Source organism: Photobacterium japonica (assembly GCF_050337005.1).
Classification (GTDB): domain Bacteria; phylum Pseudomonadota; class Gammaproteobacteria; order Enterobacterales; family Vibrionaceae; genus Photobacterium; species Photobacterium japonica.
This window is the reverse complement of the sequence record NZ_JAKJSN010000022.1, coordinates 1-57,671: the sequence shown is the minus strand read 5'-3', so window position 1 is coordinate 57,671 and position 57,671 is coordinate 1. Positions and strand designations below refer to the sequence as shown.

The window sequence follows — 57,671 nt, the reverse complement described above, 5'->3', positions numbered from 1 at the left end:
ACGGTGTTGTCGGTATTGAACTGAGAGTGACTTTGCGTATAGCCCGCTAATAAGGACAGATCCAGTCCAAAGCCCGCCTGCCAAGGACGAGGTTGATTCGCTTGTGCCGTGGTCGCACACATAGCGGCTAAAACGGCAAGGGCACATGTCGTGATCTTTTCCATGATCGTACTTTCCTTCTACGTGGTGAAAGGCCTGCGGGATGACGTTATTGGCACTGAATATCAGCGATAGTATTCATTTGTTGGTTATACGCATTGAGAGGCTGTTCAATCTGGGCTGGATGTGTCAGTAATTCAGCAAATGCACTTCTGAGCGCGTAGTTTTTTGCGTGTGGTTTGCTTTGACGATCATCGAATGCCAGTTTCGCTGCTTGACCGAGGGCACTCTCCTGCGTGGAGAGTTCTTTAATGTCGCTTTGGGTCAGGTTCAGCCAGGATTCCACCGGTAACGACAGTTGCAATTTGTCTTTGTCGTTAGCCAAGTACCAATCAACCGCATCACGGTTAAATAGGAAGTGGTGCTTTCTACCCATCAGGAACCAGTCACCGACGGTTTTCAGGCTCGGATCTTTTGCAACAGATAAATCGACTAATTGCTGATACCAATTTAACGACGCATCAATGTATTGGTGATATTTGTCGCTTTCACACTGCGTGCTGGTGTCCATGCTTGACGCTGCTACCGCAGTCGCAGGAACCAAGCTCGTGGCAAGTAAGAGTGCAGCTAACTTCATGACGTATCCTTACGATGGAGAATGGTGGACCCAAAAGGCGATCGGCCGACAAGGCTTGAGTCACGTTTGATGAGGATTGTAACGGGATGATTGCGATAAGGAAAATGAAAGTTTGCTGGAATGATTGATCGTTAACAATAATGCTGTGTGATTAAAAAAACAAAAGGCGCCGAAGCGCCTTCTTGGTGTGCCTTAAAGCATGCTTAAGGCTGTGTTGATAGCGTGGGCACTATGGCTATGGCTATGGCTTTTTACTCATGGCGATGGAGATACAGTACGCTGCGCCACCCCACGTGATCCCAAAGCCAAACAACATCATCATGATTGCGCCTAATGTCATAGTTTTGCCTCCTGTTGATTGGCTGATTTTGACGTGATATTGATGATGATAGCGACAATCAGCATGGCGCCGACTAAGCCCCAACCCAATAACATCACGTCAAATTGTGCGTAGCCCCCGTAGCCTTCCTTGAAGGTATGGAGCAGGTTTGTGCAAAGAATGATCGCCAGCATGATAGGGCTTAGGAAGCGCAGGCAGATCTCAAACCACTTACCGATACTGAACTCCGAACAGGCATTCACATAGTGGCGAATATCAGAGATTTTGAGTAGCCAAGCGATAATGGCAATTTCAATCAAGCAGCTGGTGAGAAGGGCAATGTTATTAATAAAGTAATCGACCAAATCCAGTAGCAACAACCCCCCGTTGGTGGCAAACGCCATGGAAACAACGTAACCCGTCCCACAAACGACCATTGCTGTTTTCTTACGTGTCCAATTGAGTTTGTCAATAATGGCTGATGTCACGGCTTCAATAATGGAAATGTGCGAGCTGAGACCAGCAACGACCAAGGCGAAGAAGAACAGGGGACCCAGAATGTAAGGAGCCGGTAATAAGTTAATTGCCGCCGGAATCGTGACAAATGCGAGGCCGACCCCCGCAGAGACCACTTCCGTAATGGGTTTGGCTTGTTCCTGTGCCATGTAGCCCAATACTGCAAAGATCAATACACCCGCCATGATAGAGAAGCCGCAGTTGATCAATACCGTCATGAACGCGTTATTGTTGATGTCAGATTGCTTTGGCAGATAGCTGGAATACGCAATCATGATCGCGAAGCCGACACTCAGTGTGAAGAATATTTGCCCGTAAGCGGCAGACCACACTTTCGCATCTAAAATTTTGCTGAAATCAGGCTGGAACAGATAGTTCAAGCCATCGAGTGCGCCAGGCAAGAAAACGACCCGTATGATCAACCCCAATACCATTAAAAAGAGTAGAGGCATCATGATCTTACTTGCACGTTCAATACCACCTTTCACTCCAGTAAAGATGGCGGCAAACGTGATGGCCCAAGCGATGGTCATTGGAATGGCGATATGCAGTTGCAGATTGCCTAGTTGCGTTGGGCTGTTCTCCCCGAGCTGTAAATATTGGTTAAAGAAGAAGGCGTTGGTATCACTGCCCCAACTTTGGGTAAACGCAAAGCCGAGGTAGGAGATCGCCCAACCGATAATCGCCACATAATACACTGCGATAATGGCCGCGATGGACACTTGGAACCAGCCTAGCCATTCAAACTTAGTACCGAGTTTTGAAAAGGCGCGAGGTGCTGCGCCGCGTAATTTATGACCCAGACTGAACTCCATGATCATAAAAGGAATACCGGCGGTGATCATGGCAAAAAGGTAAGGAATAAAAAAGGCGCCCCCCCCGTTTTCATAAGCCATATAAGGGAAGCGCCAGATATTACCTAATCCGATCGCTGACCCGACAGCGGCAAGAATAAATCCCGCTCGGGAGCCCCATTGTTCTCGATTCATAAACATCTCCTTATGTAAATCAAGTCCCTGTGAAAGGCGAATTTGTCAGATGGAAATGCCATGAATTGTGCGTAAATGGCATTTTGAGTGAAAGGTTAAACTGAGTGACATGACGAGATTAACTATAGCGCAAATGTAAATCAATAGAGTGTTTGTTCGTGCGTATGTGTGATAAAGGTGTTTCGTATGTGTTTTGTATTGTGGTTTGGTATGGAGAAAGAAAGAATGGGAATGGGGGAGTGAAATATACTGATATTTGAGGGTATCTTGCCGTTTAATTATTTTTATATTGAGCGAAGAAACCGCTGTCGATAAAGAGAAATGCGGAATGGGTATCGTAAGGAAAGAATAAAGGCCAGCATATCTGGCCTTTTATTTCAAATGCGGGGTGGCATGTGCTAGAAGGAAAAGGTGATGCCCACATTGGTTTGGAATTGGCTAAGCCATTTAGAATCGATCTTAATATTGCACGATTCTGTGCCTGTTGGTAGCGTACAGTTGGCAATGCTATCACTGTCAATTAAGTTAGCGAGCCAGCGAGCTTCAAACACGAGAAATAGGTTATCAGTCAGGTGGTATTCCGCGCCGCCTTGGAGGCCCGCAGAAAAGAACAAATCGCTGTCTGTCCAATCAGCGTCGACGATGGTTGCCCCCATGCTGGCACCAAAGTAAGTGTCTAGGCGTTCAAAGGTTTCAAAGCGTAATGAACTTTGGAAATGCGTATAGGTGAAGGAACCGTCACCAAAATTTTCAACAGAATGAGGCTGGTGGCTGACAAATAAGCCAGCCCGACCATTGTACAAATCGGTTTCGAGCCCTAATGCGTAATGGGCATCATTGTCGGTATTGATCTTAATGCCACTTTCATCTGTGACGCTATTAGAGAGGCTGTAGCCGAGATAAGGTGTGATATAAACGGTGCTTTCAGCCCATGCTGCACCGGCGGTGATCAGGCAAGTCGCCATCACCATTAATTGTCCTAATTTCATAGATATTCCCCAAAGGCTTTAAACGAACTCGCTGCTTATTTAGTGTGACAGCTTTCTGATATTAGTGCTTTTGTAATGGTCAGAATCTTGAACTCCCCCTAAAATAGAGTTAACAAGTTGTTAATGCCACAGTGTGGTGAGGGGGGAAATATGGAATTTGATCTAAAATTAGCGCTCGTAGTAACGGTAGCTGCAATGGCGGTGATCCTAAGCTTCGGCCTCATCTCTATTACTATGTAAACTTTTAATAAATAAAATAAATCTACGCGTATTCCAGTTTTGTTCAGCTAGGGACGGTATTCTGTCAGCAGTAAACTCAGTAGTGGGTGAGACAGGTCTATGACTAACCATTTACCGTTTAGTTTGAAAGATGTAGATCTTTCACTGGTCAATCATTTTTCACGGCAGTTACTGTCGGCTCGAAAATTGAAGATCGCACTCGTTGTCCAGGGCGGTGGGCAACGAGGGATTTTTACCGCTGGCGTTTTTGATGCTTTTCTGGAATCAGGCTTTGATCCGTTCGAGTTGTACATTGGGACATCGGCCGGCGCATTGAACTTGTCCTCTTATATCAGTCGTCAGCCACGCTTTGGGTATCAATTTATTGTTGATTACACCACGCGGCATGAATTTTTTAACGTCTATAACTACTTGAGTAAACAACAGCCCATGAATCTCGATTGGGCGCTTGAAGCCGTGCGCCCGCATGGTTCACTCCCGTTAGATGTGTACACGGCTAGGCAAGTATTACAACACCGCCAAGCCTTCGCCTGTGCCACGCGTAAAGATACGCTGCAAGATATGTATATGCCGATGTACCAAGCCAATTGGTGTGAAGTGCTGCGTGCCAGTTGTGCCATTCCGGTGATTTATACTGAGCCAGTGATTGTTGATAACTTAGACTGGGTCGATGGCGGTGTCAGTGCGGCGGTACCCGTCAAAGAGGCATGGTTGCGTCAGGCTGACTTAGTGGTGGTGATACGGACAGAACCGATTGAGCCTGATGAGAGCAGTCCGTTTAACGATTGGCGGCAAAAAATTGAAATGGTCTTGCCAGATTATATTGACCGACTGAGCCTGAATAGCTCGCTTGATCGGGTAAAAGGGCTCCATTCGGAATTAACCACAAAACTTGAAGGATGGAAGCAGGCATGGGGTGATCAACACCACCGTGCTGATAAAGGGGGAGATCAGTCGTTCAGTGACGACAAATCACGAGGGTGGGGATTGCTCTCTGCCGACAATGTGGAGCGTATTCTGACGTTGACGGGGCACAGCAAAAGCCGTGAAATTATGGATATGCTCAATCAACATTATCAAACCTACGAAGCCGCCCATGCGTTTATGCTGTCTCCACCTGCGGGGCTCAAAGTGATTCAAATTGCACCAGAGAAAAGCCTGTGTAGTCGGGCGTTGCTCAGTGACAAAGATGATCTCGAAAAAGACTATCGCGAAGGGAAAGTGGTGGGGCGTGAATTTGTGACTCACTTTGCAGACATTTTAAATGAAACGTCGAGTTTGAAAGGTCAGCGGTAGACTGCCGTATTAAAAACCAAAGAAAGCCAAACAAAAAAGGAACGCGCAATGCGTTCCTTTTCAATTTACTGACGAAACCAACGGATTGATTAAGCCAGTACAGTTTGAAGCCAAGGCCAGCCTTGCTTCTTGCGGCTTAGCGTGTCTTGCATCATCAGCATGCCGTTTTCAGCGAACTGATCCAGCGTTGCATTCCACTCGCCCTTGTAAAGTAGGCGCGTTGTGCTTGTGGTGATGTCAGTCAGCATCAATGCTGCCATTGCTAGGCCTTCTTCGTCACAACGACGCTGAAGATCAGCTTCTAGCTCTTCGATCATGCTGTCAACTTGCTCAAGAGTAGCAAGTTCGATCTGGCCAACAACAACGTCACGGTTGTTGAATGGGTAGGCTTTAAGATCTTTCTCAACAAGTTGCGCAGCGGTTAGGCCTGCGATATCTGTTTTCGCGATCAATAGCTCTTTGATGAAGGTATCAAGATCTTGTACGTCAGCAATCACAGCCAATTCAGCTACTGCATCTTTGTCTTTTTGTGTGCAAGTTGGAGACGCAAAGCCTACCGTGTCGCTTAGGATCGCAGACATCATTAGGATCGCTAGTGGGCGAGTGATTTCTGTGTTTTCCATCTTGAATAGGTTGAACATGATGGTACATGTACAACCGACAGGCCAGATCCATGCTTCAAGTGGGTTAACCGTGGTTACATCACCTAGACGGTGGTGATCTACAATACCCATGATTTCCGCATCAGCGATATCATCAGGACCTTGTGCAAGATCAGAGTAGTCAACTAGCCAGATTTTCTCGCCAGCCACACCGGTGCACATTTCAGGCTGCTCAACACCCGCTTGCGCAAGGATGTGTTGCGTTTCACGGTTTAGTTCACCTTGGCGAACGGCTTTCGCTTCTAGGCCGCGTGCTTTTAGAAGTTCTGCGCCAACAAGTGCAGAGCAGATGCTATCGCTATCTGGGTTTTTGTGACCAACAACTTGAATCATGTCGTTTCCTTTACTGCGTCGCAGGCAGCAAGTGGCTGCCTGACCAATTAATTAATCCTGCCTGGAAAACCAGTGAGAGTCAGGAATTGTAACCGCGCAATTTTAGAGCTTCTATCAAAAATAACAATTACCGGTGTGTAAAAAAACGCTGGTTGCTTATTTCATCAGCGACAGCTTGCTGAAAATGCAACACAAATGACCAATCGCCCCCAAAGGGACACGTCAGCAGCAAGGGGCGACCAAAGGGCAAGGCTAGGAATTTGTCATACAAAGGTGTATATATAATGCAATAAAGAGTGTCCGTTTGATGTGAGAGTGAGAAAGATGTTGGCTATTCGGTTGTTGCCTGTTGTGCTCAGTTGTTGGGTATTTGCCGCGCACTTTTTGCGTGTGAGCGCCATGGTGCCGTTTGCGTTATTGGTACTGTGCCCATTGGTGTTACTGATCCGCCATCGGGCGATTCCATGGGTGATGACTGGGTTGCTGGCGGTGGTTGCATTGGGTTGGTTGTTGATCACTTACGATATGGTGACAATGCGTATGATGATGGGGGCTGACTGGATGCGCATGGCGGCCATTATGACTGGGGTTGTGTGTTTTACTTTGGCGTCAACATGTTGCTTTCAAACCCAATCTTCCCGCCGTTTTTATGCTGAGCGCGTAACGTCTAAATAAAGCCATTCACCTTGTGGTTTTTTATTGTTATATTATAACAATAATGACGCAGTAAATTGGTCAAGTATGGCGCGATCGTCATTCCATGCCTTCGGGCTGTTTTCGTGTCATAATTTTAGATATCATTGCGCGTCAAATGACCATAGCAACGAGTCTATTCTGTGCATGGCTTCTAAAGTATCAGCACAGGATAGTGTGTATTGAGTTTTAGCCTTATGGTTTGTGCATGTCGGCGGGCCAACGATTGCTGGCTGTTGAGACGAGAGCATTGACTGCTTGGCTGTAGAAGTACTTAGGAACAACATGGTAAATGTAAGGGCACGAGTGCCTTTTAAAGTCGGCCAGAGAAGTGACATTGCGGCCGATCTGCTTTCATTCAATGGGTTGAAATCAGGTAAAGAGCATGTCGCATTGATTTTCCAAGGTGCTGACCAACGTACAGAAGCACCACTGGTACGCATGCATTCAGAATGTTTGACGGGCGACGTCTTCCATTCGTCACGTTGCGACTGTGGTGAGCAGCTGGATGAAACCATCGAAAAGATGGGGCAAGAAGGCGGTGTACTGCTGTATCTTCGCCAAGAGGGCCGTGGTATTGGTCTGTATAACAAAATCGATGCTTATGAGCTTCAGAGTCAGGGTATGAATACCTATGAAGCCAATAACCATCTGGGTTTTGGCGATGACTTGCGTGAATTTAGTGAAGCGGCATTAATGCTTCAGGCATTGGGAATTACGTCTATCCGCTTGGTGACGAATAACCCGAAAAAAATTCGTGAGTTAGAAGGGTTTGGTATCGTAATCACTGAAGTGGTCGGCACTAAAGCCCACGTGAAAGACGGTAACGAACAGTACCTGAAAACGAAAGCCAGCCACGGTAAACACCGCTTCCATTTCGATTAAGCATGTTTCACGGTGACTGATGAAGCCTCGCCTTGTGCGGGGCTTTTTCTTATCCACTCACGTTACACGGTACTTTCTGCGTCTTTGATATCATCCACATAGCCTACCTGCTTTGGACCTCTCTCTGCCTTCTCTTTGGACTTTCTATTAGTTTTTCTAATGCAATTGATAACAAACAATCGTGCTGTGAATCACGCTAAATAGTTGCTCACACAGAGGTTGCGCATTACTATCTGCGCGAATAAAGCAGCTGTTGATGCTAATCTTTTGTTAAATTCCAATCATATAATTTGACCTGCAATTTAAATCCAGAGTTTTATTCTTTCACTGTGCGTTTATTTCAATAAATCACACCCAAAACAAAATATTATTCTGCGATAAGGAACCGGATTGTGGATCAGCAATCATCTTCTACGAACATGGGCAAGCTGTTATTTCTGATTATCGTGCTGGTGGCGGTAGGGCAAATGACACAAACCATGTATGTGCCTTCTATTCCTGCGATGTCTGAGTTCTTCTCAGTGAAGTCGTCTTATTTGCAAGCGGTGATGGCGGCTTACTTGATCCCTTACGGATTGTCACAGTTTATTTATGGTCCGCTGTCTGACCGTATCGGCCGTCGCCCTGTGATTATTGTGGGCATGAGTATCTACTTAATCGGTGCGGTGGTGGCGTTGTTTGCGCCGAGCTTTGAATGGTTCCTGATGGCCAGCTTTGTGCAAGGCATGGGCACGGGCTGTAGTGGCGCAATGAGCCGTACTGTCACTCGCGATTGCTACGACGGTGCCGATCTGCACCGTGCCAACAGTTTGGTCAGCATGGGCGTGATCTTCTCGCCGCTGCTTGCGCCAGTGCTGGGGGGCTACCTGTCGACGGTATTTGCATGGCAAGCCAGTTATGTTTTCTTGTTGGTGTTCGGGGCTATCGTCACGGTTGCGATGATGTGCCTGTTTGCTGAAACGTTACCTGCGGAAAAACGCCGTCATGAGCGTGTGATGGTGAGTTACCGCTACGTGTTGGGTAATCGTCGTTTCCAAGGCTATGTATTGTGTTTGATTGCGACTTTTGCCGGTATTGCCGTTTTTGAAGCGGCGGCGGGTGTGTTGCTCGGCAGCGTGTTGAAGTTGGATCCTAACACTGTGAGCTTGCTTTTCGTGTTGCCGTTGCCGGGCTATATGGCGGGGGCATGGCTATCATCGGCGCTTGCGAAGCGTTGGGGGAATACACGTGCCATGTATGCCGGTATGGTGGCGATCATTGCGGGTGCTGTGACCATCCTAATTCCAGGTATCGCGGGCTTAGTGACGGTGAATTCGCTGATTGGCGGGGCATTTATCTACTTTATCGGTGCAGGCGTGCTTTTCCCTGCGGCGACAACGGCGGCGATTCAGCCGTTCCCCCACCATGCGGGCACCGCCGGTGCAGTATTGGGTGGCTTACAAAACTTGGGTGCGGGTATTGCGACATTGGCGGCATCCATGATGCGCGCAGAAGATCAATACAGCTTGGGTGCAGTGATGAGTGTGATGGCTATTTTAGTGGTGATCAGTATGTTCTGGGTACGCCGCAGTGAGCACGAAGAGACCCACGCGGTCATGCAATAATACGATTGGCAAAACAGTTAAAAACAAAAAAGCGGCGTATGAAATACGCCGCTTTTTTATATCTGTTGATTACGACACGATCAGTCGCGCTTCCACAGAATATGACAGAATTTGTTGTCAGGGTCACGGCTTACAAGTAGGCGCGCAAACACATCATCAAGCTCGTCGTTTTCTTCGTTTACAAGGCCGATACGCACTTCTGCGTATACGTCTTTATCGACGTCAAAGCCAACGTGCTCTTCCCAGTCATCTTTGGTTTCAACGAGTTCCGCTGCGCCACGGTCATCAAACTGCAACGTGAAGAGCAGCACGTCTGCTGGCTCTAAATTCTCAGAAGCCATCTCTAGAAAAATGTCGTAAGCCGCGTCAATAACGTCGTCGTATGAAATAAGGTTTGGTGTGTCCATGAACGCTGTCTATCTCTGGTTGAGTAAGTGCACAGTATAACGAGAGAGAAAAGGAATACCAAGTGTGATGCAAAGGCATCGTGTCAGCAGAGTGTATATATAGTATCCGTAGATCAGGACAGACAGAGTATCTTGAAACGGGAAAGGAAATAGATCTAGGGGTAAAAACAGAGGAGGGAGAAAGCTCACCTAGTCGAGCGTGTCCCGACTAGGTGAATCGCAAAAGCGATTATGCACGGCTGGTGTACTTACGCTCAGCAGTGTTGATCACGATGCGATCTTCAGGTGAAATGTATTCAGGAACCTGAACAACCAAACCTGTCGTTAGACGTGCAGGTTTAGTACGTGCAGAGGCTGAAGCACCTTTGATTGATGGATCAGTTTCAACGATAGTCAGTTCTACAGATGAAGGTAGTTCTAGGCCAACGGCTTTATCGTCAACAAGGATAATGTGAATACCTTGTGTATCTTCAGTGATGAATAGCATTTCATCTTCAATCGCTGAAGCATCGAATGTGTGCTGGTCGTAGTTTTCAGTATCCATGAAGATGATTGTCTCACCGTCAACGTAAGAAAACGTCACTGCACGCTTAGTCATATCAACAGTATCAACGACGTCGTCTGCTTTTAGGCGCTCATCAACACGTGCACCCGTTGCTAGGTCAGTACAACGCATTTTGTAGATCTTTGTACCGCCACGGCCGCCAGGGGTCGTTACTTCAATGTCTTTTACTAGCAATGTCTTGCCGTTAGTAACAATGGCAAAACCTTTTTTAATCTCACTTGCTCTTGGCATGTTTATTACCTATTGCGTTAATAAAGCTTCTTACTTTTAAGAGGGCGGATTATACAACCGAAAAAGCCGTTAATCATCACTTTGTTTAGTAGTTTATGTCAGGTTTCGCCACTTACGCTGAATAGATTTTGAATTTTGCAATAAAGCGTTTGTAAGGCATTGGTTTGGCGTAATAAAAACCTTGGCAGTAATCGATATCGAGGTCTAGAACCTGCTGTGCTTGTGCGCGGGTTTCAACCCCTTCAGCCACTAAATGGCAGTCGAGTCGGTGTCCCATTTCCGCCATGTTACCCAAAATAGATTGTGTCACTGAATCGGTGACAGACGCGGCAACGAAGGATCGGTCAATTTTTAGGATATCAAAGCTCAGTGCTTGAAGGGTAGAAAGCCCCGCATAGCCGGTACCAAAGTCATCTAGCGCCCAGCGGATACCCAAGTCACGCAAACGCTGCATACCCGATAACAATGACGGAATATCCGTATTGGAGAAATTATCACGCTCAGAAAACTCCATCACAATACCGTGGGATAGCACCGGGAATTGTTTAATGATACTCGTTACCGCGTTAACAAACGCAAAATTTGCAATCATGGAGGCTGTGACATTGATAGAGAGATAAAACGGTTTATCAAACGTCATGATATCCATTTTCTCAAAAGCGGCCCGCTCAATGAGTTGTAATGTTATATCGTTAATTTGTCCGGATTGCTCAGCGGCAGGAATAAATTCCAATGGCGCAATGATTTTACGCACCGGATGCTGCCAGCGAACAAGTAACTCTGCCCCAATCCATACCCCTGTAGAGGCATCAACAATGGGTTGATAATAAGCACAGAATTCGTTTTGTTCGATACCACGTTTAATTTCAGCCGAAAGAGAGTCTCGCCATGTTAAATATTGGTTTAAGGCTAGTGTAAATAATAATGAACAAATGGTAACAATTAATAAACTATAAGGTAAAACACTTAACGCCAGTTCGCCTAACATGCTACCTGTGTATCCCGATGTAACCGTATAAGGAAAGCGGGAAGAGGCGATCGTCGTTTTGTAGTAAATGTGTTCATTCGCTAACGGGTGGCTGCGACTAAGCAGTGCACCTTCGCGGTTGTTAACAGAAGAAAAAATGGTACGGTGATTGCCTATACCCTTGAACCAAAAGTCTAAGTAGCGAGACTCGAGAAGCACGCGGAACCAGGTTTCGCCATAGTGGGCCATGAAGAAGATCCCTTCAATGTTGCGCCGTTGGCTGATACCTCGGTAGATCGAATACGGTTCATCGGATTGGTATTGTGCAATATGCTCTGGGCCGACAAGTAAATTCATTGATGCCAAAGGACGATCACTGCATGCAAAGTGGTGATTTTTAATCACGCTGATTTCTTCCGTTAACGTGGAATTAAAGGTGACCTCTTCAAGCGCTTTAATGCTTTCTTCGCTGCAGGTTGGATATAAACGGTCAATGGTCGATAAACGGCTTTCCAGTTTAATAAAGTGGGGGTCAATCATGTTGAATAATTCAGACGCAGTGGCGGCGGATTCTTTTTTTGCCACACTTTCAAAATAAAACAACAATGTTACACATCCAAAAATGAATGTTATAATAAAGATAAAATATGTATTATTTTTCGTCATTACTTTTTATGCGCCGGTCAGAATGGCGGGACTATATAGTAAATTTATCGCTTTGGATATGGGTTGGTATAAATAAAAACATTGCATGAATGTTCAAAATAAAAACACTATTTTGTATGTATTAAAGGAGCATAAAAATGCGTTTTATGGATGATTATGTTTCCCGTTAGAGTAAAAGATCAATACTTATTCAGCAATGAGACAGAGAAGGGCTTTTTCATGCATACCGTATGTAGCGTATAATCGGCGCGTTTCTTCATTTAACAAGGCAAAATTGTGGCATCGGCTTTACCTGTACTTGTCAATCAATCCTCTTTGCAGCCTCAAACGGCAGCGATAGTCAGGGGGATCATCCATCAGTTTACCGTCGGCTTAGGGCCGGTATTACACAGCCTGTACTTGGCCGGCAGTGTGGTGCGAGGCTGCGCGGTGGCGGGTTGTTCGGATGTGAACATCACACTGGTTGTGATGCGGGATCTGACACCCAATGAGCAATCAACGATTCAGGCGATTGCGCGCCGTGCTGAACAGCAACAACGTTTCTTTCCGCATGTGTCCGTGCAATGGGTCAGCAAACAAACCGCCACATCATTACACGCGATTTTTGAATGGGGATTTTGGCTGAAACATTGCTGTTGTTGTGTTTATGGTGATGATTTATCAACCCGTTTTGGTTGCTTTGAAGCCAGTTGGGATATTGCGCGTGCTCAGAATGGTGATATCGCACAGCAACTGGATGATTATCGCCATAAAATAATGAAAACACAGGTGTTATCGCATTATTTGGCTTATTGCCGCGACATCGCGAAAAAAATGATTTGGAGTGCTTATGCACTGACCTTCCATCGGTCGGGGCAATGGGTTTGGTCGATTGAGGAGGCGGCTGAACTATTCTTAACTTATTATCCGGATAAATCCCTCAATATAGAGCGCCTCTTTATATTATTGTCGGGGCAGCAAGTGCCGAAAAAAGCGGTGTTATTTATGATCAACGACTTCGGCCGTTGGGTTGTGACTGAATTTGATAAAATAGACCGCAAGATTGGCTAATGCTAACGGTCACGGAGAGGTCAAGTTGCTGACTCAAGCACACGTTCAAACGCAATCTCAAACCCCCAATACAGGTTTCGTGTTAACGAGGCAGTCTCGTGATGTTCGCGGGCGTACAGAAATTGTGCTCTGGGTGAGTACCCTTAACGGTCCGGCTCGGCTTGTGGTGCATGATGAAAAGCCGGTTTGCTTTATTCGTCAGCAAGAACAAGACGCGGCACACGCGGCATTGCACAATGCGGGATTAAGGGTGACGTGGAAATCCCTGCCGATGACCAATTTCCAGCATGACGCTATGTCGGCCTGTTACTGCGCCACCATTCGGGACAGTTTGCAAGTCAGCACGGTGTTAGCGCCATTGGGCATTGACGTCTTTGAAGCCGATATCCGTTTAGCGGATCGCTATTTGATGGAGCGTTTCATCAAAGGTGGCATCGCGTTTACCGGCCAGCACCAATCACGTACGGATTACGACGATTATACGGGTGTAAAAGCCAAAGCGGCCGACTACAAACCCACGTTGTCGACAGTGTCATTGGATATCGAATGTTCTGAAAAAGGCATTTTGTATTCTGTTGGCTTATACAGTGAGCGCGATAGCCGTGTGATCATGGTAGGTGAGCCGACGGCTGAGCAAAAAACGATACCGTGGATGCAATGGGTTGAATCAGAAAAAGCCCTGCTACTGGCGCTGGAAAGCTGGTTCTTACAGTTTGACCCCGACATTGTGATTGGCTGGAATGTGATTGATTTTGACTTCCGTCTGCTGCTTAAACGCGCGGAGTGGAATGCCATCACGCTACGCATAGGGCGAGGGAAACAGCCCCCGCATTGGCGTCAGTCGTCACAAAATCCAAATCAGGGTTTTATTAGCGTGCCTGGGCGGGTCGTCATGGACGGGATCGATACCCTGAAAACGGCAACGTATAACTTTCGTTCATGGTCATTGGAGTCGGTGGCGCAGGAATTATTGGGCGAAGGTAAGGCCATCCACAATGTCCATGATCGCATGGCAGAAATTAACCAGATGTTCCGTGAAGACAAAGTGGCGTTAGCGACCTATAACTTGCAGGACTGTAAGCTGGTTACGCGGATCTTCGAGCAAACACATATGCTCGACTTTGCCATTGAACGTTGCTGTTTGACTGGCGTTGAGTTGGATCGTATTGGCGGCTCGGTCGCGGCGTTTACTAACCTGTATTTACCCCAATTGCACCGCGCCGGTTATGTGGCCCCGAGCCTTGAGAGTGACAATTGGATTGCCAGCCCTGGTGGTTACGTGATGGATTCCAAGCCGGGGTTGTATCAGTCGGTATTGGTGTTGGACTTTAAATCCTTGTATCCCTCTATTATCCGCACTTTCCGTATTGATCCGCTGGGGTTGGTTGAAGGTTTGCTATTGGAAGAAGGTAAAGGGGATGATCAGGCGATAGCCGGTTTTCGGGGCGGGCAGTTTCATCGTCAGAAGCACTTTTTGCCACAGATGATTGAAGATCTATGGGCGGCACGTGATCAAGCCAAGCGCGATGGTGAGAAAGCCTTTTCACAGGCGATCAAGATCATCATGAACTCGTTTTACGGCGTATTGGGATCTTCCGGTTGTCGTTTCTTTGATCACCGTTTAGCGTCATCCATTACCATGCGGGGTCATGAGATCATGAAAACCACCCGTGATCTGATTGAACAGCAGGGCTATGAGGTGATTTACGGCGATACGGACTCCACGTTTGTGTCACTGAACAGCGCGTATCGCTCGGAAGACGCCGATGCCATTGGCCAGCAATTGGTCACCCACATTAATCAGTGGTGGGCAGCACATCTGCGTGAGACCTATTGTGTGGAATCGGCGCTGGAGCTGGAATATGAGACGCATTACTGCAAATTTTTGATGCCGACGATTCGCGGACAAGAAACCGGTAGCAAAAAACGGTATGCAGGCTTGATCCGGCAGGGCGATGAGGAAAAAATCATCTACAAAGGGCTAGAAACGGTGCGTACGGATTGGACGCCATTGGCGCAAACCTTCCAACAGGCATTATATCATCGTGTGTTCCATGACGTAGACGTGGACGACTATGTGCAGGCTTATGTCCAAGCGACACGGGCGGGTGAGTATGATGCCGAGTTAGTGTATCGCAAGCGGTTACGCCGTCACTTATCGGAATACCAGAAAAATGTGCCTCCGCATGTGCGTGCGGCGCGACTGGCTGATGAACACAATGTGCGCATGGGTCGCCCGATGCAATATCAGAACGGGGGATGGATTGAGTACGTGATCACCGTAAATGGCCCGGAACCGATTGAAGCACAACAAAGTCCGATTGATTATGATCACTACGTGGATAAGCAACTTCGCCCCGTTGCCGATGGCATATTGCCGTTTATTGGTCGCTCTTTTGACGCCATGACGGCGCCGCAACTGGGGCTGTTTTAGGCCTGCTTCTGCTTTAGCTCTGCTTTAACTGTGATTTAGTGCATGGCGACGCCGTCATAGCTGTCATAAAAAATAACGATAACGTAAAAGAAGGCAAGGAATACATGATGTTGAACACCCAGTATGCAGATGCGCTCCAACAACGGATCGATCAAAAAACCAAACCCGTCGGAGCGCTTGGTCAGCTTGAGTCTGTCGCTTTTCAGTTGGCGATGATCCAAAGCCAGGGTAAGGCGGCAGCGGTGGATACCATTACGTTGACGCAGCCAACGTTGCTGATTTTTGCTGGCGATCACGGCATTGCCGATGCGGGCGTGAGCATTGCACCGAGTGCGGTTACGCAGCAGATGGTGCTGAACTTTTTGGCAGGTGGCGCCGCGGTAAACAGTTTCTGCCGTGTCAGTAATGTGGCGTTGAATGTGGTCGACTGCGGCATTTTGTATCCGGTAGAGACAGACTCCCCACAATTGTTGTCACAACGATTGGGTGATCGCACCGCGAACTTTGCCGAACAAGCAGCGATGAGCCAAGCGCAAGTAGTGCAAGGTATCGATTACGGCAAAAGCTTGGTGCAGCGTGTGATTGACGGTGGCTGCAACCTGGTAATGTTTGGGGAAATGGGCATTGGCAATACCAGCAGTGCAGCGGCATTGTTGGCCGCGGTGTCGGGTCAACCGGTAGAAGAATGTGTTGGATTAGGGACAGGGATTTCGCCAGCACAATTGGCGCTGAAGCAAGCGTTGGTTGAACAAGGGGTAGCGCGTTGTGACAGCAATGATCCTTATACAGCGTTAGCCGAAGTGGGGGGATTTGAGATTGTGCAGATGGTCGGTGCTTTCTTGGGCGCGGCGGAAAAACAAACGCCTGTGCTGGTGGACGGCTTTATCGTGACGGTAGCGGCGTTGCTTGCTACACGTATTCAGCCAGAGGCACGGGATTATATGATTTTCGCCCATCAATCACACGAATCAGGCCACCGTTTGGCGTTGTCGTTACTGGATGCCACGCCGTTGTTGGATTTGTCATTGCGTTTGGGTGAGGGCACGGGGGCCGTATTAGCGGTGCCATTGGTGCATGCGTCTGCCGAGTTTTATAACAACATGGCCAGCTTCGCAGAGGCTGGTGTGACAGTGTGATCTCGCTCAGATCATACGATCATCGCACAAAGAAAAACCCGCATTATGCGGGTTTTTTTGATCGTGACGATCAACGTGGATCTCAACGAGTGCAGTTTAATGAATGCAGATCAATTGAAGAATTGAACATCCGTGACCGTTGCTTTGGCCGCATGCACAGGCTCAAACTTGATGGCACCACGGTTAGGGGTACAAATCTGGTATTCATCCCCACAATCAAAAATGGCAAGAACCGTCTCTTCAACGCGGAAAACGTCAGGCAGGGGTTGACCAATCTCACACGTGCACGTTTGTCCCTCATGTTCCCATGATAGTTTATAAACACGCTGTGCTTGTTCAGGAGCAGCAATGTGTGTCGCGATAGAGCTAAAAATGGCTTCTGCTTGCTGTGGGCTTGTTGCCGATGGTACAAAAAAATCCATGGTTCCCTCCAAGTGAGATAGCAGACAATAGTGACTGCATTCAAAAAATAGCGTTATTTATCCTGATAACTCTCTCAGACTAGCAAAAAAATTGTTTAATTGGCAAGTTCGTTAATGTCATCTTTATTAACATTGATGAATTACATTAACAATTCTGCTGCGATATCACGTCATTGAAAGCGTGGATGAAAATGCCGCTATACTTGTTTTATCAGGTATTTAAGGCTTTATCAGACCGTTAAACGCAGAATGAGGAAGGGGAATGACACGGTGGAACAATTAGATTTTTTTCCTATCCCCAGCCCGTGTATTGGCGTGTGCCAAGCCAATGATCGCGGATATTGCAAAGGGTGTTATCGCAGCCGTGAAGAACGTTTTCACTGGCAACATCTGACGAATGAACAAAAACGCAATGTGGTGCGCCTGTGCCGTCAACGCTATTTACGGGTGCAGCGCGCAAGACGGGCAGCACAACAAGGAGAAGAAGGAGGCAGAGATGAAAACATGGATCCACAACAGCCGTTGTTTTAGCGTGTGTGTTACTACGGGCGAGATGAAAGTAAATGGTTTTCGACAGGCATAAAAAAAGCGCCATAAAGGCGCTTTTTTGAAGAGTATGAACCCGCAATTAGATGCGTTTGAAGTCCATGTGCTCAACTTTTGGCTTGAAAGCGTGACGCTGGATATCTTGAGGCTTAACCTGGATTTCCTGACCATCAACAACTAGAGTGATTGCTTCGTAGAACGCAGCTTTATCCATCTGGTTGATAACTTCGTCGTGGTTTAGTTCGATAGCGATCGGAGCAGCTTCGCCGCCGTAGATGATTGCTGGGAACTTGTTTGCGTGACGTAGGCGGCGGCTCGCACCTTTACCTAGGTCAGTACGTAGTACTGCTTCAAATTTCATCTTAAATACTCTTTAAGTTAGTAATAAGATCCATGATCCACCAAGTAATGCGACCTTACTCAATGTCATAAATCGAGCGCGGATATTACCAATGTTGTCCGTCAGCAGCAAGCATAAAACCCATCAAATGCATTCAATGACGTAAATTATCACCGTATTGTTAGAAATACTCACACTGCACGCTATTTTCTGGTTGTTATCCAACCACTTTTATTGCGCTGATAGTGCGTAGAGAGCGGTAGAGGGCGCAAAAGAGAGCATGAAGAGATAAGCGAGTGGTGGAGAATCCAACAGGGAAGTGCGGTGAACCTCCCACTTTTTAATGAAGGAAACATGAAAATAGTGTACGCGATCATAAAATCAACGTAATTTCATCATGTTGATAACTAATTTTGATGAGTGAATCATGGATACGAAGACGAAGAATGCGTCTTTTGTGACGCTGAAAGAGAAAGTGAGGGGCAGCATTGCTGTTTCGTCAAGCTCGTTTGACAGCCTAGAAGCCAGTGCAACAGATATCACCCTCAATACGATTCGCGATCTTGCCAGTGAATATGACAAGAAAAGCATTGTGCGTGAACTGACTCGCTACCATGCAGAATTAGACAGCTTGCTCAATTACGAGGCGGGTAATATGGCTGCCGCTGAAATGATGATGGCGGATAAAGCCCGTCGCCAGCACTGCCAAGCGGCCTTGAAGTACCTTGAGAACAAAACGTTTGGGACGAGAGGCTAAGCTTCACCGAATAAGCTTTACCGAACAGGCAGGCATGCGCTGACCGATTTTGCATGCCAGCCCACCTCAAAACCAGCTCCCCACCTCAAAAAGAGAGGGGGGGCTGGCAGAGTATTGTGCAGCTTTTGGTGTGGCTAATGCTTATCGTACTTGAGCGTTAAGCATCTTGCTTTTGGTATTGGTCGAGATCAAACAGTTTGTCACGGATGGCCCAGAATCGGCCACTCTTGCGCGCGATTATGATTTCCGGTGGACGCAGACGGTGTTCGTTGTTGGCCACTTTGCTTGGTGCGGTGTCCGTAAACGGGCGATGGCGATCCACCAAGTGGGGATTAATAAACTTCTTCAAAAACTCGTTTTTTTGCGTTTTGGTCGAGAGTGGCCACACTTCGCTGATCTCGGCGTCTTCATCACTAATATAAATGACCTTCAATTGCGGCTTACCAAACTTGTTCTTGCCCGGCTCTAAGCGGAAGTCGGTGCATGTCATGATCATCGCGTCTTTCAGCTTTAATGCATCACGCAGTTTTTTATCCGGATCCACCATCACCGCATCACACTGATGGCAGCGACGGGCCGCAATGTCATTGTCTGCGCCGCATTCTTCACAGTATTTCGCGCGGAAACGGTAGCCGCACTCTTCGCGCTCACCGGTGTCGTCATCTTCAAAGTAGCCCTGACAGCGGCGGCCATAATGCTCAATTAAAAAGCCTGCGGGATCCAGTTTGCCCCAGAAGCTGTTATTAAAGCCACAGGCCGGGCAGGGCACCATGATCACTTCACTGTCGCTGTTCGGTTTTGGGTCGCCCACTTCCGGTTGGTACAGGTCGTAACAGTTACCCGCATACTCCAACACCAAGCAATCTTTCTTGCCTTCAAACAAACGCAAGCCACGCCCGACAATCTGCTGGTACAGGCTGATGGATTCGGTGGGGCGCAAAATCGCAATTAAATCCACATGCGGGGCATCAAACCCTGTCGTCAGTACCGACACATTCACCAAATATTTGATCTCTTGGCGCTTGAAGGCATTGATGATGCGATCTCGCTCATCCAACGGGGTATCACCGACGACCAGCTCGGCGTTTTCATGGGCGAGGTAGCCCATGATTTCTTTGGCGTGGTTCACGGTGGACGCAAAAATCATTACGCCGCGGCGGTCTTTGGCGTAGTCGACCACTTGATCGATGATCATCGGTGTGGCGCGTTGCGACTGTTCAATCACACTGTCGAGATCGGCTTCTTTATAGCGGCCGTTCACTGACGGTTTCAGGCTGGAGAAATCATAGCCGAGTACTGCCATGTCCATGACTTTCGGTTCCGTCAGGAAGTTCTCATCCAACAGGTAGCGGATTGGCAGTTCAAAAATACAATCGCGGAAGAAACGATCTTGATCGGTACGAACCTGACCGCGCGTGTGGTATTTGTAAATCCAACCCATGCCTAAACGGTACGGCGTGGCGGTTAAGCCTAGAATTTTGATACCGGGGTTAATGGCTTGCACATGGCTGATCACACGGCGGTAGGCGCTGTTTTCGTCATCAGGCACGCGGTGGCACTCGTCGATCACCAGCAGGGAAAATTCGTTAGCGAAGAGCTCCAAACTGTTGGCCATCGACTGCACCGAAGCAAACACCACTTGCTTGTCGGTTTCCTTACGGCCTAATCCGGCAGAGAAAATCGACGCTTTTAAGCCATAGCTTTCGTATTTGCTGTGGTTTTGTTCCACCAATTCTTTCACATGCGTCAGTACCAAGACTCGCCCGCGGGCAATGCGCGCTAATTCGGCCACGACCAAACTTTTTCCGGCACCGGTTGGCAGGGCAAGAACGGCAGGTGTGCTGTTTTTTCTGAAATAGTGGATGGTGGCATTCACGCTATCTTGTTGATAGGGGCGGAGAGTATACATAGCTTGGTCAGACGCTGTTCAATGGAAGATCTGCGGCTAGTGTACTGGTTGGCACACGGATATGCGAGGAGATGAAAAAGAATCGCACCACATTCAACTAACGGATATATAGAGCTTGTATACCGACGTTGTATGCAGTGCGAGGACTGTTCTGAGAATCTAGGGCCGCGCGTCGTGAATCAGTTGCGTGTTATATGTGTGTAATTACGAGGCAATGGTCAGTGGTACTTCTTCAGGATGAAGCACTTTTGTCATCATGCAGAATTGACGGCGTGGGACAAAGTCATGCTTTTCATAGAAATTTCTCGCACCACGGTTACCAATATTCACTTCAAGCGACAGGGCGTTCACGCCAGCCGCTGTTAGGTGTTGCTCAATTTGTGGCAGCAGATCGGTACCGATACCTTGCTGTCGCCAGTCGGACTTCAGATAGAATTGATCGATAAGGCCAATACGGCCACCGTGTTCAAGGCTAAAGCTGTAGCTGATAATGATATGCCCGGCGATGACTTTCTCGCCACCGTCTTCGATTTCAATCAGCCAGGCTTGGCCAAGCTCTGGGTTGCTGAGTAATTGATGGATCGCCTGTTGTGTCTGCTCTTTTTTTTGCGGAAGCACTTCATACTCAAACAGTTCTTCAACCAGTTTGAGCAACATATCCATGGAGGAGAGACTTGGCGCAACAAGTGAGATATTCATAATGAGACCTTTGCAGTTAGGCATCCTTACTGACAGGTAAGGAGATTGTCTTTTTATACGAAATCAACCTGTGTTCCGTCCATTGTTTGAGGTGGTAATCTTCAAAAAATGTTCGAGAGTTTGAGGTTAGTTAAATTCTGAAAAAATGCACGGAACTTTCGGGTCAATCGTATGGCGGGCACATTGCATCAATGCACATACCTCGCCGGACTTATTTACGTGCTTCAATTTTAGTTCAAAACCGACAATGGTAATGTGAAGTAGCCAGATAAGTTGTATCATAGGCGTTTTAGTACCCTCTGGAGCCAGTAATGAGGCTTGATAAATTCCTGTGTACCACACTCGGCATCACCCGCAGAGAAGCGGCGAAAGTCTTGAAAGAAAAACGTATTGAAGTTAATGGCGAAATCACAAAAAGCATTGCGCTGAAAGTGACCGATGACTGCGACGTTGAATTTGACGGTCGTCCTCTACGTTTTGAAGGCCCGCGTTATTTCATGCTGAATAAGCCGCAAGGTTTCGTGTGTTCACATGTGGATGATCATAACCCGACCGTGTTTGTTCTACTGGATATCGTGAGCCCTGAAAAGCTGCACGTTGCCGGTCGTTTGGATGGCGATACAACAGGTTTAGTATTGTTAACGGATGATGGTCAATGGTCACACCGTATCACCTCTCCTCGCCATCACTGTGAGAAGGTATACTTTGTTGAATTAGCCGATCCGCTTCCAGAAGAGACCATTCAGCTGTTTGCTGAAGGGGTGCAGTTGCGTGGGGAAGATGACCTAACGCGTCCTGCTAAGCTGGAAATTGTGAGTGAACGCGAAGCGGTGATCACCATTTCAGAAGGCAAGTATCACCAAGTGAAGCGTATGTTTGCTTCTGTGGGCAACCGTGTTGTGGGCTTGCACCGCGCACACATTGGTCCTATTGAGTTAGATGAAGCGTTAGCGCCGGGTGAATACCGTCAGCTAACAGCAGAAGAAATTGCTGCATTCATGCCATAACCAGTAAGTATTTATCGTGGTTTACGCCATGATGAAGTGGAAAGGAGGGGAAACCCTCCTTTTTTGTTTCTAATTATCCGTAAAACCGACAGTATTTCTTGCCAAGAAAGAGTCTATTCAGCCTAATCATCGTACAATACCCTCTAATCTGACACTTTTCTCACTAGCAGAGTCCCTATGACAACAAAAGACAGCCCTTCGTTGAGTCTGCCATTTATTTTGATTTTAGGTGCGATTGGCGCCTTAACACCGCTTGCCATTGATATGTACCTTCCCGCGATGCCAACCATCGCGCGTGATCTTGCGGTGTCGCCCAGCCTGGTGCAAACCACGTTAACCGCGTATACCGCCGGCTTTGCCATTGGTCAGTTATTGCATGGCCCGTTAGCGGACAGTTATGGGCGTAAACCGATTTTGTTGATCGGTATTTTTGCCTTTGCGATTGCGGCGATGTTCAGTGCAACGTCACAAGGCATTGTAGAATTGACGTGGGTACGTGCCGCACAAGGCTTTGCCGGTGCCGCTGCGGCCGTGATCATTCAGGCGTTGGTGAGAGACATGTTCGAGCGCGAAGAATTCGCGCGGATGATGTCGTTTATTACCCTTGTCATGACCGTCGCCCCGCTGATTGCGCCCATGTTGGGGGGCTATTTAGCGGTCTGGTTTGGCTGGCGTTCGATTTTCTGGGTGTTGGCAGGTTTTGCCTTGCTCATTATTGTCGCAGTGGGTGTCAAAATCCCTGAAACGTTGCCCGTTGAAAAGCGGTTACCGTTCCATTTAGGGTCGACACTGCGTAACTACGCAAAAATGCTGACCACCAAACAAGCGGTGGGTTTAATTTTCTGCAGCGGTTTCTCGTTTGCTGGCATGTTCACCTTCTTAACCGTAGGTGCTTTCGTCTACATCGACCTTTACCACGTCAGCACGCAATACTTCGGTCTACTCTTTGGCTTGAACGTGGTGTGCTTGATCGTGATGACCAGCATTAACGGTCGTCTAGTGAAAAAGAAAGGCTCACATTGGATGCTAAGATTTGGCCTGAGTGTGCAGTTAATCGCCGGTCTCGGCTTGGTTTGCGGTCAACTGCTTAACCTAGGCTTGTGGGGGGTAGTTATCCCTGTCATGCTATTTGTTGGTACGATTTCGATTATCGGTAGTAATACCATGGCGTGCTTGCTGGGCAAGTATCCCCACATGGCAGGTACGGCGTCGTCACTGGCTGGCACCATGCGCTTTGGTACGGGTACCGTGATTGGTGGTTTGGTGGCGATGATGCCGGATGCCACCGTGTGGCCGATGGCGCTGTCTATGGCTGCCTGTGCAATATTGTCGGCGGGATTTTACTGGTCGTTATCGCGTAATGCTTAAGGAAACACATGGCTACGTTTTATCAAGAAATTTATAAAGTGGTGTCGGACGGTCTACAAGACCTTGCGGACTCACAAGCAATGGGCAAAACGCCTAAAAACCCAATCAGCGAAACGCACTTCTTCAGTGCGTGGGTGACTAAAGCGATTAAACAGCAACGTTATAACACCTGTGTGGTGGAGACGTTGGTGAGCTGGCAGAAGCAATCACGCAGCATGGGTAAACATGCGCAGCTTAAGCAGCAGTTTATCGATATTCAGCGCGTGTATGCGGGTATTCCGCGTGACGGTGAGCAGGCTAACCCTGTGACGCGTGCACAGTTCGATGCCTTGTATGACTCGCTAACGCAAGCTGACTGGATCGTTGCCACGGAATATGAAGTGGACCGTAAGGTGACGCACCATACTGATGGTCAAGGATCGCTGGTGGTATGTGCCGCGAAAGCCAAATTGGCGTTTGCCGAAGACGGTGAGTTGGTGAAGCCTTTGTCACTGTTCATCCGTGGTGATGTGAAGCAATTACTGGCAGAGGCGTACAAGCAGGGTATGCTGCTGTACAAAGTGACTGACTATAAATCTATCGTGAAATATCACGGTGAGTATATTGTCTACCCGAATAACGCCGGTAAGCACTTGCCAGAGACCCCAGCCGAATAAGGGCAGGGGAGAGATGGATTCCAATGAAAAAGCGGGCTGATGCCCGCTTTTTTTGTGTCTTCACCGTTTAGCTGTGTCTATCAAAGTAGACGTGATGGTGATGTATTGCCTGAAACCTCATATGTAAAACGTGATCAATATCACAATTAAGTGCGCGTTAACGCCTTACTATGTGCGCTTTTGCAGTACATGTGGTTTCAAAAATGAAAAAGCTCCTTCTTGTATCCCTTCTTTTCAGCAACTGTGCCTTCGCTGGCGATCACTTTTATGGCGGTGCTGATTTAGCACTTGGCAATAAAACCGAATTAAAAGAAGCGGGCTCCATTGATGAGACAAATGATTTAGGTTTTAACGTTTACGGCGGTTACAGTTTCACAATGGCGCCAAGCGTTGATTTAGGTTTGGAGCTGGAATATCAAAACTTTGGCCAAGCGAAATTTTCTGGTTCAGCGGAAGGCCTGAGTGTGGATGGGGATGCGTATTACGTTAACTTCCGTCCAAAATTTACCGCGCCAGATAACAATCTTTACAGTGCTTTCATTTTTGGTGCTGGCACAATGAACGGCGAAGCCAAAGTGCTTGGCCAATCAGGTTCGGATTCTAAATTCACCTACCAAGCGGGTGTCGAGGTGGGTTACATGTTCAACAACGTTGATGTTGGCATTGGCTACCGTTACCGCACAGCAGATTTCGATGATGTGAAGTATTCTGTGCAAGGCTTTACAGCAGGTGTGCGTTACAACTTCTGATAAATCGATCGTGAAGTATCACGGTGAGTACGTGGTTTACCCGAATAACGCCAGTAAGTGCCTGTCAGAGACCCCTGTTGAATAAGGGAAGGACGGCCGTTATCACGGTCATGAAGCGGTATTGAAAAAGCGGGCTTATACCCGCTTTTTTTGTGTCGTTACATTCTAGTTTGATGCTAACGTTCTTTGATTACAGCGATATATATCAGCAATCACCGAAATGGAATCATCATCACTAGCATTGATTATTTTTGTAATGTGGTAACGATTCCCGCTCATCATATAAGCGACATTAGAAAGTTCTACTTCAAGATTTTCTGGCTTTGTTTTTATGGCGTTAGTATTGATGATTTTACAGTTGTTATTTTCGATTTCAGTAAAAGTCATTGGCTGTACACCATAAGCCCCAGGTAGTAACAATGGTTTTCTGGTTTGTTTGCTGATGGCATCAACTGCTTTTGGTGCATTAAGATTAGTTGTATTTTGATTTTTTAAATCAAAGTTGATGGCTGGTCGACCATTGATCTCTGTTACATTACAATTTTGACCACCGTCTTTTCTGCATGTTTCGTTAGCTAAATCTATGGCCTCTGAGATTGAACCTGCATTCCATGCTGCTCCAGCTTTTCCATTAGTGCCTATTGAATAGGCTTTGTTGTTAGATTGGTTTTGATATCTCTCATAAAGAGATGTCTGTCCTTGACTTGTCGCTTGGCAGCCTGAAAGGATAATGGCTGTAGATAAGAAACTTAACTTAACAAATGAATTCATTTCCAAACCAAAAAATAAAATTATGTATGCAACAAATTATACCAATGTAGACATACAAATACCTAGAACTATGTCTCTGATTTTAAATTGCTAATTCCACATAGGGCAACATATTGACTTTCTTCATTCTAAGCCTCAAAACACTGTGCGATTATATACACCCATGATGGTCACTCAGATACGTAGCTCGCAATTATCAATGCTTCAAAGTAAATGATGTCCATAACGTTGTTTTTCGCGACCTAGTGCTATGTGATTGACGTCAAATTGCGTTGTAAGTTTGGCGTGATTCACTGACGTGTTGACATATGGAGCTAACCCTCGTTTTCTCACCACAGGACCACAGGACCACAGGACCACAGGACCACAGGACCACAGGACCACAGGACCACAGGACCACAGGACAGCTCTTCCTCGCCCCTCGAAACTCGCCCCTTTAAGCCGTATTAAACCGTCTCCGTCTTCCCTTCTTGCGCTTTGGCTTTACAGCGTTTGACCAACGCATGGGTCATACCACGGAAAATAAACAGGTGGGCAGGCATCATGGCAAACCAGTAGAGCAGGCCAGAAAATCCCGCCGGGTGCCACCATGCACGAATATCGACTTCACGGTGATCGCCTTTGTCTTCAATGGTGAATTCCAATCGGCCTAACCCCGGGGCTTTCATGCCAAACAGCAGGGAAAGGAAACGGTTAGCTTCAAGGTTGATGACCTTCCATGAATCCACTTTATCACCCAGTTGTAAGGTATCAGGATCGCGGCGGTAACGGTGCAGGGCATCACCGCCAATGGCGGCATCCATCCATTCACGGATACGCCAGAGGAAATTGGCATAGAAATAGCCTTCTTTGCCTCCGACTAATTGCACTTGGCGCCATAATTGCTCACAGGTGGCATCGGTTTTCAGGGTATAACCGGCTTGTTTGGGGTAGTAACCATAGCCACTTTGCCAACGGGCGAGGGCATCGGGATCAAAGCCCCAAATTTCGTTTCTGACGACTTCCGATTCATGGCTTAAAGAATGTTGAATCGCCTCATCGTAAGAGAGCAGTTTTTGGGGGATCAAGGTTTGTAAATCATGGCCATCAGCAGGCAGATCAAACCGTAGTCCGCCAATCAGGGCGCTGGCAATGTTCGTGGGAACTGAGGTGATAAACCGCAGCCAGATCGTCGCAAATGACGGGGTCAGGAACGACAACGGTACAATGCGCACTTTCTTACCAGCCAATTTTCCCAGTTTACGCAGTTGGTCTTGGTAAGACAGGTTTTCGGGGCCGGCCATATCCATAATTCGATTGGCTTGTGGCGGCAAGGTGATCAGCGTAAGCAAATAATGAATGACATTACGCAGCGCAATGGGCGAGTTACGGGATGTCACCCATTTCGGCGTTAGCAGAACTGGCAGGTGGTAGACAAAATCACGCATGACTTCAAACGCGGCAGAGCCGGGGCCGACAATGATCCCCGCGCGTAACTCCGTGGTGGGAATGCCGCTTTCACGCAGAATGTCTCCGGTGGCTTTACGGGCAGATAAATGGTCGGAATGGCCTTCGGCGGGCTGCAAGGCGCCCAGATAAATAACGTGTTTCGCCGTGCTGTTTTTCAATGCATTGGAAAAATGACGCGCGGCATCGAGTTCAATATCAATGAAGTCATGGCCATGGTTCATGCCGTGAACAAGAAAAAACACGCTGTCGACATCAGCAAGCAAATCATCGAGGTTATCCGGTGCATTCAGGTCAAGGTGGTGCAGGGTGACGTTGCCAGTTGCTTCCCAGCCACGTTTTTTAAGCAGGTTTAGATTACGTCCGGTGGCTTTTACTGTGTAACCCGCATTGGCCAGTTCCGGCACCAAATGCGATCCCACATACCCTGACGCGCCAACCACTAAGACCGTTTTTGCCATTGTTCACTCCCTGTTATTATCGCGTATGCCGTTTCCCCATGCACCGCGTTGCCATTCATGGCGATTCCACAACATACTGTTATATAACACTGTAGTGGATATTTCTGCAGGGGGCGTGTCACAACGTGAAACGGCAGAGTAAACTTTCAACACGACGGTTGCGTAATGGACGAGAGAAACGGTGGATCTAAAGGAGAATAGAACGTGTCTTTGGGGTATATTAACAAGCAAGTTATGACGGAATAAACAAGCGAAAAATTACAATAATCTGTAACTAAACGTATTGATTTTCTTACGATTGTGAGTGTGATGTAAGGGATTGTAATAGTTTTGTGGTGACTTGACTGTTTTTCTGCGTCAGGGTTTTAAAGTGCTTTATAGAGATACCGCTTTCCTGTAAATTCCACAGCACTCAACTTTCCTACTGCCGGGGACAATAATGTTACGACTGGTCGAGCTTTGCAAAGGCTATATGGATGGTGACGAATACCATTCGGTGTTGCAAGGTGCAGAATTAGACCTCAAACAGGGTGAACAACTTGCGTTAATGGGGGAGAGTGGCTCGGGAAAGAGTACACTACTGAATTTAATTGCCGGGTTGGATGTCGCCGATTCAGGGGAAGTGTGGTTGGGGGATAAGCCAATACATGCCATCTCTGAACGTGAACGTACTGCCTTTCGTCGTAATAACATTGGCCTTGTTTTCCAGCAATTCAACTTACTGCCTACGCTGACCACGGCGGATAACATCCGTTTTTGCCGTCAGTTAAAAGGGCTACCTGAAAAACCCGCGTTGTGGCGACAAATTATCGCCGCGTTGGATCTGATGCCATTGCTGAGTCGTTATCCGGAAGAAATGTCCGGTGGACAGCAACAACGTGCGGCGATTGCCCGTGCTTTGTACATGGAACCCCAAATTTTACTTGCCGATGAACCGACCGGTAGCCTCGATGAGCGTAACGCTGCGGCGGTGATCCGTTTGTTGGTTAGCCTGACTAAACAGCTTGATTGTACCTTGCTGCTGGTGACACACAGTCATCAAGTGGCGGAACACATGAGCGGGTGTATTCGTCTGCAAGGAGGACAACTGCATGTTAAACCCCGTCGCTAAGGCGCTTTGGGGGCATTATAAGCGTCACCCACTTCAAATTGTCTTGGTCTGGTTCGGTTTGACCTTAGGTATTGCTCTGCTGGTGGGTGTGCTTGGGGTGAACCAACAAGCCCGTGAAAGTTACCGTGATGGCGAACAACTTTTCTCTAATCCTTTTCCGTATCGCATCCGTCACGTACAGCCTTCCTTAAAAGTGCCGCAAGGCTTCTATATCCAACTGCGCCGGGTCGGGTTTGACCAATGTGTACCGCTTGATCAACTGCGCGTGCAAACCAATGATGGTCGTGACGTCGAAATCGTCGGGGTCGATCCTATTGCGTTGTATTCCATGTTCAAACAGCAGCCAACGGTGAGTGGGGGCACGCAAGCGCAAATGCTGTCGTTGATGCAGCCGCCGTATCCGTTATTGGTGGGTGAGCAGTTAGCGAACTACATGAAGCTGCAAGACGGCCAACACCTCACGCTGGAAAACGGCAAGCAAATTGGCCCGTTGAAAGTGGTGTCTGAAGAGCGGATCAGTGGCCCTCGTATGGTTGCTGATCTCTCATTGTTGCGTTCGCTGCAACCGGGCTCTGGCTTAACCGCGATTTTATGCAGTGATCTCACGGCGGACGAACAACGTCGACTTACCGCGCAATTGCCGATGGCGCTGAAATTGGAACAGCAAGAAGTGGCGGGCTTAGAGCCGCTGACCAATGCGTTCCATTTAAACTTGTTTGCCATGGGCATGTTGGCGTTTGTGGTCGGCCTGTTCATTTTCTATCAGGCGATGTCGTTATCGTTCAGTCAGCGCCAACCCTTGGTCGGCTTAATGCGCCAAGCGGGGGTGTCGTCTTTCCAGTTGGCCGGCGTGCTGATGATGGAGCTGATGGGATGGATCGTACTGGGGTTAATCGGCGGCAATATCCTTGGCTTGTTGTTGGCGGAACGTCTCTTGCCATCCGTGGCTGAAACCCTGAATGACTTGTACGGCGCGAATATTAGCTTAGCGGTGGAATGGCATTGGGAGTGGGGTGTAGCGTCTTTGCTGGTGGCCATTATCGGCAGCTTGTTGGCGTGTGGTTGGCCGTTGCTGCGTTTGATCAAAACCCCACCGGCGCGTTTGGCTACCCATATGTCGCTGGTGCGATTTAGCGGCCGTGAGTTTGCGCTGCAAGCCTTGTTCTCCTGCATCTTCTTGGGGGTGGCATTGGCGGTGTACCAGTTGCCCCATGGGCAGGAAGAAGGCTTCGTGTTGATTGCTTGTATTCTGATTGCCACTGCTTTGGTGATGCCGTTTGTGTTACTGCAATTTTTCCGCTTGCTGGGCAACGTGGTGAAATCTGCCCGTTTGCGCTGGTTCTTCTCAGATGCTGCTGCAAGCCTGAGTTACCGTGGCGTGGCCGCGATGGCTTTCATGCTGGCATTGGCGTCCAATATCGGTATGGAAACCATGGTGGGTAGTTTCCGAAACACCACCGAAACGTGGCTGGATCAGCGTTTAGCGGCAGATATTTATGTGCGTCCGTCCATTAACATGGCACCACGGATGTCGAACTGGCTGGAAAAGCAGGACGAGGTTGAGCAGGTGTGGTGGCAATGGAGCAAAACATTAGCGACCCAAGTCGGCAAATTGCAGGTTGTGAGTGTCGGCGGCACGGGCGATGAAAAACAAGCGATGGCGATCAAAGTGTCGGTGCCGGAATACTGGCAGAAACTGCACCACGGTCGTTCGATTTTGGTGAGTGAATCATTAGCCCTTAAACAAGGGTGGAAACCGGGACAAGTGGTGGATTTACCGCCGCCGATGAACAAGAAATGGCACATCGCCGGGGTGTATTACGACTACGGTAACCCGCATGGTCAGATCATCTTATCGCAGAAACGCTGGCAGGCGATTTGGCCGCATAAAGGGCAAGTGGCACTGGCTATCCATCTCGCAGATGGGGTAGATACCATGAGCATGATGCAAAAATTGGGTGATGCGTTCCGTTTACCGCCAGAGCGGGTGCGGAATAACACCGAGTTAATGCAGCAAGCCATGAAGGTGTTTGATCGCACCTTTATCGTCACCGCGACCTTGGGCAAGTTAACCTTGTTTGTGGCGGTGTGCGGGCTGTTCTTTGCCACCTTGGCCGGTGAAATGTCGCGTCAACGGCAGTTTGCTTTACTGCGTTGCATGGGCATGACGGGGCGAGAGTTGGCCTTACTGGGCGGTGGACAGTTGTTATTGATTGGTTTGATGACGGCGTTGATGGCGTTGCCACTCGGGCTTGTACTGGCCCAGTTATTGATTGATGTGGTGTTGAAATACTCTTTTGGTTGGACCATGCCGGTTGAATATTTCCCGGTGGATTATTTTGTGTCGTTGGGCTCTGCGTTGGCGGTGCTATTGGCGGCGGGCGCGTGGCCGGTATGGCGCTTAGTTAAGCGTTCGGCGATTTTGTCATTGCGAGAGGCGTTCTAATGCGAACTTTACGTCATAAAGGACTGGCCTGTTTCTACGTTACGGTATTGGTATTACTGGCGGGTTGTGATCAACCAGCGCCACCGGTGGATCGTTCTGTGTCTGTGATGATGGACGAAGAAACAGACACGTTCACGCCGGTTGAACCGGGGCGCACGTTTACGTTTCCGCAAGACCATTTACCGCATCCGGATTTTCGCAATGAATGGTGGTATTTCACCTCGAATTTGAAAGCCGAGAGCGGGGAAGTCTTTGGTGTGCAGTGGACGCTATTCCGCCATGCCTCTGCCAACCGTACCGGTAAGGGGTGGCAAAGCCCGCAGCGTTATATGGCGCATGTGGTGGTCACTGGCGAGAAAAAAACGTGGGCGTTTGAACGTTTTGCCCGAGGTGGCGTGGGCCAAGCGGGGGTCATTGGTCACCCGTTTCGCGCATGGATGGACAATTGGTACTGGCGTTCTTACGGCGATAATCCGTTTCCGGGTGTGCTGTCGTTTGATGATGACGGCGTAAAAGCCAAATTGGCCGTACAACAAAACGGGTCATACATTTTACAAGGTGACGACGGGTACAGTAAAAAGCACCCGACGTTAGATATCGCTTCGTATTACTACAGCGCGCCTTTCTTAAAAGTAAAAGGGCGTCTGGAGTTAGACGGGAAAACGTATCATGTCACCGGCGACGGTTGGTATGATCGTGAATGGAGCAGTAAGGGCTTATCATCAACGCAGTTGGGGTGGGATTGGTTTTCCATGCGGCTTGATGATGGCAGCGCGCTGATGCTGTATCAGATCAGGGAAAAAAATAAGCGACCGTATTACTTTGGTTCGCGTAGCTGGCCTGATGGGCGTACCGAGCCGTTGTTGTCGGAACAAATCCGATTGTCGCCTGTTTCATTTACTACCCACAACGGCAAGAATTACCCATTGAGCTGGTATATAGAAGTGCCATCCCACCAGATAAAACTAAAAGTGGATGTTGTACGCAAGGAACAATGGTTGCCGTTTGTGTTTTCATATTGGGAAGGCCCAATTCGCATTACCGGTAGCCATACAGGACAGGGATTTATGGAGCTAACGGGCTATTAGTGCTTGGCGCCTCATAAAAAGAGTGTAGGAAGTAGACGTGTTAAAGCATTTTCAAATTGATGAATCGCTGTTAACCCAACGGTTAATGACGCACCGTCGTGAGTTTCACCGTTATCCGGAAGCGGCGTGGCAGGAGTTTTTCACCACTAGTCGTATTGCCAGCCATCTTGAAGTGATGGGGTATACCTTGCATTTCAGCCGCGACATCATTGATCGTAATGCGATCATGGGGCGCGAAGAAGAGCGGGTGGCAAAAGCGCAAGAGCGTGCAATGAGTTGGGGCGCATCCACGCATTATCTGGCACAAATGGAGGGCGTAACAGGGATTGGCGCGACCTTACACACTGGTAAACCGGGGCCGGTGGTTGCACTGCGTTTTGATATTGATGCGGTGGAAGTGATGGAAAGCCAGAACGACATGCACCGTCCGCGCTTTTTGGGCTTTGCCTCGTTGTCGCCGGGTGTGGCGCATGCCTGTGGCCATGATGCCCATGCCGCGATGGGATTAGGCATTGCTGAAGTGTTGGCGGAGAACCGAGAATTACTGACGGGTACCATCAAACTGTTATTCCAGCCTGCCGAAGAAGGGTGTCGAGCCGGTAAGGCCATTGCGCAAAGCGGGTGGTTGGATGATGTGGATTACTTCTTTGCCGCCCATATCGGCATGAACGTGCCTAGCGGTACTTTGGTGTGTGATCCGCAGCACTTTTTGTGCAGTTCCAAATTTGATATTCACTTTACTGGCAAGCCTGCGCACGCGGGTATTGAACCTAATGCGGGGCAAAATGCGTTAGCGGCCGCGTGTACGGCGGTGAACCAAATGTTGGCGATTCCCCGTCACCGTGATGGTATGACCCGTATTAACGTGGGGCAAATGCACGCGGGTGACGGCCGAAACGTGATTCCGGCCAATGCGGTATTGATGGGTGAAACTCGGGGTGAAAACCGTGAGTTGAATTCCTACATGTACCAGCAGGTCGAAATGATTGCGCAAGCCGCCGCCATGATGCACGGCGTGCAAGTCGATATTAGCCCGCAAGGGGAAGCCATCGGGTTAGTGAACGACGCGGAGTTGGTTAACTTGCTGGCACAACTTGGCCCTGACAGTGGTTTTACGGAAGTGCTTACCGAAAAAGATTTCGGTGCCAGTGAAGATGCGGGTTATCTGGTGGATCGTGTACAGGCCAAAGGCGGTAAGGCGATTTACTGTTTGATCGGCTCCGATTTAACGGCCGGTCACCACAACGGTGATTTTGATATTGATGAAAGTCGTATGTTGCCGGCGGTGAAGCTGATGCTGAACGCCATTCAAGCCGTGCAATCCCGTATTCTTTAATTCAATTTTAGCCCGGTTTATTCGTTAACATCTGGCCCGTTTCTTATACCGTGGCGCGAACGTTCGCCTCTTAAACCCTGAGTTTGCGCTCAGGGTTTTTTATTGTGTTTTTCTCACGTTTTTCCCTCCCTTTTTCCTTTTTATTCTTATCGTCATTCAAAAAAGTCCCACAAAAAAGTCATCGAGTAGTGGCGGCGTCTTCTAGGCTTAACACATTGTGCTTGTCTGAGCACTATGGCAATGAAGGAGGCGAGGTGGCGACAGCGTCTGTGTCTAAGTCAAAGGGGAAAGCAACCTCTGCTTCTGCGGATTCGCCCGTTGTAGACGATGGCGTGCGCCTATTACAGCCACAAACGTGGTTAGTGCCGTTTTGCTTGAATGACACCTTCAAGTTTGCTTTTCGCGTCGCTATTAGTCTGACACTGGCCTTTCTTATTCCCATGGCGATGGGTTGGAGTCAACCTTCCACCGCCGCCACGACTGTGATGCTGATTGCCTCGACCGGCAGCCGGCGAGAATCGTTAGCCAAAGGGACATTGCGGGTGCTCGGTACCATTGCTGGTGGCATCATTGGCCTGTTGCTGGTGGGGATGTTCGCACAAGATCGCTTGCTGTATATGCTCAGTGTATCGTTGGTGATTGTGGTGGTGTTTTATATTCGTACCGCCTACCTCAATGATCCGACCCTGTTCATGTTGACTGGCGTGATGGTGCTGATGATGTACAACGGCGGCGATGCCCAAGGGGCGTTTCTCTACGGGATTGACCGTACTTTCATGACCATTTTTGGTGTGGTGGTGTACACCTTGGTGGGGATTTACGTATTCCCGCCGCGGGTAGAGCAAAACCTGCATCAATTGGCCACCACGCTCAGTCAGGCGCAACAAGCCTTATTCGCGCATATCAGTGCGCTGCCACGTTATCCGGCAGAAGCCAATAAAACAGAAATCCTCAGTCAGCAAGTCTTTGCCGCTCAAAACGCTTTTGATGCTCGCTATCACACCCTGAATGGGGAGTGCAGTGCCATTTCTGCGTACAAAAAAGAGTGGGACGGGGCTGTACGGTTATTTCAGCAAATCACGGATATTTTGTTGTTCGCCGCGAAAGATCACGCCCGCTCTAGTGGCCATCCGGCGGATTATTTAGTGGATTTTGAACGCGTACATACGCAAGTGATGACCTTGTTTGAGCAATTACCGGCCGCATGGGATACCCACGCCGCTTCACCGCCAGAAGCCTTCGATAAAATAGCGTACGACAAGGCGCGGCTGGAGAAAGCAGGGCATCTGTATCGTGGCGAAGCCATCACCAACGGGTACTTGCTCAGGCAGTTGCGCGAAAAACTGAGCCAATTACACAGTTGCATTAGCAGCATTGATTCCGTGACGGGCTTTGTCGGGTTTACCTTGCCTGCCTTGAAAGCGTCGCCCAATTTTAATTGGTGGGATGCAGAAAACGCCAAAACTGCGATCAAGGTGTTTGTGATTTATTGGCTGACTGGGTGGTTCTGGATCATAGCTAATCCGCCGGGTGGTTATAATTTGGTGATTTTCGGTACCCTGTTTGTGTCGTTGCTGTCATACATGCCGGTCCATCCCTTTGCGCTGTTCATCCTTTTCACCTTGGGCTTTTTCTTTTCCGTGCCGGCTTATGTGTTCCTGTTGCCACAGTTAACGCTGGGGGCGGAGTTAGCCTGCTTTATTTTTATCTATACCTTTGTGGCGTTTTATTTCCTGAAAGGGCCCATCACCATTTTCTTCCTGCTAGGGATGTTTACCTTAGGGCTGAATAACCAAATGGTGTATCACTTCGGCATTACGTTAACCATTGTCAGCCTGTTTTATCTCACTGTTATGGTCGTGGTGGTGTCGCATTATTTTCCTTTCACTTCACGGCCTGCTGATTTGGTGATGGTGTTTCGGGAGCGGTTTCTCCGCCATGCCTATCGGCTGATTTTGCTGCATCAAACGCCAACACTCAGTCGCTGGGATCGTTGGGTGTCGGCATGGCGCATGGCCACCATGAAAGTCGCGCTTACTAAAATGAAAGTGTGGAACAGCAAAATCAATCATGGTTTCTACCGTGAAGTTGAGGCGGATACGTTAGCGGCCTTTGTCAGCGAGTGCGAACGGTGCCATCACCATATCACCATGTTGCTGAAAGCCAGTGATCGCTTGGCGGAAAGTCCGTTAGTGCGCCGTGCCCGTCAGCAGCATAAAGACACGGTGATCCCACAGTTGATCACTGCATTGCTGGTGTTGCCGACGGCGCATAACGCCACGAAGGACATGGCAGATGCGAAGGGCAACACGAACGAACACGACGATGTGCTGCTTGCACAGGATTATCAGCAATTAGAAACCCGTCTTAATGCGTATTTTACGTCGTTGGAATGGGACTCGTATTCACATTCAGACATTGCGGATTTTTATATTTTCCTAAACTTAAAGAAAAACATTTTTGAATCTTTACTGCGCTGTAAACAAGCAAGTGATGCCGTGCAGTGGTTGGCTTTCTCGATGAAGGCATTTTAGGGGGAAATGTGGGGCGCACACGACACGCAGGTATTTTGCTGCTTTCACTGATGATCATGCCCGGTTGTACCGTCTTGGGGCCGGATTTCTCCGGCGTGGCGGCACCCATTTTGCCCGCGACGTGGGACACGCATGACACGCAACAAAGCCGAATGAAAACCACCCGCTGGTGGCAACAATTTAATGACCCAACACTGAACCAATTGGTGTACACGGCGAGCCAGCAAAATTTGGATATAGAAGCGGCAGGGTTACGTATTTTACAAGCCCGTGCCGCCGTGGGAGTGGCGGATTCGTTTCAGTATCCGCAACGGCAGGCGCTGTCAGGCAGCGTGGCAAAAATCTACCAAAACGAAAATACCTTTGATAATGCCACGGTCAGTTTTGATGCGGCGTGGGAACTGGATGTATGGGGGCGTTATGCCCGCGGCATAGAATCTGCGGATGCCTCGCTCTATGCCTCTATCGCGTCTTATCACGACATTCTTGTGACGATCTCAGCGGAAGTGGTGCGTAACTACATCAATTACCGCACGTTTCAAGAACGGATACTGCTATCGCAGCGCAACATTGATATTCAAAAGCGCGTAGTACGGATCACACAAGTGCAGTATGACTCAGGTGATGTGACTGAGTTGGATGTGCAGCAAGCTAAAACGCAGCTCTACAACACCCAGTCGGCTTTGCCCAGTTTACAGATCGGCATGATGCAGTCACGTAATGCGCTGGCGGTGTTGTTGGGCATGTTGCCAGAACAGGTACAAGGGTTGCTGCAAGGGGCGCAAATCGACGCTAAGATTAAGGCATTCGACAACAAATACCAGACGGAACGCAACCGCCGCTTATCCACCGATTACGAGCAGTTTTCTTTGATCCCCGCCACACCGAAATTATCTCCTCAGATAGATGCTGGGTTAGTTCTGCGCCGCCCGGATCTGCAATTGGCCGAGTTACAGGCTCAAGCCCAAAGTGCACAAATTGGCATCGCAAAAGCGGATTTGTACCCGCAGTTTTCGTTGTTTGGTGCCATTGGCGTGAACAGCACGGTACAGGCGGGCAATGATTTCTCGTTCAGTGATGCGCTGAATCTGTCGCTGGGGCCAACGTTTTCGTGGAATATTTTTCAATATGGCCGGATAGAAAACAATATACGCATTCAAGATGCTCGCTTTCAGGAAACCCTGACCAATTACAACAAACAAGTGTTGCTGGCAGTGCAAGAAGTGAGTACGGCCTTGTCGTCATACCAATTGAATCAGACACAAAAAACACTGGCGTTTAATTCCGTGGATGCGTCGGTGCGGGCGTATAACTTGTCACTGACGCAATACGAAAATGGCCAGATCAACTTTGAGCGCTTGCTCAGTTCACTCGAAAAAATGACCCGCAGTGAAGATGCCTACGCCATTGTGAAAGGCAATGTGGCGAATCAAGTGGTGGCGCTGTACAAATCGCTCGGCGGCGGGTGGGAGGCGGAAACCGGTCGTGCCTTTATTCGCCCTGATACCCAACAGCAATTGCAGGATCGCACCGATTGGGGGGAGTTATTGGATGATGCCGTGTTACCCGCATTGACGCCTGATGCGGTGCCGCCGGCCACGTCACCGTTTGGCGAGCCGATTGATCCTAGCCAGCAGCGTTACCCCGGCGCACCGGTTCATTCGTCCGCTCCTCAGAGTACATCCACGCCAGCCTTTCCGGCGGGAGGTGGGTCATGAGCGATGTGATGTCAATAATACCGGTGACTGCCGTGCCGCATGAATTGGCATGGGGAGACATCTATTACTCTCCGTTATTGCAGGTGTTAATCGTGGCAGTGATTGCCGCATGGGTGACAGTGATTGTGCTGAATAAGACCCGTTTATCGCGTTTGATTATGTTTCCATCGACTACATTTTTGGCCATTACCGTGCTGTATGTGGTGGCGATAGATACATTTTGGCTGCCGTTTTAGCGGTCGCGTGGAAGGGATGAGGCGAGGGGAAGAGGTAACGATGAAAGCCATAAAAAAACTGCTCGTGATACTGATAAACGTCGTGATCATTGGGGCGGCACTGTATTGGGGCTATGGGAAATACCAAGCCTATTTTGATAACCCGTGGACGCGTAACGGCCAAGTGCGGGCCAATATCGTCAAAGTGGCCCCGCGAGTGTCAGGCCCTGTGGTGCTGGTGGCGGTGGTGGATAACCAATTTGTCCGTAAGGGCGAGCTGTTGTTTGAAATCGATCCCACCACCTTTGAAGTGGCGTTGGCACAAGCCGAGTCGTCATTGGAACGGTCACGGATCAGTGCGCGAGGCAAGAAAATCGAATATGACCGCTTGTTAGATATTCAGGCCAAAGATCGCGGTGCAGTATCACGTAAAGATCTGACCCGTCGCCAAATTGCCTATGAAGAGTCGCTGGTGCAAATCAAAGTCGCGGAGCAAAAGCGGCTGTCGGCGGTGTTGAGCCTGTCATTTACGCAAGTGCATGCCACGGTTGATGGCTATGTCTCTAACCTTGATATCCAAACCGGTACACAAGCCGTAGCGAACCAACCCTTGCTGGCGTTAGTGGACGTGAACAGCTTCTGGGTGTCGGGCTATTTTCGCGAGAACCAACTGGCCAGCATTCATATTGGCAATGAAGCCAAAGTGACCTTGATGGCTTATCCCGACCAACCGATTGATGCCGTGGTGGATTCCTTAGGTTGGGGGATCGCGCCGCAAGATGGCTCCGTGGGGTACAACTTGCTGCCGAACGTGAACCCGGTCTTTCAGTGGATCCGTTTAGCACAGCGGATCCCGGTCAAAATCACCCTGTTGCAATTACCGGAAGGGATCAGCCTGCGGTTTGGTATGACCGCTTCCATCATGGTGCAGGCGGACGATGAGAAAACGCGAGGAGAAACCCAGCATGAGTGACAAGAAGGCGACAAACGTAGGGAAAAAAATCACGTCTAAAAATAACTTTTTCTACCTGACATCGGCGCTGATTTTATTGCTCCTGAGTTCATCATTGTCACAGGTGGTACGTTCTGGGTGGGTCGATATGTTGTCGCAGTGGGTGACGTTACTCACTTTTGTGGTGTGCTTAGCCAGTTTGCGGTTCGACAGTGGTTGGTACCGTTTTCTGATCTCACTGGTGGTGGCCTGGGTGATCCTTGCCGTCGCCAAAAGTGCCTTTGGATTTACGCAGACCAATGTGTTGATGCTGGGGCTGATGTTTGTGTTTTTCTTTGGCACGTTTAAATCCATCGCCCGACAGATTTTGTTTACCGGATCGATTGATAACAATAAGGTCGTCGGCTCCCTCGCGTTGTTCCTCTTACTCGGCTTAATGTGGGCATTGTCCTATCTGCTCATTTTGGAGTTTTCTCCTGCTGCGTTTACCGGTTTAGAGAAAAAAGAGTGGGGGGAAACCTTCGCCAATGCCGCCTACTTCAGTTTTGTCACCTTAACTACGCTGGGCTATGGCGATATCAGCCCTATCACCCCGTTTGCTCAAGTTATTGTCTATTTAGAAGCCATTGCTGGCGTGTTTTACATGGCGATTGTGGTCGCCAGTTTAGTGGGCGCCAGTCAAACCGGCCCAAGCAATCAAACTAATCAGGAAAAGCATGATGGATAAACAAGTCGAAGATCAAAAGCGCAGTATATTCATTAATAATATGGTGGAGTCGGCCATACGGATTGGGCTGTTGTTTGTCCTTGTGGTGTGGACGTACGGCATTATTAAGCCGTTTATCATTCCCGTACTGTGGGGGGCGATCATTGCGGTGGCCTTGATGCCACTGACCCTTAAACTGGAGCGTCGGCTGAATGGCAAGCGGGGGTTGTCTGCCACCATTCTGGCTTTGCTTGGAGTGGCTATTTTGATTGTACCTTTGGTGCTGGTGATGGGCTCATTGTATGACGGTATCGTTGCTGCAACAGATGTATTGAAAGATGCAGAATCGATCACGTTACCGGGGCCAACACAAAAAGTGGCCGACATTCCGCTGGTGGGCGACAAACTGTATGAAGTGTGGGCGTTATTTGCCAATAACATGGCACAGGCAATTTCGCGCTTTATGCCGGAAATTAAAGCCGGAGTCAGCGCCTTTGCGGGCGTGTTGGGCAGTGGGTTAGCCACCGTGGTGATGTTTATTATTTCCCTGCTGATTGCGGCGGGCTTTATGGCCCATTCAGACAGCATGGCAGAAGGGGTAAGACGTGTTGCGATCCGCGTTGTAGGGAAAAACGGTGAAGCGTGGGCCACATTGACAGCAGCGACTATCCGCAGTGTGCTATTGGGTGTCGTTGGGGTCGCATTTATTCAGTCCATTTTGGTCGGTGCGGCGATGTTCGTGTTCAAGATTCCCGCTGCCGGATTAATTACCTTGATTGTGTTCTTCTTGGCGATTGCCCAGTTACCGGCATTGCTGATTGTGCTGCCTGTGATCCTGTATGTGTTCTCGTATATGGATACCACCCCGGCGACCATTTTCACCGTGTGGGTGATTGTTGCAGGGCTGTCGGATAACTTTTTGAAACCCATGTTGATGGGGCGAGGCGTCGATATTCCGATGCCAGTGATTTTGATTGGTGCCATTGGTGGCATGATCCTCGCTGGGATCATCGGTTTGTTCCTGGGGGCGGTAGTGCTGGCCATTTGGTATGAATTGTTTACCACCTGGATGAAGATGCCAGAAAGCAGCACAGAAATGGGAGAAGCGCCCGCCGTGAGTCGAGCTGATGATTCGGAGGCGGAGAGCCCGAAAACATAGGTCAGCGACATGACGCAGTTGCACCCGCGAATAGCGCGTAATGCGTTATTTTTCGGGTGTTAACTTTTAAGCATCTTGAGGTAACGGAAGTATATGGTATCGTCATTGCTATGCCTTCATAAGAAGTCGCGATGGAAGTGACGATGCAGCAATTTTTCAAAAACATTTATCAGTATATCAACCCACCGGAAGATCCGGATTTGTCTGCGGCCAATCAACACTGGGAAGCCCAATTACCGACGTTATGGTTAATCGGGAAAACTGGCGCAGGCAAGTCCACCTTGATCGAAACCCTGACGGGCAATGACAGCGTTGAAATCGGCAATGGTTTCCAGCCTTGTACGCAAACCGCCTTGTCGTATCAATTCCCTGAAGATAACCCGATTCTCCGTTTTCTCGATACCCGAGGATTATCGGAAGCCAACTACGATCCCACTGAAGATATTACGGCCTGCCAACAACAAAGCCACGCCTTGATTGTGGTGATGAAAGCGGAAGAGCCTGCGCAGCATGATGTGTTAGCGGCGTTGGCAAAAATTCGCAAAGACGGTCGCATTAACAACCTGTTGTTGGTGCATACCGCGTGTTTGTCGCTGGTTGATGCCAGTCAGCGCAAGCAAGCCATCGGGTACAACCAGGATCAGGTTGATAAGGTCTGGGGGAGCCCGGTGAATGCGGTGGCGGTGGATTTTCTGGTGACTGACGCCGAGCAGGCGAACGGGACGGCCTCGGCGGCCGAGGCGATGGATGAGTCAGCCACCTCGCATGCCACGCCGCTTCCCTATGGTGTAGAAAGCTTGCAGCAACAACTGGCTGAACTCTTGCCGGTGTTGTATCTGTTGCAAGGGGAACAGCAGCACCATGATGCAGAACAGCGCAACTTCGCTAAGTTACAGCGTGAAATCATGTGGTACGCCGGTAGTGCAGGGGCGTCGGATGCCTTGCCGGCGGTCGGGTTGGTGTCGGTGCCCGCCATTCAGGGGAAAATGTTACACAGCCTTGGTCGTCATTATGGGGTTGTGTGGAGCCGTCAACGCTTTACTGAGTTTGCAGGCTTGATGGGGGGCAGCTTTATCGCCAATTATGTGGTGCAGTTAGGCGCGCGCCAGTTAACCAAATTTATACCGGTCTACGGGCAAACTGTCGGCAGTGCGTTAGCTGTCGCCATGAGTTTTGGCTTGACCTATGCCATTGGTCGAGCCGCGTGTAAGTACTTGTACCACATCAGCAAAGGGGAGCCTGTCAGCAGTGATGCCCTTAAAGCGGTGTTTGAGCAAGCCTTGAAGCAAGTCAAAGAGAGCCAGAAGCGTCATGAAGCGAACAAAAAATAGCGTCAGTTTATTATCTCGCACCTCAGCGGGGGTGATCCCGTTGTTGTTAATGGCACTGGTATTACCGGTGCTGGCGTTGGCGGGCTTGGGGATTGTCAGCGTGGTACAAAATGGGTACTGGCTGATGTTGTCTTTGCTGGTGGCTGGCAGTTCGTTATTGGTGTTGGGTGGCTACTTTTGGGTACGCCGTCAGGCGAGTGCACCGGACGTGACCGAGGACGATCTGAAAGGGGAGTTTGATGTTGCACCGTCAGGTGAATGGGGCGCATTTGATCGTGACGTGTGGGAGAGTCTGAATCAACGCAGTCAGGCATTGCTGGCGGAAGATGACAGTTGGCCCGCATTGCGTGAACACAGCTTGGCGTTGGCCATGGAGGTGGCAGGGCGTTACCGCGCAGACAGCAAAGGGAAGGAATTGGCCTTTACCGCCCCTGAATTTTTATTGATGCTGGAACGCGTGAGCCAGCGTTACCGCCATTTCCTGCTTAACCATGTACCGTTTGCTGAGCATTTAAAAATCTCGACCTTGCAGCAAGGTTACCGCCATAAAGAAAAGCTGGGCGCAGCGAAGAAAATGTATGATGCCTATCGCTTATTCCGTGCGTTTACCCCTGCCGGTATTATCGCGGAAGCACGTGGTCAAATCTTCGGTGCCTTGTTTGATCAAGTCAGTGACGAAGTGCAGCACAAGCTGAAAAAAGTGCTATTGCAAGAGGTGATTTCTGTGGCAATAGACCTCTACAGCGGGCGCTTTACGGTGACGGATGGCGAGTTGGGTGAAAGTACCGGTAAACAGCGTGATGAAACGCAATTGGCGGAAGAAATTGAACCATTGCGCGTTGCGCTGGTGGGACAAGTGAGTGCGGGTAAGTCTTCGTTCGTGAATGCGTTTATCGGCAGTATGGTGGCCGAGGTCAGTGCGATCCCGTCGACTGATAAAATTGTCATCCACCGTTGCTATGTTGAAGGCGTAGATTTGATCCACTTGGTCGACTTACCGGGCATTGACGGCAATGCGAAGACGCAGGCATTGTTGTTAGATCAAATGACGCAAAGTGATGTGATTTTCTGGGTGGTGAAAGCCAACCAACCCGCCCGTCAGCAAGATGTGGTGTTGAAGCAGCAGTTTGACGATTTCTACCTGCAACCGGCACACCGTAGTCGTAAAAAGCCCCGCGTGATCATGCTGGTGAATCAGGTTGATCGCTTGCAGCCGGTGAACGAGTGGGCGCCACCGTACGATCTTGAGCGGCCGACCGATGCCAAAGGCAAGATCATCAAAGCCGCGTTTGATTTCAATATGGAGCAACTTAAACCCGATGACGGCATTGTCGTGGCAATGCCCGATCAACAGCCGTCATATAATATGGCGGAAGTGGGTGAGAGTTTATTGGGCTCATTTGAAGAGGGCATCAACACCCAGTTGAATCGACGTCGTCTGGATCATTCCAGTGCTGATCTCACCCAGCAAGCGAAACGCTTGTACTCGCTGGGCAAAGTTGCCGCGAAGCATTGGCTGAAAGAGCAGGGGTAACAAGAATCATCGAGCGGTATAAGCGCCTTAACGACGCTTAATTTTACGCGGGACCACTTCCACTCCAGTCCGATAACGTCCGGCAACGGCATTCAACGTCAGTTCCAGGGCGTTATCGGCAATCAGTTCAAATTGCTGCGGTAGCGACTGGATCTTGATCGGCAAGAAATCGAGCAGACGATTGTCACCAAAAGTGGCTAGTCGGGTTTTTGCCATCAATGCCGGGTTCGCCAGCAAGCCATCCAAAATTCCCTCAAACAAGGTGTAAGAGGTTGCCAGAATCGCATCCGGCAGGGTGTTATTGTCGATCCACTGTTGCACCAAGCGTTGACCTTCGGCTTGGCTGAAAGACGTACCATAAGCGGTGAGGGTAGTGAGCTCTGCTGATTGATTGCCTTTTACGAGCTGCTGTTTGCCATGAGCGCGAATGGCTGACAGAAAACCTTGCTCACGTTCTTTGGATACCCCCAGTTCCGGTACCGCACCAATCAAGCCAATGCTGCTGCCCGTATTGGTGTGAGTATTGGCGATGCTTTCTAGCAAACTGGTCGTTAAATCAAACGCCCCGTCTAAATCTTCACTGATCACCGAGGCAAACGTCTCATCATCCATCGCTCGGTCAATCGCAATGACAGGGACTTTGCTTTTTTGAATACGTTTGTAGAAATCGTTATCGGCCGGTAAGGCACTGGCCACAATCAGCGCATCAATACGGCGGCTGAGTAGGGTCTCTGCCACTTTCATTTCCGTCTCTGCCTCATCATCGGAACACGAGATGATCAACTGATAGCCCGCTTTGCGTACATTGCTTTCTAATAACTTGGCCAATTTCGCATAACTGCTGTTTTCCAGATCAGGAATGATCAACCCAAAGGAGCGGCTGCTGCCGGCACGTAAAGAGGTCGCGGCATGGTCCGGACGGTAGTTATGTTCATTCACCACGGCCATGACTTTGGCTTGGGTTTTCTCACTGATGCGGTACTGCTGTGCTTTACCGTTAATGACATAACTGGCGGTGGTGCGGGACACACCGGCGAGTTTGGCGATTTCGTCTAATTTCATGGAGTGTCTTACCGTTATAAACCGCTCGAATCATGTCTTTGTATCAATGAAAAAGACAGTGTAATTCTCACAGAGAATAGAAAATTGTGCGTGAGATCATAGATCCAAAACAGATCTGACACGGAACGATTGCAATACTAGCTGAAACCATTCAGCATGTCAGCTGAAAGGTTTCAGCCTAGCCTTACACCTTGTGACTTCCGCATGAATACGATGCAGAAAGGATAAGCAGGGCGTGTTGAACAGCCAGCTGCCAATAAGCAAGGCGTTCAGATTAGGCTGAAACTTTTTCATTTGCCGAAAAGCTGAAACGATTCAGCTTTTACGTCAACTAGACTTATTAGCGGCTGGCGGCAGTACGCTGTCATCGCATGAGAACACAACGGGAGTGAACAGATGCTGTCATTATCAACCAGTGATATTCAGCTCAATCAAGTCGCGTCAAACAAGCAAGACGCGATCAAAGCCATTGCGGCAGGTTTAGAGCAGCAAGGCTTGGTCGAAAACGGCTACGTGAACGGCATGCTTAACCGTGAAGCGCAGAACTCAACGTTTTTAGGTAACGGTATTGCGATCCCACACGGCACAACCGATACCCGTGATTTAGTGAAACAAACCGGTGTGCGCGTGCATCATTTCCCGCAGGGCGTGAACTGGGATAACGACAAGACGGTATACCTTGCCATTGGTATCGCCGCGAAGTCTGACGAGCACTTGGGCATTTTGAAGCAGTTGACCAAAGTGTTGTCGGCGGATGGTGTGGAAGAACGCCTGAAAAACTGTGACAGCGCAGAGAGCGTAATTGCCATTTTGAATGGTGAAGTCCAGTCAGAAGCCGATGTCGACACATCACTGGTACAACTGGCATTCCCGGCCACCGATTTGGTGCAGTTAACCGCTGTAGCTGCTGGCTTGGTGAAAAACCATCAGGTGGCGAGCAATGCCACCGTGGCGGATGCTATTGCACAAGGTGCCACCCATGTGGGTCAGGGCCTGTGGGTAGCAAAAAGTCAGAAAGAAGTCACACGCACCGCGTTGTCGTTTGTCACACCAGCCTCGGCATTTGAAGAAGACGGTGTGGCGGTGAAAGGCTTGCTGTTTGTGGCGGCGTGTAATGGCAGCCACGGTGCAGTGATGCACAACCTTGCGCAGCTGCTTTACAAGAAGCAGGCAGACAAACTGTTCACTGCTGATGCGGCTGGTGTGGTGTCACTGCTGACAGAAGAAGCGCTGGACGGTACCACCGCTGTGTTTGCGATTCGTAACCCACACGGCTTGCATGCCCGTCCGGGGGCCATGCTGGTGAGTGTGGCGAAAAAATTCAATTCAACCCTGCTGGTGGCGAACCTTAATGGTGACGGCAAAGCGGTGAATGCGAAGAGCCTGATGAAAGTGATTGCCCTTGGCGTGAAGAAAGGCCACGAGCTGCAGTTCACGGCGCAAGGTGATGATGCTGATGCGGCACTGGAAGCGATTGGTCAAGCCATTGCTGATGGTCTGGGTGAGGGGAAATAAGATGAATAAACCTAAAGTTGTAACCGTTACTCTTAATCCAGCTTTGGATCTGACCGGTAGCTTATCCGTACTGACCGCCGGTACCGTGAATTTGGTGGAAAGCGGTAGCCTGCATCCGGCCGGTAAAGGCGTGAATGTGGCCAAAGTGCTGGCAGAATTGGGTGCGGATGTGACCGTGACCGGTCTGCTGGGTGCTGATAACCAAGAACCGTTTTGCCAGTTGTTCGAGCAACTGGGCGTGCAAGATGCGTTTGTGCGTGTGAATGGCGCGAGCCGCATCAACGTGAAACTGGTCGAGCAAGATGGCCGCGTGAGTGACATTAACTTCCCGGGTGTGGAAGTGAGTGCCGATGATGTTGCGGCATTTGAGAAGACCTTGTTTAGCTTGGCGGAATCGCACGATGTGTTCGTGATGGCCGGCAGCCTGCCGCGCGGTTTGTCACCGGAGCAATGTGCCGCGTGGATTGCCGCGCTGCATCGCCAAGGCAAGCACGTGTATTTCGACAGCAGTAAAGCGGCGTTAGCGGCCGGACTGAATGCGTCACCGTGGTTGGTGAAACCAAACGATGAAGAATTGTCGGATTGGACTGGTCGCGAACTGACTACCGATGCCGAGCTGCAAACGGTCGCTGAGCAATTGGCGGAGAACGGCATTGCCAACGTGGTGGTGTCACTGGGCGCGAAAGGCGTGATGTGGCTGAACCAAGACGGCTGGCTACGTTCGCAGCCACCGAAAATGCAGGTTGTCAGCACCGTGGGGGCGGGCGATACCTTGGTCGCAGGCCTGTGTTGGGGCCAACTGAATAAATGGAACAAAGAAGAGACATTACGCTTTGCAACGGCCTTGTCTGCACTGGCAGTGAGTCAGGTAGGCGTGGGGGTTGAAGACATCAACCAAGTGCTTAGCGTGAAAGAAAATGTCCAAATTAGCCGCGTGAACGCGTAACTCGAGCAGAGGGGATTGAGATGAAAATTGCAGTAGTAACAGCTTGCCCAAGCGGTATTGCCAACAGCGTGATCGCGGCAGGGCTGATTGAAAAAGCCGCCGCTGATCTGGAGTGGGAAGCGAGCATTGAATGCCAGTCGAGCGTGATGTCAGTGAAAACCCTGACGGATGCACAAATTGCTGAGGTTGATGTGGTTATCGTGGCCGCCGATAAAGCGGTGGACTTGTCACGCTTTGCGGATAAACGCGTGTACCAGAGTGCGGTATCAGCGTGTTTTGAAGACCCGAAAGCATTTCTGGAAAACGCAACAGCCAGCGCGGATGTGTTGAGTGCAGCACAACTGGCCGCAACCGCACAAACTGCATCGGCAGGTGAAGAAGCTGAAGGCGGCGTGAAGCGCATTGTTGCGATTACCGCCTGTCCAACCGGTGTAGCACACACCTTTATGGCAGCAGAAGCGCTGGAAGAAGAAGGCCAGCGTCAAGGTCATCAAATTAAAGTGGAAACCCGTGGCTCAGTAGGCGCGAAAAACCAGTTAACGGCAGAAGAAATTGCCGCAGCGGATTTGGTGATTATCGCGGCTGACATCGAAGTGGATCTTTCTCGCTTTAATGGCAAGAAGCTGTACAAAACCAGCACCGGTCTGGCACTGAAAAAGACCACCGATGAAATGGACAAAGCGTTTGCGACTGCGACCGTGTACCAACACCAAGCGGGTGCGCAAACTGAGCAGAAGCAAGAGAAAACCGGCGCATACAAACACTTGATGACCGGTGTATCACACATGCTGCCATTGGTGGTTGCGGGTGGTTTGTCTATCGCCCTGTCTTTTGTGTTTGGTATCGAAGCGTTTAAAGAAGAAGGTACATTGGCCGCCGCGCTGATGACCATTGGTGGTGGCTCTGCATTTGCCTTGATGGTACCGGTACTGGCAGGCTTCATTGCCTTCTCGATTGCTGACCGTCCGGGTCTGGCGCCGGGTTTGATTGGCGGTATGTTGGCAAGCTCAACAGGCGCAGGCTTCTTGGGCGGTATCGTCGCGGGTTTCCTTGCCGGTTACAGTGCCAAGTGGATTGCGGATCACGTTAAGTTGCCACAATCGATGGAAGCATTAAAACCTATCCTGATCATTCCATTGGTAGCCAGTTTGTTCACCGGCCTGATCATGATTTACGTTGTGGGTGGCCCGGTTGCTGGCGCGATGACGGCGCTAACCACCTTCCTGAACAACATGGGCTCTGCAAACGCGGTACTGCTGGGTATTATCCTGGGCTGTATGATGTGTTTCGACCTGGGTGGTCCGGTGAACAAAGCGGCATACACCTTTGGTGTGGGTCTGTTGGCCTCACAAACGTACGCACCAATGGCGGCGGTCATGGCGGCAGGTATGGTGCCAGCATTGGGTATGGGCTTGGCGACGTTTTTGGCGAAACGTAAGTTCAACGCGAACGAAGCGGAAGCGGGTAAAGCGTCATTCGTACTGGGTCTGTGCTTCATCTCTGAAGGGGCGATTCCTTTTGCGGCGCGCGATCCAATGCGTGTTATCCCAAGCTGTATGGCGGGTGGTGCACTAACAGGTGCATTGTCGATGCTGTTCGGTGCAAAACTGATGGCACCCCACGGTGGTCTGTTTGTACTGTTCATTCCGAATGCCATTACGCCAGTGTTCATGTACCTGGTAGCGATTGCGGCCGGTACTTTGGTGACAGGTGTGACGTACGCGATGCTGAAAAAGCCAGATGAAGACATGCTGGTCGCAGCCAAAGCAAAATAATCACACGGTGAGTCACTGACAGCGATTGTCAGTGAGTAAAAGAAAAGAAGCCCCGGCATACTGAATGCCGGGGCTTTTTGCCACCGCTGCCTACTATTTTGTTGCGTTTGCCCTAAACCCAATTCGGGATGATAGTGTGTTGATTCCCCCAAATTACACAATGTGTAAAGCACAAAACACTATCGACATACGTATATTGTGTAGACATTCCTTGCGATAAAAAATGAAAGCGCATGATGTTGTCTAATTATTATTTCCCAATTATTGTGACTCTTTTTTTCGTGTTTCTTATTATGGTATTGCTGATTATAGTATTTTAAGTATTTATTGTTYTTTGATGCTTACCTTTCTTCTGCTGCTAACAAAAGATCTTCCCCGTTAACGATTAATAGATACGATTTCCCTATATCTAAATCACAAATATCGGTTGGGTTCGCCCCAAGATACAATTCCCCGCTACAATTTTCTAAGGTCATATGCGGTGAAAATTTGCCTTTTTTAACTTCCATGGTAGATACCGCTGTCGACACCACTTGTACCCACGTGTCTGCGATAGAAAAAATGCGGATACGGTACTTATCTTCAAGCGGGGCGGGCATTTCCACATCKGTAGACAAGGTCAATTCATCCCCGTCTTGCCACGCAATCGCCCACAATTTCTCGGTGTCATTGAGTACCACATCATTGACTTCCGTTTGTTCCGTTTGGCTGTTGGTATCTTCAATACCGATATCAATTCTCATCGGTGAAGCAGATGTCCAACTAATGCCATGATACTGGGTGTCATAATTAGGATTAGACGCCACTTTGTTACCCGTATCAAATAATGGATTGGTGTCTCCGGTTTCTCGAATGTAAAAATCCACGGGTTGCGTTGAAATATTGACAAGATCAATACCAATCTTTCTAACACTGATGTCATCCATGGAATTCACTGTCGGCGCCGGGCTATCACTGGATCCGCCACCACAGGCGATTAATAAAGCGGTTGTCATTGCTGTTAGCGCTGGCCTAATCATGTTAGGAACCTCGTTATCATTATTTCTGAAGCTCAAACTAAGCATATTTCAAGAATGGAAAGTTTTTTGGTGAATAACAGGGATAAAAATCAGAAATAAATAAGTGACTGAAAAACTATCATTTTATTGCTCTCATGAATGAGATTAGTGCTGAGACAAAGATAAGAAACTCATATTGGCACGATTTTATGAAAATATAGAGAGATATCACGTTAGAAAAATGCTGTGTGGCTAAAAAGACGCAAAAATAAAAAGCGGATCCAAAATGAGGATCCGCGCTTGTCATTCATGGCCTGTTTCAAGCATTCACGCCCTAACAGACAACAACATCCCTTCTTTGCCTGCCAAGGTCAGGGTAAGGATACCGTCTTTCACTTCCCACTCATCGCGGGTGAAACTCTCCACCACATTGGCGTTGTTTACACCAATTTTCCACATCGGAATCGACAGGGTTTTCGCGTACTGACTGTTGTTGATTAAACAGATTTGCTGTTCATCGCCGTAAGAACGGGCAAACACCAACTGTTGATGCTCGGCATATAGCCATTGCAGACTGCCGGACTGAAGCGCTGGGGACTGCTTACGCTGCTGAATTAAATGCTGCACATAGTCAAACATCGGATGCGGTGTCTCAGTACGTTCCCACGGGAAGCAGCGGCGGTTATCCGGATCTTGCCCGCCTTCCAGTGCCACTTCGGTACCGTAATACACACATGGCGTGCCGACATAAGTGAATAGCATCAGCAAGGCCAATTTCATGGTGTCGGTATCACCATCCAGCAGCGTGAGGAAACGCATGGTGTCATGGCTGTCGAGCTGATTAAGCTGTGACAGCTGATTGAGCCACGGGATTTTACTGCGCGCTTCGTTTAGCCAGTCAACCAACACTTCCGCATCAATGTGGCAGCTGTGGTAGCTGATGTCTTGATGGGCAAAGAAGGCGCGCAGTGGGTGGGCGAAACCGTAATAGTTCATCGCACCGTCTTCTTGATCGCCATGCAGCCAGGATGTGGCTTCAAAGAAATGTTCGCCTAACACGAAACAGTCCGGGTTCACGGATTTGGCGGCGTTGCGGAACGCTTTTACGTAATGGGCGTTATTTTTCGCGCCTTCCCCTTCGCCCAGCATATGGATCACATCAAAGCGCCAGCCATCAATGTTGTAAGGTGGACGTACCCAGCTTTTGATCACCGCATCGTCACCGGCGTAGATATAATCCTGTACCTCCGGATTAGAGAAGTTCAGCTTCGGTAAGCTGTCGATGCCTTTCCAGCCAATGTAATCGTTGCTGTCGCCACTGAATTGATAGAAATTGCGATAAGGTGAATCGGGATAATTGAAAGCGCCGTGTGTCTCGGCTTGCTTGCCGTAACGATCAAACCACGGGTGATCAACAGACGTGTGGTTGTAGACCGCATCCAGCATGATTTTCATGTCACGCTGGTGCAAGTCTGCCACCATGTCGGCAAATTGGGCGTTGGTGCCTAAATGTGGGTCAATATTGCGGTAGTCGGCGGTGTCGTACTTGTGATTGCTGGGGGCGGTAAAAATGGGGTTGAGATACAGGGCTGTGACGCCAAGATCTTGCAAGTAATCCAGCTTATCGTGAATACCTTGTAAGTCACCGCCAAAAAATTCATTCGGCCCGTTCTGGCCATGTTCTGAAACCGGGTGTCCCCATGGCAGCGCAATGGTGGGGCGTTCATCGCCGCGCAGGCAATATTCATCGGTTTTGACGCTGATAGACGGATCGCCATTGTGGAAGCGGTCCGGGAAAATTTGGTAGAAAACCTGAGATTGCATCCATGCGGGCGGCTGGTGGACACGGTTGTATTTGAAATGGCTTTCCCGCCCCGGTACACGTGGGCTCACACCGTTACCGTGTAACCACCATTGACGACTGTTTTGCATGATTTTGAAACAGTAGTGCGTAATGGGTTGGTCGTTATTGAGCGGGATACTCGCATGCCAATATTGCAGGCGATTGCGTTGCTCACCGCGTGTCATGTCGATGAGTTCTTCTTCATTGTCAGGGTCGCACCGCACAAAGATGGTGGAGATGAGCGTGTCGGCTTCACTGGCAAGGGTTAAATGCAGCTGATGTTCGGTGATTGCTACCCAGTTCGGGTCTTGTCCATGATAGAAAAAGGGCTTATTGGTCATTGTTGTATTGCCTATAGAGTCATTGGAAAAGTATCAATATGAATATCAACATCTACCATACTGCTTTTGGCAATAAAGAAAATCCTCCTCCGTTAAATTTTAGAGGCGTAGCAAGGGGCGTAGAGTGCGGCCGTGTTCAAAACGCGTGCGCTAGATAGAACAGCGCCCTGTTGGCATGTATGCCATCTCTTTGATCCTTAACGGCATGCGGTCAATCAGTGACGTGATGTACTGCCAATTGGTTTCTTCTCCCCAACGGTGTTTTTCCTGCCCATCTTTGCCCACCAGAATGGCGGTATGTCTATCGGTGGCAATGTCGTATTTTTTCGTCAGCAACGTGATTTCTTCAGGACTAAACAGGTTATCCGGTTTGTTGTAGCCATCTTGGGTGATCACGATAACTTGAATATCCCGCTCTTTTAATTGGCAGTTATTCATCAGGGTTTCTTTCACGAAGGTTTTGACGTGCTGATCATGCACTGGGGCAAAGAAGAGGATGCTGCGATGGTTCCAGTGCATGGAGTCCATCGGGTAAGCCTGCGCGGTTGCAATCAAGCCGCACAGTGAAGAGGTCAACAGTAAACCGAACACGAGCCAAAGTTTCATCGTCGTTTCCTTACTTGCATAACGGTAAGGGAGTGAGAGAGCGAAGTGATGGGGGAGCCCGTTATCACTTCACGCATTCATAATTAACGACAATCCTGTCAAAGGGGATCAAAGCCGAGACGGTGTCTTGTTCTTAGTATTGTGTCTTTGCAAGTATATACCGAACTGCCTGATGGCGCCGATTAAGAAACCGTGTACTCAGACAGGTGCGCAGCCACGTAATCAATAAACACGCGTAAACGGGCTGGCATGAACTTGGTCTGGGCAAACTGTAAGGCAATGTCACCTTGGTAGTTGCCTTTGATCGTCCAATCCGCCAATACAGGGCTGACTTGGCCGTCAGCTAAGGCTTGTTTGATGACAAAGTCCGGGAAAATGCCGATACCAAAGCCGTCAATCACGCCTTTTAAGCGCATTTGTGAGTGATTCACCGCATAGCGACCTTTTACCGCAACGGTGTGGGCTTCGTTGTCTTGCACGAAGTCCCAGATATGATCTGTGGTGGTTTCGCCCAAGTACAAACAATCATGCTGACGCAGATCCGTTGGGTGAACCGGCGTGCCGCGTTCTGCCAGATAATCCGGGCTGGCACACAAACGCAGGCTGACTTTCCCCATGTGCTTCACAACCAAGCCTTCAGTCGGCTTTTCTGTTAAGCGAAACACCACATCAATACCTTCAGAGATCAAATCAATCTCGCCATCGGTGGCTTTAAGCTTGAGTTCAACATCCGGGTATTGGGTCAGGAAAGGTTTCACCATCGGCTGCAGTACAATGCTCAAAAAGGCTTTGGGCGCAGCTACCGTGAGCGAACCAGAAGGCACGGCATGTTCAGAACTGGTGAACTCCACTGCTTGTTTGGTGGCTTCCAGCAGGGTACAGCACTGGTTGTAAATCCCCTTGCCGGATTCGGTGATCACCAACTTGCGGGTGGTGCGTTCAAGCAGCTTGGCTGACAGGGTATGTTCAAGGCGTGAAAGCTGTTTACTCAGGGCGGAAGGGGTCACGCCCAGTTTTTTGGCCGCAGCCGTGAAGCTGCCTTCATCCACGACGATTTTGAAGATCGCCAGTTCTGGCATAAGGGCAATCAGTTTATTAGTGTTCATGGGGCAAGAGTCCTTTTCCAGTGGAAGGGATAATAGTCTGAATGCGCTTTGATTAAAATGATTACCGACTAAATCCAGTGAAATGAACATAAACTGTTTAATGGAACTATTAAAAGGGAGACAGAGTATCCTGTTTGCCTTGGTCGAATGTGGTAAAACCCTTAATTCACAGGGAAAACAGCCCGCATCGGCAATAAAAGAATCTTGAGAGGAACATCATGTCTGCTGCATTTTACGATCAAATCAATCAGCAATTAGAAGAAGTAAAAGCTGAAGGTCTTTACAAGTCTGAACGTGTGATCACATCGGCGCAAAAAGCGTCTGTATCAATCAGCACGGGTGCGGAAGTGTTGAACTTCTGTGCAAATAACTATTTAGGTCTGGCTAACCACCCTGAGCTGATTGAAGCAGCGAAAGTGGGTATGGATGAGCACGGCTTCGGCATGGCCTCTGTTCGCTTCATTTGTGGTACACAAGATTCTCACAAAGCCCTAGAGCAGAAGCTATCGACTTTCCTTGGTATGGAAGACACGATCCTTTACACCTCGTGCTTCGATGCAAACACCGGTCTGTTTGAAACCATCCTAGACGCAGAAGATGCGATCATCTCTGACGCCCTAAACCACGCGTCTATCATTGATGGTGTTCGCTTGTGTAAAGCGAAGCGTTTCCGCTACTCCAACAACAACATGGAAGAGCTAGAAGCACAGCTGATCGCCGCTAAAGAAGCTGGCGCACGTCACACGTTGATCGTGACTGACGGCGTGTTCTCAATGGACGGTGTCGTGGCAAACTTGCCTGCTATCTGTGACTTGGCAGACAAGTACAACGCACTGGTCATGGTTGATGACTCTCACGCAGTCGGCTTCATGGGCGCGAACGGTCGCGGTACACATGAATACCACGACGTGATTGAGCGTATCGACATCATCACCGGTACCCTAGGTAAAGCCATGGGCGGTGCGTCAGGCGGTTATACTTCAGGTAAGAAAGAAGTGATTGACTGGTTGCGTCAGCGTTCTCGTCCGTACCTGTTCTCTAACTCTGTGGCACCTGCGATTGTTGCGGCGTCTCTACGCGTGTTGGATCTGCTGGCTGAAAGCGGTTCACTGCGTGATCACCTATGGGATAACGCGGCACACTTCCGTGCACGTATGGAAGGCGCAGGCTTCACTATGGGCGGTGCGGATCACGCAATCATTCCAATCATGCTGGGTGATGCAAAAGTAGCAGCAGAATTTGCTGAGCGCGCACTGGAGAAAGGCATCTACGTGGTAGGTTTCTCATTCCCAGTGGTACCAAAAGGTCAGGCGCGTATCCGTACACAAATGTCAGCTGCGCACAGCCGTGAACAACTTGATCGCGCGATCGATGTGTTCATCGAAGTAGGCCGCGACATGGGCATCATCTAATTCATAGCCTAGCCAGAGAGCGAAGCATCTAGATGAATACATTAAAATAGAGATGTGGCGTCATTGAGCGCGACAAACACACACAGAAGATTTCTTTGCTTCGCATTGCGCGGGGCAGTAGTGAGAAAACATAATGAAAATTAAAGCACTATCAAAGCTAAAGCCTGAAGAAGGCATCTGGATGACCGAGGTTGATAAACCTGAAATGGGTCACAACGACATCCTGATCAAAATCAAGAAGACCGCGATCTGTGGTACCGACGTACACATCTACAACTGGGATGAGTGGTCACAAAAGACGATTCCTACGCCTATGGTTGTGGGCCACGAATACGTGGGTGAGATTGTGGCTATCGGTCAGGAAGTGCGTGGTTTTGCTATTGGCGACCGCGTGTCTGGCGAAGGTCACATCACTTGTGGTCACTGCCGTAACTGTCGTGGCGGCCGTACTCACCTGTGCCGTAACACCATCGGTGTGGGCGTAAACCGCGAAGGTGCGTTTGCTGAATACCTAGTGATCCCTGCGTTCAACGCATTTAAGATCCCTGAAGGTATCTCTGACGACCTAGCGTCTATCTTTGACCCGTTCGGTAACGCGGTACACACTGCGCTGTCTTTCGACCTAGTGGGTGAAGATGTACTGATCACCGGCGCTGGCCCAATCGGCATCATGGCGGCAGCGGTAGCAAAACACGTAGGCGCACGTCACGTTGTGATCACTGACGTGAACGAATACCGTTTGGATTTAGCGCGCAAGATGGGCGTAACCCGTGCGGTTAACGTGGCAGAAGAGAAGCTGGAAGATGTAATGGCCGATTTGGGCATGACAGAAGGTTTCGATGTGGGCCTTGAAATGTCAGGTAACCCATCTGCATTCAACTCTATGCTGAAAACCATGAACCACGGTGGCCGTATTGCCCTGCTGGGCATTCCACCATCAGACATGGGTATCGATTGGAACCAAGTGATCTTCAAAGGCTTGGTGATCAAAGGTATCTACGGTCGTGAAATGTTTGAAACCTGGTACAAGATGGCGTCATTGATCCAGTCTGGTCTGGATCTAACACCAATCATTACGCACCACTACAAGATCGATGACTTCCAAGCAGGCTTCGATGTGATGCGTTCTGGTATGTCAGGCAAAGTAATCCTTGATTGGGAATAATTCCCCGTTACACGGAAAACAAGCATAAATGAGAAACGGGCCGAAAGGCCCGTTTTTTTGTATTTGAAATTTGTGTTGGGACGGCAAATGGTGATGTGGCTAAATAAGATGTTTGCACTGATAAATTAAATATATGATATTTATCACCTTTTTACCAATGGAATAGGTATATGCTAACGGTCACGTATAGAGTTGTAACGTAGAATAATTCCATATATAAAGTTGTTATATACCAAGGTGAATATGCAAGGATTTAATGAAATATTCTGGCACGACTCAGAAATAGAGTCTGTTGTAGAAATCCCGATAAAAGATGTATTGATCTTCAATGTTCAATATCCTATTGACTGGAAAAATAATATTTTCGAGCCGAGAAGTATTGTCTTTTATGGTTGTTTTTCATATGAAGTCGTTGAAATTCCTTTTGAGGGTAATCCAACTATATTAGATGGTATTCTACTCTCAGAAGTTGGTAGCCCATTTCAACAAGATGGTTTTTTTAAAGTTCATATAAAGACGAATGCTGGTGATAGGTTTATCACATCTGAAAAAGTTGAATTATGTGATCAGCATGTTGGCATATAAAAAAAGTGTTTTAAAGTCGGAAAAGTTACCATTGGCTTGCGCTTCGCGCAGTCTAGCCAATGCCAATTTTTCGCTTAAACGGCGTTATATTTCCAAGGAGAGGTATGAGCCAATCAAATAAATCTTCGATTAACTCAGCGGGGGATGTTTTCGCGTTAGGTATTCCATCAGTCGAATTAGACGGCCTATCGCTTGTGGCACGGAAACATGCTATTGAATGTGTTAGTAAGATATTTTCCGGCTCATATCGTTTTTGGGGGTTCGATGGTTTTGTAATCTTACCGGATGGCACAATTCAACCTTCAATAAATGATATAATGGACTGTTCTTACGAACAA

53 protein-coding genes and 1 pseudogene (1 of these 54 running past the window's edge) are annotated in these 57,671 nt (G+C 48.9%); 34 read left to right on the top strand and 20 right to left on the bottom strand.

What is annotated here, in order from left to right:
- The 5 genes from L4C36_RS10075 to L4C36_RS10055 all read right to left on the bottom strand — a co-directional run.
- Positions 1–164: the start of a DUF2860 domain-containing protein gene (locus tag L4C36_RS10075; protein ID WP_428477666.1), read on the bottom strand. It extends 826 nt beyond the left edge of the window; 164 of the gene's 990 nt are visible here — the first part of the coding sequence; its start codon is at positions 162–164; its stop codon lies off the left edge, out of view.
- Between the two features lie 44 nt (positions 165–208).
- The gene (locus L4C36_RS10070; protein ID WP_428477665.1) at positions 209–736 is read right to left on the bottom strand and encodes a hypothetical protein; all 528 of its coding nucleotides are present in this window, start codon (positions 734–736) and stop codon (positions 209–211) included.
- Between the two features lie 241 nt (positions 737–977).
- Positions 978–1,076, bottom strand: coding sequence for a MetS family NSS transporter small subunit (locus L4C36_RS10065; protein WP_428477664.1), 99 nt, complete (start codon positions 1,074–1,076; stop codon positions 978–980).
- Positions 1,073–2,560: a sodium-dependent transporter gene (locus L4C36_RS10060; protein ID WP_428477663.1), complete on the bottom strand. Its 1,488-nt coding sequence runs from the start codon at positions 2,558–2,560 to the stop codon at positions 1,073–1,075. The genes L4C36_RS10065 and L4C36_RS10060 overlap by 4 nt, the downstream gene beginning before the upstream one ends.
- Positions 2,561–2,958: 398 nt before the next feature.
- Positions 2,959–3,549, bottom strand: a complete 591-nt coding sequence (locus L4C36_RS10055; protein WP_428477662.1) for an outer membrane beta-barrel protein — start codon at positions 3,547–3,549, stop codon at positions 2,959–2,961.
- Between the two features lie 123 nt (positions 3,550–3,672).
- Here L4C36_RS10055 and cydH point away from each other — a divergent pair, with 123 nt between their 5' ends.
- Positions 3,673–3,789, top strand: a complete 117-nt coding sequence (gene cydH / locus L4C36_RS10050) for a cytochrome bd-I oxidase subunit CydH (protein ID WP_428477709.1) — start codon at positions 3,673–3,675, stop codon at positions 3,787–3,789.
- Between the two features lie 99 nt (positions 3,790–3,888).
- Positions 3,889–5,085 carry a patatin-like phospholipase family protein gene (locus L4C36_RS10045; protein WP_428477661.1) on the top strand — a complete coding sequence of 399 codons (1,197 nt, stop codon included), beginning with the start codon at positions 3,889–3,891 and terminating at the stop codon, positions 5,083–5,085.
- Positions 5,086–5,174: 89 nt separating this feature from the next.
- On the opposite strand, the gene L4C36_RS10040 is transcribed toward L4C36_RS10045, so the two are convergent.
- Positions 5,175–6,080 carry a manganese-dependent inorganic pyrophosphatase gene (locus tag L4C36_RS10040; protein ID WP_428477660.1) on the bottom strand — a complete coding sequence of 302 codons (906 nt, stop codon included), beginning with the start codon at positions 6,078–6,080 and terminating at the stop codon, positions 5,175–5,177.
- A gap of 324 nt (positions 6,081–6,404) precedes the next feature.
- Between L4C36_RS10040 and L4C36_RS10035 the strand changes: the two genes are divergently transcribed.
- From L4C36_RS10035 to emrD, 3 genes are all read left to right on the top strand, one after another.
- Positions 6,405–6,755 carry a hypothetical protein gene (locus tag L4C36_RS10035; RefSeq protein ID WP_428477659.1) on the top strand — a complete coding sequence of 117 codons (351 nt, stop codon included), beginning with the start codon at positions 6,405–6,407 and terminating at the stop codon, positions 6,753–6,755.
- A gap of 303 nt (positions 6,756–7,058) precedes the next feature.
- On the top strand, positions 7,059–7,658 hold the full coding sequence (locus L4C36_RS10030; protein WP_428477658.1) for a GTP cyclohydrolase II: 600 nt from the start codon (positions 7,059–7,061) through the stop codon (positions 7,656–7,658).
- Between the two features lie 419 nt (positions 7,659–8,077).
- The gene (emrD, locus tag L4C36_RS10025; RefSeq protein ID WP_428477708.1) at positions 8,078–9,262 is read left to right on the top strand and encodes a multidrug efflux MFS transporter EmrD; all 1,185 of its coding nucleotides are present in this window, start codon (positions 8,078–8,080) and stop codon (positions 9,260–9,262) included.
- Between the two features lie 80 nt (positions 9,263–9,342).
- Here the strand turns inward: emrD and L4C36_RS10020 are convergent, their stop codons facing one another.
- From L4C36_RS10020 to L4C36_RS10010, 3 genes are all read right to left on the bottom strand, one after another.
- Positions 9,343–9,669 carry an HI1450 family dsDNA-mimic protein gene (locus L4C36_RS10020; RefSeq protein WP_428477657.1) on the bottom strand — a complete coding sequence of 109 codons (327 nt, stop codon included), beginning with the start codon at positions 9,667–9,669 and terminating at the stop codon, positions 9,343–9,345.
- 229 nt (positions 9,670–9,898) lie between these two features.
- Positions 9,899–10,465 (bottom strand): elongation factor P-like protein EfpL, encoded by a 567-nt coding sequence (gene efpL, locus L4C36_RS10015; RefSeq protein WP_428477656.1) that lies wholly within the window; start codon positions 10,463–10,465, stop codon positions 9,899–9,901.
- Positions 10,466–10,577: 112 nt separating this feature from the next.
- On the bottom strand, positions 10,578–12,038 hold the full coding sequence (locus L4C36_RS10010) for an EAL domain-containing protein (RefSeq protein ID WP_428477655.1): 1,461 nt from the start codon (positions 12,036–12,038) through the stop codon (positions 10,578–10,580).
- Positions 12,039–12,374: 336 nt separating this feature from the next.
- On the opposite strand from L4C36_RS10010, the gene L4C36_RS10005 reads away from it, so the two are divergent.
- From L4C36_RS10005 to cobT, 3 genes are all read left to right on the top strand, one after another.
- Entirely contained in the window at positions 12,375–13,148 is a 774-nt protein-coding gene (locus L4C36_RS10005) for a nucleotidyltransferase domain-containing protein (protein WP_428477654.1), read from the top strand.
- A gap of 28 nt (positions 13,149–13,176) precedes the next feature.
- On the top strand, positions 13,177–15,582 hold the full coding sequence (locus L4C36_RS10000) for a DNA polymerase II (protein ID WP_428477707.1): 2,406 nt from the start codon (positions 13,177–13,179) through the stop codon (positions 15,580–15,582).
- Positions 15,583–15,689: 107 nt separating this feature from the next.
- Positions 15,690–16,718, top strand: coding sequence for a nicotinate-nucleotide--dimethylbenzimidazole phosphoribosyltransferase (cobT, locus tag L4C36_RS09995; protein ID WP_428477706.1), 1,029 nt, complete (start codon positions 15,690–15,692; stop codon positions 16,716–16,718).
- Between the two features lie 110 nt (positions 16,719–16,828).
- Here the strand turns inward: cobT and L4C36_RS09990 are convergent, their stop codons facing one another.
- Positions 16,829–17,140 (bottom strand): hypothetical protein, encoded by a 312-nt coding sequence (locus L4C36_RS09990; RefSeq protein ID WP_428477653.1) that lies wholly within the window; start codon positions 17,138–17,140, stop codon positions 16,829–16,831.
- A gap of 270 nt (positions 17,141–17,410) precedes the next feature.
- Here L4C36_RS09990 and L4C36_RS09985 point away from each other — a divergent pair, with 270 nt between their 5' ends.
- The gene (locus L4C36_RS09985; RefSeq protein ID WP_428477652.1) at positions 17,411–17,671 is read left to right on the top strand and encodes a DUF1289 domain-containing protein; all 261 of its coding nucleotides are present in this window, start codon (positions 17,411–17,413) and stop codon (positions 17,669–17,671) included.
- Between the two features lie 97 nt (positions 17,672–17,768).
- On the opposite strand, the gene rplY is transcribed toward L4C36_RS09985, so the two are convergent.
- Positions 17,769–18,047, bottom strand: a complete 279-nt coding sequence (rplY, locus tag L4C36_RS09980; RefSeq protein ID WP_428477651.1) for a 50S ribosomal protein L25 — start codon at positions 18,045–18,047, stop codon at positions 17,769–17,771.
- Between the two features lie 406 nt (positions 18,048–18,453).
- On the opposite strand from rplY, the gene L4C36_RS09975 reads away from it, so the two are divergent.
- Positions 18,454–18,783, top strand: coding sequence for a hypothetical protein (locus L4C36_RS09975; RefSeq protein ID WP_428477650.1), 330 nt, complete (start codon positions 18,454–18,456; stop codon positions 18,781–18,783).
- Between the two features lie 157 nt (positions 18,784–18,940).
- On the opposite strand, the gene radD is transcribed toward L4C36_RS09975, so the two are convergent.
- Together radD and L4C36_RS09965 are read right to left on the bottom strand one after the other, a co-directional pair.
- A complete protein-coding gene (gene radD / locus L4C36_RS09970) occupies positions 18,941–20,692 on the bottom strand; it encodes a DNA repair helicase RadD (RefSeq protein WP_428477649.1) in 1,752 nt (583 codons plus the stop codon).
- Positions 20,693–20,896: 204 nt separating this feature from the next.
- Positions 20,897–21,391, bottom strand: a complete 495-nt coding sequence (locus L4C36_RS09965; protein WP_428477648.1) for a GNAT family N-acetyltransferase — start codon at positions 21,389–21,391, stop codon at positions 20,897–20,899.
- A gap of 311 nt (positions 21,392–21,702) precedes the next feature.
- Between L4C36_RS09965 and rsuA the strand changes: the two genes are divergently transcribed.
- From rsuA to L4C36_RS09940, 5 genes are all read left to right on the top strand, one after another.
- Positions 21,703–22,398, top strand: a complete 696-nt coding sequence (gene rsuA / locus L4C36_RS09960) for a 16S rRNA pseudouridine(516) synthase RsuA (protein ID WP_428477647.1) — start codon at positions 21,703–21,705, stop codon at positions 22,396–22,398.
- 177 nt (positions 22,399–22,575) lie between these two features.
- Complete coding sequence (locus tag L4C36_RS09955) at positions 22,576–23,766, top strand: Bcr/CflA family multidrug efflux MFS transporter (RefSeq protein ID WP_428477646.1); 1,191 nt, start codon at positions 22,576–22,578, stop codon at positions 23,764–23,766.
- A gap of 8 nt (positions 23,767–23,774) precedes the next feature.
- Positions 23,775–24,422: a DUF2913 family protein gene (locus L4C36_RS09950; RefSeq protein WP_428477645.1), complete on the top strand. Its 648-nt coding sequence runs from the start codon at positions 23,775–23,777 to the stop codon at positions 24,420–24,422.
- A gap of 203 nt (positions 24,423–24,625) precedes the next feature.
- On the top strand, positions 24,626–25,171 hold the full coding sequence (locus L4C36_RS09945) for an outer membrane protein (protein ID WP_428477644.1): 546 nt from the start codon (positions 24,626–24,628) through the stop codon (positions 25,169–25,171).
- Positions 25,152–25,256 (top strand): DUF2913 family protein, encoded by a 105-nt coding sequence (locus tag L4C36_RS09940; protein WP_428477643.1) that lies wholly within the window; start codon positions 25,152–25,154, stop codon positions 25,254–25,256. The genes L4C36_RS09945 and L4C36_RS09940 overlap by 20 nt, the downstream gene beginning before the upstream one ends.
- A gap of 80 nt (positions 25,257–25,336) precedes the next feature.
- Here L4C36_RS09940 and L4C36_RS09935 read toward each other — a convergent pair whose 3' ends face one another.
- The gene (locus L4C36_RS09935) at positions 25,337–25,942 is read right to left on the bottom strand and encodes a hypothetical protein (protein ID WP_428477642.1); all 606 of its coding nucleotides are present in this window, start codon (positions 25,940–25,942) and stop codon (positions 25,337–25,339) included.
- Between the two features lie 446 nt (positions 25,943–26,388).
- Positions 26,389–27,849, bottom strand: coding sequence for a DUF2867 domain-containing protein (locus L4C36_RS09930; RefSeq protein ID WP_428477641.1), 1,461 nt, complete (start codon positions 27,847–27,849; stop codon positions 26,389–26,391).
- A 439-nt stretch (positions 27,850–28,288) separates the two neighbouring features.
- On the opposite strand from L4C36_RS09930, the gene L4C36_RS09925 reads away from it, so the two are divergent.
- From L4C36_RS09925 to L4C36_RS09870, 12 genes and pseudogenes are all read left to right on the top strand, one after another.
- Positions 28,289–28,960: an ABC transporter ATP-binding protein gene (locus tag L4C36_RS09925; protein ID WP_428477640.1), complete on the top strand. Its 672-nt coding sequence runs from the start codon at positions 28,289–28,291 to the stop codon at positions 28,958–28,960.
- The gene (locus tag L4C36_RS09920) at positions 28,941–31,406 is read left to right on the top strand and encodes an ABC transporter permease (protein ID WP_428477639.1); all 2,466 of its coding nucleotides are present in this window, start codon (positions 28,941–28,943) and stop codon (positions 31,404–31,406) included. The genes L4C36_RS09925 and L4C36_RS09920 overlap by 20 nt, the downstream gene beginning before the upstream one ends.
- Positions 31,406–32,431 (top strand): annotated as a pseudogene (locus L4C36_RS09915) (lipocalin-like domain-containing protein); the annotation flags it as partial. The gene L4C36_RS09920 and the pseudogene L4C36_RS09915, both read left to right, overlap by 1 nt.
- 100 nt (positions 32,432–32,531) lie before the next feature.
- Positions 32,532–33,830 (top strand): amidohydrolase, encoded by a 1,299-nt coding sequence (locus L4C36_RS09910; protein ID WP_428477638.1) that lies wholly within the window; start codon positions 32,532–32,534, stop codon positions 33,828–33,830.
- Positions 33,831–34,204: 374 nt separating this feature from the next.
- Positions 34,205–36,364, top strand: coding sequence for an FUSC family protein (locus tag L4C36_RS09905; protein WP_428477705.1), 2,160 nt, complete (start codon positions 34,205–34,207; stop codon positions 36,362–36,364).
- Positions 36,365–36,414: 50 nt separating this feature from the next.
- Positions 36,415–38,082: a TolC family protein gene (locus tag L4C36_RS09900; protein ID WP_428477704.1), complete on the top strand. Its 1,668-nt coding sequence runs from the start codon at positions 36,415–36,417 to the stop codon at positions 38,080–38,082.
- 32 nt (positions 38,083–38,114) lie between these two features.
- Positions 38,115–38,318, top strand: a complete 204-nt coding sequence (locus L4C36_RS09895) for a DUF1656 domain-containing protein (protein WP_428477703.1) — start codon at positions 38,115–38,117, stop codon at positions 38,316–38,318.
- Positions 38,319–38,367: 49 nt separating this feature from the next.
- Entirely contained in the window at positions 38,368–39,270 is a 903-nt protein-coding gene (locus L4C36_RS09890; RefSeq protein WP_428477702.1) for an HlyD family secretion protein, read from the top strand.
- Positions 39,263–39,976 (top strand): potassium channel family protein, encoded by a 714-nt coding sequence (locus tag L4C36_RS09885; protein WP_428477637.1) that lies wholly within the window; start codon positions 39,263–39,265, stop codon positions 39,974–39,976. The genes L4C36_RS09890 and L4C36_RS09885 overlap by 8 nt, the downstream gene beginning before the upstream one ends.
- Positions 39,969–41,114 (top strand): AI-2E family transporter, encoded by a 1,146-nt coding sequence (locus L4C36_RS09880; protein ID WP_428477701.1) that lies wholly within the window; start codon positions 39,969–39,971, stop codon positions 41,112–41,114. The genes L4C36_RS09885 and L4C36_RS09880 overlap by 8 nt, the downstream gene beginning before the upstream one ends.
- Before the next feature lie 143 nt (positions 41,115–41,257).
- Positions 41,258–42,445 carry a YcjF family protein gene (locus L4C36_RS09875; RefSeq protein WP_428477636.1) on the top strand — a complete coding sequence of 396 codons (1,188 nt, stop codon included), beginning with the start codon at positions 41,258–41,260 and terminating at the stop codon, positions 42,443–42,445.
- Complete coding sequence (locus tag L4C36_RS09870; protein WP_428477635.1) at positions 42,426–43,979, top strand: GTPase family protein; 1,554 nt, start codon at positions 42,426–42,428, stop codon at positions 43,977–43,979. The genes L4C36_RS09875 and L4C36_RS09870 overlap by 20 nt, the downstream gene beginning before the upstream one ends.
- A 27-nt stretch (positions 43,980–44,006) precedes the next feature.
- On the opposite strand, the gene cra is transcribed toward L4C36_RS09870, so the two are convergent.
- On the bottom strand, positions 44,007–45,041 hold the full coding sequence (gene cra / locus L4C36_RS09865; protein ID WP_428477634.1) for a catabolite repressor/activator: 1,035 nt from the start codon (positions 45,039–45,041) through the stop codon (positions 44,007–44,009).
- A 396-nt stretch (positions 45,042–45,437) separates the two neighbouring features.
- Between cra and fruB the strand changes: the two genes are divergently transcribed.
- The 3 genes from fruB to fruA are packed head-to-tail and all read left to right on the top strand — an operon-like array spanning position 45,438 to position 49,277.
- On the top strand, positions 45,438–46,556 hold the full coding sequence (fruB, locus tag L4C36_RS09860) for a fused PTS fructose transporter subunit IIA/HPr protein (protein ID WP_428477633.1): 1,119 nt from the start codon (positions 45,438–45,440) through the stop codon (positions 46,554–46,556).
- A 1-nt stretch (position 46,557) separates the two neighbouring features.
- The gene (gene pfkB / locus L4C36_RS09855; RefSeq protein WP_428477632.1) at positions 46,558–47,502 is read left to right on the top strand and encodes a 1-phosphofructokinase; all 945 of its coding nucleotides are present in this window, start codon (positions 46,558–46,560) and stop codon (positions 47,500–47,502) included.
- Positions 47,503–47,522: 20 nt separating this feature from the next.
- The gene (fruA, locus tag L4C36_RS09850) at positions 47,523–49,277 is read left to right on the top strand and encodes a PTS fructose transporter subunit IIBC (protein WP_428477631.1); all 1,755 of its coding nucleotides are present in this window, start codon (positions 47,523–47,525) and stop codon (positions 49,275–49,277) included.
- Between the two features lie 341 nt (positions 49,278–49,618).
- Here the strand turns inward: fruA and L4C36_RS09845 are convergent, their stop codons facing one another.
- From L4C36_RS09845 to L4C36_RS09830, 4 genes are all read right to left on the bottom strand, one after another.
- Positions 49,619–50,296, bottom strand: a complete 678-nt coding sequence (locus L4C36_RS09845; protein WP_428477630.1) for a hypothetical protein — start codon at positions 50,294–50,296, stop codon at positions 49,619–49,621.
- 306 nt (positions 50,297–50,602) lie between these two features.
- Positions 50,603–52,459 (bottom strand): maltodextrin glucosidase, encoded by a 1,857-nt coding sequence (gene malZ, locus L4C36_RS09840; protein ID WP_428477629.1) that lies wholly within the window; start codon positions 52,457–52,459, stop codon positions 50,603–50,605.
- A 150-nt stretch (positions 52,460–52,609) separates the two neighbouring features.
- Entirely contained in the window at positions 52,610–53,065 is a 456-nt protein-coding gene (locus L4C36_RS09835) for a DUF4174 domain-containing protein (RefSeq protein ID WP_428477628.1), read from the bottom strand.
- 182 nt (positions 53,066–53,247) lie between these two features.
- Positions 53,248–54,171: a LysR family transcriptional regulator gene (locus L4C36_RS09830; protein ID WP_428477627.1), complete on the bottom strand. Its 924-nt coding sequence runs from the start codon at positions 54,169–54,171 to the stop codon at positions 53,248–53,250.
- Positions 54,172–54,389: 218 nt separating this feature from the next.
- Between L4C36_RS09830 and L4C36_RS09825 the strand changes: the two genes are divergently transcribed.
- The 4 genes from L4C36_RS09825 to L4C36_RS09810 form a co-directional block, all read left to right on the top strand.
- Positions 54,390–55,583 carry a glycine C-acetyltransferase gene (locus L4C36_RS09825; RefSeq protein ID WP_428477626.1) on the top strand — a complete coding sequence of 398 codons (1,194 nt, stop codon included), beginning with the start codon at positions 54,390–54,392 and terminating at the stop codon, positions 55,581–55,583.
- A 133-nt stretch (positions 55,584–55,716) separates the two neighbouring features.
- Complete coding sequence (gene tdh, locus L4C36_RS09820; protein WP_428477625.1) at positions 55,717–56,748, top strand: L-threonine 3-dehydrogenase; 1,032 nt, start codon at positions 55,717–55,719, stop codon at positions 56,746–56,748.
- Between the two features lie 243 nt (positions 56,749–56,991).
- Positions 56,992–57,333 carry a hypothetical protein gene (locus L4C36_RS09815; protein WP_428477624.1) on the top strand — a complete coding sequence of 114 codons (342 nt, stop codon included), beginning with the start codon at positions 56,992–56,994 and terminating at the stop codon, positions 57,331–57,333.
- Between the two features lie 104 nt (positions 57,334–57,437).
- Positions 57,438–57,671, top strand: a 234-nt coding sequence (locus L4C36_RS09810; RefSeq protein ID WP_428477623.1) for a hypothetical protein, incomplete at its 3' end; no start/stop codon positions are given.

Coding starts and splice junctions, on each gene's coding strand:
- L4C36_RS09990 (WP_428477653.1), bottom strand. CDS start 17,140: ATGGATTTTTTTGTACCATCGGCAACAAGCCCACAGCAAGCAGAAGCC.
- L4C36_RS09870 (WP_428477635.1), top strand. CDS start 42,426: ATGAAGCGAACAAAAAATAGCGTCAGTTTATTATCTCGCACCTCAGCG.
- L4C36_RS10070 (WP_428477665.1), bottom strand. CDS start 736: ATGAAGTTAGCTGCACTCTTACTTGCCACGAGCTTGGTTCCTGCGACT.
- L4C36_RS09900 (WP_428477704.1), top strand. CDS start 36,415: ATGATCATGCCCGGTTGTACCGTCTTGGGGCCGGATTTCTCCGGCGTG.
- cra (WP_428477634.1), bottom strand. CDS start 45,041: ATGAAATTAGACGAAATCGCCAAACTCGCCGGTGTGTCCCGCACCACC.
- L4C36_RS10040 (WP_428477660.1), bottom strand. CDS start 6,080: ATGATTCAAGTTGTTGGTCACAAAAACCCAGATAGCGATAGCATCTGC.
- L4C36_RS09815 (WP_428477624.1), top strand. CDS start 56,992: ATGCAAGGATTTAATGAAATATTCTGGCACGACTCAGAAATAGAGTCT.
- malZ (WP_428477629.1), bottom strand. CDS start 52,459: ATGACCAATAAGCCCTTTTTCTATCATGGACAAGACCCGAACTGGGTA.
- L4C36_RS09920 (WP_428477639.1), top strand. CDS start 28,941: ATGTTAAACCCCGTCGCTAAGGCGCTTTGGGGGCATTATAAGCGTCAC.
- L4C36_RS09975 (WP_428477650.1), top strand. CDS start 18,454: ATGGATACGAAGACGAAGAATGCGTCTTTTGTGACGCTGAAAGAGAAA.
- fruA (WP_428477631.1), top strand. CDS start 47,523: ATGAAAATTGCAGTAGTAACAGCTTGCCCAAGCGGTATTGCCAACAGC.
- L4C36_RS10055 (WP_428477662.1), bottom strand. CDS start 3,549: ATGAAATTAGGACAATTAATGGTGATGGCGACTTGCCTGATCACCGCC.
- radD (WP_428477649.1), bottom strand. CDS start 20,692: ATGTATACTCTCCGCCCCTATCAACAAGATAGCGTGAATGCCACCATC.
- L4C36_RS10065 (WP_428477664.1), bottom strand. CDS start 1,076: ATGACATTAGGCGCAATCATGATGATGTTGTTTGGCTTTGGGATCACG.
- L4C36_RS09965 (WP_428477648.1), bottom strand. CDS start 21,391: ATGAATATCTCACTTGTTGCGCCAAGTCTCTCCTCCATGGATATGTTG.
- tdh (WP_428477625.1), top strand. CDS start 55,717: ATGAAAATTAAAGCACTATCAAAGCTAAAGCCTGAAGAAGGCATCTGG.
- cydH (WP_428477709.1), top strand. CDS start 3,673: ATGCCACAGTGTGGTGAGGGGGGAAATATGGAATTTGATCTAAAATTA.
- L4C36_RS10020 (WP_428477657.1), bottom strand. CDS start 9,669: ATGGACACACCAAACCTTATTTCATACGACGACGTTATTGACGCGGCT.
- L4C36_RS09875 (WP_428477636.1), top strand. CDS start 41,258: ATGCAGCAATTTTTCAAAAACATTTATCAGTATATCAACCCACCGGAA.
- L4C36_RS10045 (WP_428477661.1), top strand. CDS start 3,889: ATGACTAACCATTTACCGTTTAGTTTGAAAGATGTAGATCTTTCACTG.
- L4C36_RS09835 (WP_428477628.1), bottom strand. CDS start 53,065: ATGAAACTTTGGCTCGTGTTCGGTTTACTGTTGACCTCTTCACTGTGC.
- L4C36_RS09880 (WP_428477701.1), top strand. CDS start 39,969: ATGGATAAACAAGTCGAAGATCAAAAGCGCAGTATATTCATTAATAAT.
- cobT (WP_428477706.1), top strand. CDS start 15,690: ATGTTGAACACCCAGTATGCAGATGCGCTCCAACAACGGATCGATCAA.
- L4C36_RS09930 (WP_428477641.1), bottom strand. CDS start 27,849: ATGGCAAAAACGGTCTTAGTGGTTGGCGCGTCAGGGTATGTGGGATCG.
- L4C36_RS10060 (WP_428477663.1), bottom strand. CDS start 2,560: ATGAATCGAGAACAATGGGGCTCCCGAGCGGGATTTATTCTTGCCGCT.
- L4C36_RS10030 (WP_428477658.1), top strand. CDS start 7,059: ATGGTAAATGTAAGGGCACGAGTGCCTTTTAAAGTCGGCCAGAGAAGT.
- fruB (WP_428477633.1), top strand. CDS start 45,438: ATGCTGTCATTATCAACCAGTGATATTCAGCTCAATCAAGTCGCGTCA.
- L4C36_RS09945 (WP_428477644.1), top strand. CDS start 24,626: ATGAAAAAGCTCCTTCTTGTATCCCTTCTTTTCAGCAACTGTGCCTTC.
- L4C36_RS09950 (WP_428477645.1), top strand. CDS start 23,775: ATGGCTACGTTTTATCAAGAAATTTATAAAGTGGTGTCGGACGGTCTA.
- L4C36_RS09935 (WP_428477642.1), bottom strand. CDS start 25,942: ATGAATTCATTTGTTAAGTTAAGTTTCTTATCTACAGCCATTATCCTT.
- rsuA (WP_428477647.1), top strand. CDS start 21,703: ATGAGGCTTGATAAATTCCTGTGTACCACACTCGGCATCACCCGCAGA.
- pfkB (WP_428477632.1), top strand. CDS start 46,558: ATGAATAAACCTAAAGTTGTAACCGTTACTCTTAATCCAGCTTTGGAT.
- emrD (WP_428477708.1), top strand. CDS start 8,078: ATGGGCAAGCTGTTATTTCTGATTATCGTGCTGGTGGCGGTAGGGCAA.
- rplY (WP_428477651.1), bottom strand. CDS start 18,047: ATGAAATTTGAAGCAGTACTACGTACTGACCTAGGTAAAGGTGCGAGC.
- L4C36_RS09885 (WP_428477637.1), top strand. CDS start 39,263: ATGAGTGACAAGAAGGCGACAAACGTAGGGAAAAAAATCACGTCTAAA.
- L4C36_RS09825 (WP_428477626.1), top strand. CDS start 54,390: ATGTCTGCTGCATTTTACGATCAAATCAATCAGCAATTAGAAGAAGTA.
- L4C36_RS09830 (WP_428477627.1), bottom strand. CDS start 54,171: ATGAACACTAATAAACTGATTGCCCTTATGCCAGAACTGGCGATCTTC.
- L4C36_RS09955 (WP_428477646.1), top strand. CDS start 22,576: ATGACAACAAAAGACAGCCCTTCGTTGAGTCTGCCATTTATTTTGATT.
- efpL (WP_428477656.1), bottom strand. CDS start 10,465: ATGCCAAGAGCAAGTGAGATTAAAAAAGGTTTTGCCATTGTTACTAAC.
- L4C36_RS10035 (WP_428477659.1), top strand. CDS start 6,405: ATGTTGGCTATTCGGTTGTTGCCTGTTGTGCTCAGTTGTTGGGTATTT.
- L4C36_RS09925 (WP_428477640.1), top strand. CDS start 28,289: ATGTTACGACTGGTCGAGCTTTGCAAAGGCTATATGGATGGTGACGAA.